The organism is Terrabacter ginsenosidimutans, assembly GCF_039539425.1.
GTDB classification, from domain to species: domain Bacteria; phylum Actinomycetota; class Actinomycetes; order Actinomycetales; family Dermatophilaceae; genus Terrabacter; species Terrabacter ginsenosidimutans.
Window position 1 is genome coordinate 56,405 of sequence record NZ_BAABDC010000006.1, and the last position, 56,950, is coordinate 113,354.

The window sequence follows — 56,950 nt, forward strand, 5'->3', positions numbered from 1 at the left end:
TCCGAGCGCGATGCCGCGCTCGACCGTGGACTCGCCGGGGATCGCGATGCAGGCGATCGCCCCGAGGAGCGGCAGCAGGAGCATGAGGGTCAGCGCCATGCGGTCACCCCCAGGATCGCGACGAGCACGACGCCCACGAGCAGGCTGAGGAGCGACAGGGACGGCACTCCCCGGTGGGCTCGCTCCCCCGCGCGACCGGCGGCCCGCGCCACGACGGCGGTCGCACGTGGGTAGGCGTCGACGACGTCGCGGTCGAGGGCGACGACCACTCGCGCGACCGCTGTGACCGCCCGCCCGACGCCGACGTATGCCGTGTCGACACCGAAGCCGCGCACCGCAGGGTTCCTGACGCGGTCGGGGACGAGGTCGGCCACGTCGACCCGGCCACGGTCGCTGACGGACCACACGGCATACGCAGCGCCGGCGACGAGCAGGACCGACAGCAGGGCGCTGAGCAGGCCGATGTGCACGCCGCCGCGCAGGCTGGCGAGGAAGAGCGTGCCGACGACGGTCAGCGCCGCGAGGACCGAGACGACGAGCGCGGCGGGAAGGGTGATGGCAGCGTGCCCGTGGGCGTGGACGCGCTCGACCTCGGCGTCGTCGGCGCTGTCGGCGGCCGTCACGACGGCGACCTCACCTGCGGCGACGACGGCAGGCTCGGCGTCGGGCAGCTCCCCCGTCGCGGCCACCGGCGTGTCGAGGAGCAGCCAGGCTCGCGTGCAGTAGACGGCCGTGAGCACGACGGTGACGTAGAGCGCCACCACGACGAGCCAGGCGCTGAACCCGCCCCCGCCGGTCGCTCCCTCGAGTGCGGCATCGATGACGGTGTCCTTGGTGAAGAAGCCGATGAGAGGCGGCACCCCGGCGAGCGCGGCCAGCCCGATGCCCATCGACCAGCGCAGCGCCCCGGTCGGGCGGAGCCGGCCGCGCAGGGCCGCGATCGCCGTCCCGCCGGCGAGCACCGAGAGCCAGCCCGCGCCGAGGAAGAGCAGCGCCTTGAAGAACGCGTGCCCGATCAGGTGCGAGATGCCGGCCCCCGGCCCGAGCTCGGCGGGGGCCGCCGCGAGGGCCGAGAGCATGATCGCGATCTGACTCAGGGTCGAGTACGCGAGCATCCGCTTGAGGTCGGTCTGCGCGAGCGCCAGCAGGGCTGCATAGACCATCGTCACGGCGGCGAGGACGGCGAGCAGCGTGCGTGCCGTGTCGTTCCCGGCGTAGAGGGTGAAGAGGCGGGCGATGACGTAGGTGCCGGCCGCGACCATGGTCGCCGCGTGGATCAGGGCCGATGCGGGCGTGGGACCCTCCATGGCGTCGGGGAGCCAGTCGTGGAACGGGACGAGACCCGACTTGCCCGCGACGCCGATGACGACGCCCACGAGACCCACGGTCAGGAGCGTGCTGCTGCCCGTCGCCGTGAGCACTGCCATGAGGTCGGTGGAGCGGGCGCGTACCGAGAGCGCGACGACGCCGACGACCATGCCGATGTCGGCGACCCGGGTCACGAGGAACGCCTTGTAGGCAGCCCGTCGGGCCGCCGCCCGCTCGCTGTCGTGGCCGATGAGCAGCCACGAGCACCAGCCCATGATCTCCCAGCCGACGAGCATGAGCACGAGGTCGGCCGACTGGACGAGGAGCAGCATGCCCGCGGCGAAGAGCGAGACCGTGGCGGCGAACTGGCCGAAGCGAGGGTCGTCGCGGAGGTACCACGCGGTGAAGACCTGGATGCCCAGCACGACGAGGGCGACGACGGACGACACGAGGCCCGAGACCCGGTCGGACAGCAGGTGCAGCGGCACCGACAGGTCGCCGAGCGGGAGGCCGCCGATCGTGTCGATGTCGGCCGATCGCGACGGCGCGACCCACTGGAGGAGACCGAGCACCGTGACGAGGGCCGCGACCGAGATGGCCACGCCGGCCGCGACGGCCCGGTGGCGCCGGGAGAGCAGCCCGGCGAGGGCCGCCAGCGCAGGGAGCACGACGATCATCCGCACGACCCAGCTCACGGGGCGCCCTCTCCTGCCGCTGCGGGCTCCCGCGGCGCGGTGGCCGAGGGCTCGGCGGCTCCGCCGGGCTGCTGCGGCTGGTCGGGCTGGTCGGGCTGCTCGTCCGTGAGGTCGGGGACGGCGGTGAGGTCGATGTGCCCGGCGCGACGGAACATCACGAGGATGATCGCGAGCGCCACGGTGATCTCGGCGGCGGCGATGGTGATGACGAAGAGGGTCAGGACCGGGCCGGCCGCGAACGGGGCCCCGGGGCGCGTGCCCGCGGTGACGAGGAGCAGGTTCGCGGCGTTGAGGATGAGCTCGACCCCGATGAGCACGAGCACCGCGTTCCGGCGCGCGAGGACGCCGAAGACGCCGAGGCCGGCGAGCAGGGCCGAGAGTGCCGCGGGCAGCGAGAGGTGGATCATCCGAGCCTCCCCGTGGCCACGTCCGGCGTGGCCGCGGGGCGGCCCGCGACGGCATCCCGCTGCAGGACCAGGCGCGACACGGCGAAGGCGCCGATGAGCGCGACGAGGAGCAGGACCGAGAGCAGCTCGAAGGGCCAGACCCACGTGCCGAAGATCGCCTGGGCCACCTGGGGCGTGGTCGTCGTCGGGGTGTCGAGGTCGGCCGTCACCGCGGCGAAGAGAGGCAGCAGGAGCGACGCGAGCAGCACCGTGGTCGCCCCACCCAGCAGCGCGCCGGCGGCCCGGTGCCACCACGGGGTGTCGATCTCGGCGTGGGGGCCGATCGGGGCCCGGGTCAGCATCAGGGCGAAGAGGACGAGCACGACGATGGCGCCGACGTAGACGAGCAGCTGGACGAGCCCGACGAGCTCCTGCCCGAGCACGAGGTAGGCGCCCGACAGCGAACCGAGCGAGACGAGCAGCCACAGGGCCGCGTGGACGACGTGCTTCGTCGTCACCGACAGCAGGGCAGAGAGGGCGGTCACGGCACCGACAGCGATGAAGACGATGTCGCGCGTGGTCACTCGCGCCCCTCCTCGTCGGTCGACACCGTGGGCAGCACCTGCGTCGAGTCCCCTTGCGCCGCAGCCTGGTCCGCGGCTGCTTCGGCCTCGGCGCCGTCGGCCGGCGGGAGGGTGGTCGTCGGGTCGACCACCGGCAGGGCCGCCGTGCGCTCCACCGCAGGCATGACCCGCGTCTGCTCGGCGGCGGGCGTCGCTGTGGTGGTCGGGGTGGACTCCGGGCGCACCCGGGTCGGGCGCGCTGCGGCGGCGGCCCCACGCGTACCACCGGCGGCGGCAGCACCGCGTGGGGGCTTCGCGGCTGCGACGACCTCGGCGGGGTCCGCGCTGCCGGGGTCCAGCGCCGGAGGGGCCGGGACGGTCGCCATCCACGCGCCGAGCCGGTCCTTCTCGTGGATCAGGTCGCGGATGTCGAGCTCGGCGTATTCGAACTCCGGGCTCCAGTGGAGGGCGTCGAACGGGCACACCTCGATGCAGATGCCGCAGTACATGCAGAGCGAGAAGTCGATGGCGAAGCGGTCGAGGACGTTGCGCTGGCGGGCGCGCCCACCCGGCGTCGTCGGCGGCAGCTCCTCCTTGTGCGAGTCGATGTAGATGCACCAGTCGGGGCACTCGCGCGCGCAGAGCATGCACGAGGTGCAGTTCTCCTCGGTGAGCGCGATGACGCCCCGCGACCGGGGCGGCAGGGCCGGTGAGACGTCGGGGTACTCGGCCGTGTGCGTGTGCCGCGTCAGGCTCCTCGCCGTCGTCGCGAGCCCCTTGACGAGCCCGGGGAGTATGCCGTCACCCATGTCCGCTCACCTCCTCCTCCGCTGTTGACACCGTCGAAAGGCCACGTTCGGCCCTGCCTGCACCGTCGAGAGGCCACGTTTGGCCCGTGGGCCGAGGGCCACGAGCGGCCATCCGTGGCCTCTCGACGTCGACGAGGGGGCCAGACGTGGCCACTCGACGTTGGGGGCTCGCGGGGGTCATGAGGTCATCACCACGCCGACGGCGGTCAGGGCGAGCTGGAAGAGCGCGAGCGGCACGAGCCAGACCCACGCCAGGCGCTGGAGCTGGTCCTCGCGCATGCGCGGCCACGAGACCCGCAGCCAGATGACGACGACCGCGACGAGGAAGCCCTTGAGCACCGTCCACAGCCAGCCGAGCCAGTGCTCGAACGGGCCGGCCCACCCGCCGAGGTAGAGCACCGCGAAGAGGAGCGACATGACGACGATGCCGGCGTACTCGGCCAGGAGGAAGAACGCGAAGCGCAGCCCGGTGTACTCGGTGAAGGCGCCGAAGACGATCTCGGAGTCGGCGAGGGGCATGTCGAAGGGCGGCCGCTGGAGCTCGGCCAGCGCCGCGACGAGGAAGACGACGGCGCCGGGCAGCTGCCAGAGCAGCCACCACGGGTTCCACGCGTTGGCGATGCCGATGAGCGACAGGGTGCCGGCGGCCAGGGCGACGGAAGCGACGGCCAGGACCATCGGCAGCTCGTAGGAGACGAGCTGCGCGGCCGCGCGCATCGCCCCGAGCAGGGAGTACTTGTTGGCCGAGGCCCAGCCGGCCATGAGCGTGCCGATGATGCCGACCCCGATGACGGCGAGCACGAGCACCGCGCTCGCGTCGACGTCGGCCCCGACGACGGTCGGCGAGAGCGGGATGACGGCGAGCGCCACGAGGTACGGGATGAGCGCGACGAAGGGTGCGAGGCGGAAGGCCCACCGGTCCGCACGCGCCGGGGTGATGTCCTCCTTCTGCACGAACTTGACGCCGTCGGCGACGAGCTGGGCCCACCCGTGGAAGCCACCGGCATACATCGGCCCGAGTCGTCCCTGCATGTGGGCCATCACCTTGTGCTCGGTCTGGCCGACGAGGAGCGGCAGCACGAGGAAGGCGACGAGCACGGCGACGGCGCGCAGCACCACCTCGAGCCACGGCGCGAGGGTGCTCATCGCGGACCCCACTCGGGGCCGGGCACGCCGGGGGCCTGCACGCGGCGGCGGCCGGGCGCGCGGGCCGAGTCGTGGCCCTCCCCCGGCTCCTTGGCTCCCGGCCACGCCTTGGACGCGCGGGCGGCCAGGACGAAGGACTTGCGCAGCGGGGTGCCCTCGAAACCCTCCGGCAGCAGGAGCGGTCGCAGACCGAGGCCGCTGCCGTCGTCGAAGCCGTCGAACTCGATGCCGAACATCTCGTGGGTCTCGCGCTCGTGCCAGGCCGCGCCGCGGAAGATGCCCGTCAGCGACGGCACGGGCAGCCCTTCGGGCGCGCGGGTGCGCAGCAGCACCGAGCGCAGCGCGCCCGGCACTCGCGTGTCGAGCAGGTGGCAGACGACGTCGAACCCCGCGTCGTCCCCCTCACGGTCGGTCTCGTCGACGGCCGTGAGCCAGTCGAAGTACGCGTAGCCCTCCTCGCGGAGCGAGAGCACCGTCCCAGCCCACTCCCCGAAGGGCACGTCGCGCACGTCGACGACCCTCACGAGCCGGCCTCGGTCGTCGTGCCGCGGAGCAGGAGGGGACGGCGGACGTCACCGGCGCTGCCGACCCGCGTGCCGGCATACCTCCCCTTGAGCTTCTGCGTCGAGAGGCGCTCGCTCGCGATCTGCTCCTGGAGGCGGATGATGCCGTGCAGCAACGCCTCGGGCCGCGGCGGGCACCCGGGGACGTAGACGTCGACGGGCACGATCTGGTCGACGCCCTTCGTCACGGAGTAGGAGTCCCAGTAAGGACCGCCGGAGTTGGAGCAGGCGCCGAACGAGATGACGTACTTCGGCTCCGGCATCTGGTCGTAGAGGCGACGGATGGCCGGCGCCATCTTGTCGGTCACGGTGCCCGAGACGACCATGAGGTCGGCCTGGCGCGGACCGGGCGCGAACGGGATGACCCCGAGCCGGATGAAGTCGTGGCGGCCCATCGACGCCGCGATGAACTCGATGGCGCAGCAGGCGAGGCCGAAGTTGAAGACCCACAGCGAGTAGCGCCGGCCCCAGTTGAGCACGACCTTGATCGGCTTGGGCGCGTGGGCGCCGAGGACGCCCATGGAGGCAGGACCGACGGTCGGCATCGGCAGGCTGACCGGTTGGCTGGTCGGCTGGCTCGGCTGGCTCGGCTGGCTCGGCTGCTCCATCACACCCACCTCAGCAGTCCGCGGCGCCCGGCGTGGGCGAGGCCCAGCACGATGACACCGATGAAGATCGCCATCTCGACGAGGCTCGCGCGGCCGAGGTCGGCGTTGCGCAGGACGGTCGCCCACGGGAAGAGGTAGACCGCGTCGACCGCGAAGACGACGTAGAGGAACGAGAAGACGAAGTAGCGGACCTTGGTCTGCGCCCAGCCCTCCCCGACCGGGTCCACGCCGGACTCGTAGGTGGCGAGCTTGGCCGCGTGCGGCGCGCGCGGCGCCAGCAGGCGTCGCACGAGCATCGCTGCCGTGACGAGCAGTACGCCCGCCCCCAGCACCGCTGCGACGGCCACGTACCCGGACATGACGGCCAGCCTATCCATGCCGGTACGCGAGTGGCGCGGAGTGGTCAGCCCCATCCGGGCTAGCCTGCGGCCATGGTTCACAGGGGACAGCAGGACCAGGCCGACGTCGTGCCCGACCCGACCCGCGACCGGGCCCTCCCCGCGGCCGATGACACCGGGGATGTCACGGGGAGTGTCACGGGGGATGTCGCAGCGGATGTCACTGAGGACGACGCCCTCGGCTGGGACGAGCAGGTCGCTCCGTCGCGTCTGCCGCAGTGGCCGGTGCTGCGGCGGTGGCTGCGGGCACTGCCCGTCTGGGTGCTCGGCGTCGTGCTGGTCACCGCGGCGACGGCGTGGCCCTGGCTGCTGCTCATGGGCTGGCTGCACCGCGGCGGCCCGTACTTCTGGTGGTTCGGCCTCGGCTGCGTGCTGGTCGTCGCGTTGACGTGGCTGCGCTTCCTGGACGAGCGGGCGCTGCGTGCCGTGAGCGGCATCCGGGGCCCGTCACCGCAGCGCGAACGCGCGCTGACGGACGCCCTCGCGGCTGCCGGCGCGCCCCCGGCCACGGTGTGGCTCGGGCGCGTCGGCACCGACCGCACGCTCTGCCTCGCGACACCCACCCGCTGCCACGTCGTCGTGCCGCTCGAGCCCTCGGTCGACGACACGACGCTCGCCGCCGACGCCGCCGCACGGCTGCGCACCGTGGCCCCCTGGCTGCGCCCGCTGACTCTCGTGGCCGGAGCCGCCTGGCTCGGCCCCTTCACCCTCGTCGCCCAGACGCTGCTGCGCCGCCTCGGCATCGGGACCGGTGACCTGCCGGGGCACGGCGGTGACACCCCGACGCTCGGGCGCCTCGACGCGTCCGGCGCCGTGGACCCGGTCACGACGGCCGTCGCCTTCCTGTCCGCGGGGCTCACCCGGTTTCGCCACGGCCGGAGCCGTGGCCGCCCTCCTCGGTGAAGGTGAGCGGCTCTCGCTCGACAGCCGCAACCCGTGGGTGACGGTCCTGTCCTACCTGCTCTTCGCCGCCCTGACGTGGATGATCCTCGCGGTGTGGCCCAGGACGTGGGCGCCGATCCGCGTCGACGGCGCCCGCTCGCGCGGCAAGGCACCGCTGTGGCGCGAGACCAACGACCGCCGCGAGGCCCGGCGCAACCGGGCCGTCATCGCGGGCCGACGCAGCCTCGTGCAGATCTTCGGTGCCTTCGGGTCGTGGTTCGTGGCCACCATGTGGCTGATGTGGGCGCCGCTCGGGCTGGCGGAGCGCTTCGGCTGGCTCGAGCCGGCGACCCCCGCGTTCCAGCTCGCCTACCTCGTCCTCGTCGCGCCGGGACTCGGCCTGGGCGTCTACGCCTTCCGCTCGGCGTGGGACCTCCAGCGAGGCAACCCGTACGCCGTCTGGCTGTGGGCGGGCGTCTACGTGGCGACGACCGGGGTGACGCCGTTGCTCGTCTGGTGCCTCGTCGTGGCGGGTGCGGTCGACGAGGCATCCGGGCCTGCCCTGCTCGTCGCCCACGTCGTGGTGGCCGCCTGCCTGGTCGCAGCGACCGGCGGCATCGGTCGTCACCTGCTCCAGCGACGCGGGACACCAGCCACGGCCACGGTGTCCCGCGACCGGTGACGGCCTCGCAGCCGGCCTGGAAAACGCTGTCGTCCACGTTGTGGCAGGTGCACAAACTGCGAGCGTGAGCGACATAGCATGGAAGTTGTCCGCCGCACAGTGCCCCGGGCCGTGAATCGCAGGGAAGTTCGAGGACATCGCAGAGCATGAGCGCCAAACTGGTCCAGAAGCTCGATCGCGTGGTCATCAGATTCGCCGGGGACTCCGGCGACGGCATGCAGCTGACCGGCGACCGGTTCACCTCGCAGACGGCGCTGCTCGGCAACGACCTGTCGACGCTGCCCAACTTCCCGGCCGAGATCCGGGCGCCCCAGGGCACACTGCCCGGCGTCTCGAGTTTCCAGCTGCACTTCGCCGACCACAACGTGCTGACGCCGGGCGACGCACCCGACGTGCTCGTCGCCATGAACCCCGCGGCGCTCAAGGCCAACCTGCGTGACCTGCCGCGCGGCGCGACGATCATCGTCAACACCGACGAGTTCACCAAGCGCAACCTGACCAAGGTCGGCTACACGGCGAGCCCGGTCGACGACGGCTCGCTCGAGAGCTACCACGTGCACCCGGTGGCGCTCACCTCGATCGCCGTCGAGGCCCTCGCCTCGTTCACCGACCTGACCCGCAAGGAGAAGGAGCGCGCGAAGAACATGTTCGCGCTCGGCCTGCTCTCGTGGCTCTACACCAGGCCGATGGAGGGCACCGAGGCGTTCCTCAAGAGCAAGTTCGCCGACAAGCCGGAGATCCTCGAGGCCAACCTCGCGGCCCTGCGGGCGGGCTTCAACTACGGCGAGACGACCGAGGACTTCGCCGTGTCCTACGAGGTCGCGCCGGCCACGATGACGCCGGGCACCTACCGCAACGTCACCGGCAACGTGGCGCTGTCGCTGGGTCTCGTCGCGGCCGCGCACCGCGCGCACCTGCCGCTCTTCCTCGGCAGCTACCCCATCACGCCGGCCTCCGACATCCTGCACACGCTCGCCGGCCTCAAGCGCTACGGCGTGGCGACGATGCAGGCCGAGGACGAGATCGCCGGGGTCGGCGCCGCGCTCGGTGCCAGCTTCGGCGGCGCGCTCGGCGTGACGACGACCTCGGGCCCGGGCCTCGCCCTCAAGGCCGAGACCATCGGCCTGGCGGTCTCGCTCGAGCTGCCGCTCATCGTCTGCGACATCCAGCGCGGCGGCCCGTCGACGGGCCTGCCCACCAAGACCGAGCAGGCCGACCTGCTGCAGGCCCTCTTCGGCCGCAACGGCGAGTCGCCCGTGGCCGTCGTGGCCCCCGCGACCCCTGCCGACTGCTTCGACATCGCCGTCGAGGCCGTCCGCATCGCGACGACCTACCGCACCCCGGTCATCGTCCTGTCCGACGGCTACCTCGCCAACGGCTCCGAACCGTGGCGCCTGCCGGTGACCAGCGAGCTTCCCGACATCGCCGTCGAGTTCGCGACCGAGCCCAACGCCGTCGACGAGAAGGGCCAGCCGACCTTCCACCCCTACCTGCGCGACCCCGAGACGCTCGCCCGGCCGTGGGCCATCCCGGGCACGCCGGGTCTCGAGCACCGGGTCGGCGGCATCGAGAAGGCCGACGTCACGGGCAACATCTCCTACGACCCCGACAACCACGACCACATGACGCGGCTGCGCCAGGCCAAGATCGACGGCATCGCCGACACCGTCGGCGCGCTGGAGGTCGACGACCCGACCGGTGACGCCGACGTGCTCGTCCTCGGCTGGGGCTCGACCTTCGGCCCCATCGCGGCGGCCGTACGCCTCGCGCGTGCCACCGGTGCCCGCGTGGCCCAGACGCACCTGCGCCACCTCAACCCGTTCCCCGCCAACACCGGCGAGGTGCTGCGCTCCTACCAGCGCGTCATCGTGCCGGAGATGAACCTCGGCCAGCTCGCCATGCTGCTGCGCGCGAAGTACCTCGTCGACGTCGAGTCGCACACGTCGGTCCGCGGCCTGCCCTTCCAGGCGGGCGAGCTCGCCGACGTCATCGCCACCGCCGTGACGTCCGTCTCGGACCTGCCCCTGAAGGAGGCCGCCAAGTGACCACAGATCTGGGTATGCCGTCCGCCGCCCCGGGTGCCACCGGCACGGCCGCCGTCCCCGGCCTCCCCGACGGGACCGCGCTGACGAAGAAGGACTTCACGTCCGACCAGGAGGTGCGCTGGTGCCCCGGGTGCGGCGACTACGCCATCCTCGCCGCCGTCCAGGGCTTCCTGCCCGAGCTCGGCCTCAGGCGCGAGAACATCGTCTTCGTCTCGGGCATCGGTTGCAGCTCGCGCTTCCCGTACTACCTCGACACCTACGGCATGCACTCGATCCACGGGCGCGCGCCCGCCATCGCGACCGGGCTCGCGGCGACACGCGAGGACCTGTCGGTCTGGGTCGTCACCGGTGACGGCGACGCCCTGTCGATCGGCGGCAACCACCTCATCCACGCGCTGCGCCGCAACGTCAACCTCACGATCCTGCTGTTCAACAACGAGATCTACGGCCTGACCAAGGGGCAGTACTCCCCCACCTCGCACGTCGGCCAGGTGACGAAGTCGACGCCGCTCGGGTCGCTCGACACACCCTTCAACCCCGTGTCGCTCGCCCTCGGCGCCGAGGCGAGCTTCGTGGCTCGGACGATGGACTCCGACCGCCAGCACCTGACGTCGGTGCTGCGCGCCGCGGCCGAGCACCGCGGCTCGGCGCTCGTCGAGATCTACCAGAACTGCCCGATCTTCAACGACGGCGTCTTCGACGTGCTCAAGGACCGCACCGAGGCCGCCGCGCGCATCCTGCACCTGACCGACGGCGAGGAGGTCGCTGCCGGTGACAACGTGGTCGTGCGCGACGACCGCGGTTCGCTCGCCGTCGTGCCTCGCGCCGAGGTCGACCCGGCCCGGATCGTCCGGCACGACGTCTCGGCCACGGACCCGTCGGCGGCCTTCGCGCTCTCCCGTCTGGACAGCCCCGACCTCGGCCACGTGCCGATGGGCATCTTCCGCAACGTGCAGCGCCCGACCTATGACGACTCCCTGCGCGAGCAGGTCGCCTCGGCCCGCACGGGCGAGGTGACCGACGCCGACATCGACGCCCTGCTGGCCGGTCGGGACACCTGGACCGTGGGGGCGTGACCGCCCGCGACACCGTCTCGACGGCCCCGCCGTCCGCGGCTCCCGGCGCACCCCACGGGGAGGTCGGGCGGGGCACCCTGCTCGGCTTCGCCGCCTACGGCCTCTGGGGACTCTTCCCGCTCTACTTCGACGCGCTCAAGCCCGCCGGTCCGTGGGAGATCCTCGCCCACCGCATCCTCTGGACCCTGCTCTTCTGCGTCGTCGTGCTGCTCGTCGTGCGCGACCTCGGCTGGATCCGCCCGCTGCTGAGACGGCCTCGGCTGCTCGCCGGCACCGCTGTCGCGGCGGTCCTCATCGCGGTCAACTGGGTCGTCTACGTCGCCGCGGTGACGTCAGGGAACACGTCCGAGGCAGCCCTGGGCTACTTCCTCAACCCGCTCGTCACGGTGGCTCTCGGCGTCGTCGTGCTCGGCGAGCGCCTGCGCGTCCTGCAGTGGGCGGCCGTCGGCATCGGAGTCGTCGCGGGCATCTACCTCGGAGTGTCCGGAGGTCGCGTGCCGTGGGTCGCCCTGACGCTCGCCGTGTCCTTCGCGCTCTACGGGCTGACGAAGAAGAAGGTCGGCGTCAGCCTCGATGCGATCCACGGGCTCACCGTCGAGACGGTCGTGCTCGCCCCCGTCGCCGTCGTCCTGCTCCTCGTCGTGGGCGCCCAGGGCGGTCTCGAGTTCGGCCGGCACGGCGGGGTCCACACCTCGCTGCTCGTCCTCTCGGGCCTCGTCACCGCCGTGCCGCTGCTGTGCTTCGCCGCGGCCGCCCGGCGCATCCCGCTCGTCTCCATCGGGCTCATCCAGTTCATCACCCCCGTCATGCAGCTGCTGTGCGCCGTCCTGTTCCTCGACGAGCACATGCCCCGAGAACGGTGGATCGGCTTCGGCATCGTCTGGGTCGCTCTCGTCGTGCTGACCGTCGACTCGCTCGTCAGCCTGCGCGGGGCCCGCTCCGGCCGCAGGACGGCCGGCGAGCCGCTCCCCGTCGACGACTGCCCGCGCTGAGGACCCACCCACGCCGCTCGCGGTGACAGACTGCCGGGGTGAGCGACATCGCCCTCGGGTCCCGCACCGGTCGGTTCGTCATCGCGGCCGCCGTGCTCGGGTCGGGCATGGCGCTGCTCGACGGCACGGTCGTCAACGTCGCGCTGGTGCGGATCGGCAAGGACCTCGGGGCCAGCCTGGCGGAGCTGCAGTGGATCACCAACGGCTACCTGCTCGCGCTCGCCTCGCTCATCCTGCTCGGCGGCTCGCTCGGTGACCGTTTCGGGCGGCGCCGCGTCTTCGTCATCGGCGTCGTGTGGTTCACGCTCGCCTCCGCCGCGTGCGGACTCGCCCAGTCGCCCTTCCAGCTCATCGTCGCGCGGGTGCTCCAGGGTGTGGGCGGTGCGCTGCTGACGCCGGGCAGCCTGTCGATGATCCAGGCCTCGTTCCGACCGGACGACCGCGGCAAGGCCATCGGCACGTGGTCCGGACTCGGCGGCATCGCCGCTGCCCTCGGGCCGTTCGTCGGCGGCTGGCTCGTGCAGTACGCCAGCTGGCGGTGGGCCTTCCTCGTCAACCTGCCGCTCGGCGTGGCCACCGTCTGGATCGCGCAGCTGCACGTCCCCGAGACCCGGGACGAGCAGGCCGACCACCGGTTCGACGTGGCGGGAGCCGCCCTCGCCACGCTCGCCCTCGGCCTCACGACCTTCGCCCTCATCCAGCACGAGGCGCTCGGGCTGGGGCCCGCCTGCGCGGTCGGCGCCCTCGGGCTCGCCGTCGGCGCCGCCTTCGTCGTGGTCGAGCAGCGCACCGCGCACCCGATGGTGCCACCCTCGCTCTTCGCCTCCCGGCAGTTCAGCGCCGCGAACGCCATGACACTGCTCGTGTATGCCGCCCTCGGCGCGGTCTTCTTCTTCCTCACCCTCCAGGTGCAGACGGTGCTCGGCTACGGCCCGCTCGTCGCCGGCATGGCCTCCCTGCCCGTCACGGTGCTCATGCTGCTCTTCGCCGCCCGCGGTGGTGAGCTCGCAACCCGCATCGGCCCGCGCCTGCCGATGACGATCGGTCCCGTCGTCTGTGCCATCGGGGCCCTCCTGCTCTCGGGCGTCGGCGCGGGCTCGACCTACTGGACCGGGATCCTGCCGGGCATCACGGTCTTCGGCCTGGGCCTCACGCTGCTCGTCGCACCGCTCACCGCCACGGTCCTGGCCGCCGCGCCCGACCGCTACGCCGGCGTCGCGAGCGGGGTCAACAACGCCGTGGCGCGGGCGGGCAGCCTCCTGGCCGTCGCGGCGCTTCCCGCCGTCGTCGGTCTCAGCGGGTCCGACTACGCCGTGCCCGAGGCGTTCTCGTCGGCCTACCGCACGGCGATGCTCATCTGCGCCGCGCTGCTCGCGGCCGGCGGAGTCGTCTCGTGGTTGCTCATCCGCAACCCGGCGCCCACCGGGGAGCCCGCGGGCGAGCGCGAGGGGGCGGTCGTCCCGACGCCGGCCACACGGCATACGAGATCGGTTCCCGCAGGATGGTCGTGCGCGGGGTCCGAGGGGTGCCCCGGCACGAGCCACGACGGCATCAGCTCAACCGTCAGCGACGTGCAGACCGGGCGCTGACCCGGGACCGTCCCGGGTCAGCGCACCAGGTCGGGTGGTCGTCAGGGAGTCGGGTCGGCCCACCTGCCTCCGCGGATGTCGCTGTTGCCGAAGGTCACCGGGCAGGACCCGAGGACGTCCGGCGCGTTGATCGGCGTCGCCGTGTAGAGCGAGGCCCGGTAGGCGTCGATCGCCGGGCAGTCCGCCGCGTTCTGCGCGTCGTTCCAGACACCCACGACGGCGTCACGAGTGGCACTCGCGTAGACGTAGTCACCGAGGAACTCGGCGGTCAGGCCGTTCTGGCTCGTGCCGCGCGGGTCTCCGACAGCGCTGCGGTCGAGCGACGTCCAACCGCTCGGCACACCGGCTGCGACATTGGCGTGCCACACCTGGCCGACGAGGCCGCGAGGATCCTTCGTGTTGGTCCGGTACGGCGTCGTGAAGGCGTTGTCGACGACGTAGAGGTCGGTGCCGTCGGGCGACAGCGCCGGTGCGGTGTAGACCGGGCGGTCTCCATCGGGGAGCGTGAGCGCTGCCGGCGAGGTCCACGTTGCCCCACCGTTGGTCGAGGTCGTCCACAACAGCTGCTCGTTGTTGAGCCCGGCCCTGCCGTCGGCCCAGGTCATGACGATCTGGTCGGTGGCGTCGGCGCCGGTCGGGGCGCCGTTGGCGATGTCGACACTCGGCCCTGCGGCCAGGTCGACACGGGCACCCGCGATGCCGTCCATGGTCGGGCGGCCGAGCACGGGGTCGGGGACTCCGGGCGCGGTGACCGGCGCGATGCGCGTCGGGCCTGCCCAGTGCGCGCCGCCGTCGGTCGAGCGGTACATCGTCTGGAACTGCTGACCACCGCGCGCGGCGATGCCGAAGACGTAGACGTTGCCCTGGCTGTCCGTGCGGACCGCGCAGCCGTCCGGCTGCGTGTTGATCCCGTTGTCCGTGGCCGGGCTGACCTGCTTGCTCGTCCACGTCGTGCCACCGTCAGTCGAGCGCGCGACGATGAGGGGGGTGGGGAAGGCGTTGCCTCGGCTGTTGCTCCGGAACGACGCCCAGCAGACGTAGACGTTGCCGAAGAAGCGACTGCTCGAGGCGTTGTCGGCCCAGATCTGCTCCTTGTCCGAGAACGTCGTCGAGGACTGCTTCGAGATGAGGACGGGAGCCATCCACGCGCTCGCGTGGCTCGCTGCCGCGCCCGCGACGTCGTCGGTGCGTGAGACCGCGATGGCCTCGAACCCCTTGAAGGCAGCGCCGTCCTTGGTCGCCGAGACGTTCGAGGTGAGGTTCGCGTAGTAGAGGCGCGAGCCGTTGGCCCACGAGAAGGTGCCGTTCGAGCCCTGCCGAGGACCGAAGGCGAGCGCCGGGTCACCGTCCGACACGAGCCCCATCGCGGCGTAGCCGGGAAGTGTCCCGATGAGACCGTCGTGGGCGGTGCACGCCGCAGGGCCCAGACAGTCCCGAGCCGTCAGACCGGTGTAGGCGGGCTGGGTCCACGGCCCACCGTTGAGCGAGAAGTAGACCCCCGAGACGCCGACGCCGGGCGTGAAGGGACACGTGGCCGGGTCACCGGCCGCGCACGACTCCATGTCGATCTCGTCGTTCGCGCCCGCGACGACGACGCCAGGGTGCGCCGCGTCGATGGCGACGGCCGGCTCGTTCTGCTTGTTCTGCGAGAAGGGAGTCGGAGGGCTGCCCACCGAGACGAGCACGTCGCTCGCCGGAGCCGCGACCGCGACCGCGGCTCCGGCGAAGGCAGTCGCGATGGACGCGAGGACCGCGGTGACGACAGGACGATGAGCCATGGGCCTCTCCTTCAGGTGGAACGACGAAAGGACTGCATCGGCGGCGCACCCACCAGCGTGCTCCCGGCTCACGGCACGCGACAAGACTTTCGGTGCAACGGCCCGCTCAATGGGGATGATGAGGACATGAGTGACCTCGAAGCGCAAGGATTCCGGACCGAGCACGACTCGATGGGCGAGGTGCAGGTGCCCGCCGACGCGCTGTGGGGGGCGCAGACGGCGCGTGCCGTCGAGAACTTCCCGATCAGCGGGCAGCCGGTGCCACCGGGCGTCATCCACGCGCTCGCCCGCCTCAAGGCCGCGGCCGCCGAGGTCAACGCCGAGCTGGGGGTGCTCGACACCGAGCGCGCCCGGGCCATCGCCGCCGCGGCCGGAGAGGTCGCGGACGGCGAGCACGACGACGAGTTCCCCGTCGACGTCTTCCAGACCGGCTCCGGAACGTCGACGAACATGAACGTCAACGAGGTCGTCGCCCGGCTCGCGCACCTCGCGAGCGACCTCGAGGTGCACCCGAACGACCACGTCAACGCCGGCCAGTCGAGCAACGACACGTTCCCGAGCGCGCTGCGCGTCGCAGCGACGTCGGCCGCCGTCCTCGATCTCGTCCCCGCGCTCGAGCACCTGTCGCTGGCACTCGCGCGCAAGGAGGCGGAGTTCGCCGACGTGGTCAAGGCGGGGCGAACCCACCTCATGGACGCCGTGCCCGTGACGCTCGGTCAGGAGTTCGGCGGCTACCGCAGACAGGTCGAGCTCGGCGCCAGCCGCGTGCGCACCGCCGCCGAAGCGACGAGCGAGCTGCCCCTCGGCGGCACCGCTGCGGGCACGGGCCTCAATGCGGCACCGGGCTTCGCCCGCAAGGTGATCGAGCGAGTCGCCGGCGTCACCGGCCTCCCGTTCCGTGAGGCCGCGAACCACTTCGAGGCGCAGTCCGCGCAGGACGCCGTCGTCGAGCTGTCGGGCGCGCTCAAGGTCGTGGCCGTGAGCCTGACCAAGCTGTGCAACGACCTGCGGTGGATGAGCTCCGGACCGCGCACCGGGCTCGGCGAGATCCACCTGCCCGACCTGCAGCCCGGATCGAGCATCATGCCGGGCAAGGTCAACCCGGTCGTCCCCGAGGCAACCCTCATGGCCTGCGCCCAGGTCATCGGCAACGACGTCGTCATCACGACCGCGGGCGCCGCCGGCAACTTCGAGCTCAACGTCATGCTGCCGGTCATGGCCAAGAACATCCTCGAGTCGATCCACCTGCTCGCCTCGACGAGCCGCCTGCTCGCCGACCGGTGCATCGACGGCATCACGGCCGAGGTCGAGCACGCCCGGGCGCTCGCCGAGGGGTCGCCGTCGATCGTCACGCCCCTCAACCGCTACATCGGCTACGAGGCCGCTGCGGCGGTCGTCAAGCAGTCGGTCCGCGAGCGGCGGGCCATCCGCGACGTCGTCATCGAGCACGGCCACGTGGCCGCCGGGAGGCTCACCGAGGCGCAGCTCGACGAGGCCCTCGACGTGCTGTCGATGACCCGTCCCGCAGCAGACGCCTGACCCGAGCGCCGGCTCAGCCGAGGAACTGGCTGGCGGTGAAGACGGCGCCCTGCGGGTCTCGGACGACGACGGTGCGCGTCCAGTCGCTGTCGCCCGTGCGCACGACGGAACCGCCGAGCCGCAGCACGCGGTCGGCGGACTCGTCGCGGTCGGTCACCGTGAACGTGACGTGCCATCCGGGCTCCTCGCCCGGTGCGACCGGCACGACCCAGCCGATGGCATCGGCGAAGCCGGGCGGCGCCTTGACGTCGGCCTGCCGCTCGCGGATGTCAGGGGCCACGGTCGAGGCCAGGTGGTCGCCGTAGCCCGGCACCTTAATCATCGTGGCGAAGCCGACATCGACGAAGACCCAGCCGAAGGCCTGGCCGTAGAAGTGTTCCGCGTCCTCGGGCTCGTCGGTGTGCAGGTCGCTGAAGTTCCAGGCGCCGGGGACGTTGGCCACCTGCGCCCCGAGACGCTGCCGCGCCTCCCAGAGGCGCAGCTCGAGGGCCTGCGGATCACGCACGACGACGGACCGGCCACCCTCCCCCACCGCGGTGGGCAGCTGCAGCACCGCTCCCCCGAGCTGCTCGATGCGCGCGGCCATGGCGTCGGCGTCAGCGACGGCGACGTAGGTGTTCCACCGCGCCTCGCTGCCGGGGAGGGCACCGACCGGTGGCGTCCTGGGGCCACCGAGCCCCCCGACGTCCTGCCCGTCGAGCTGGGCGATGACGTAGCGGAACGGCACGCCCGGCGGGGTCGCCTCGCTGAAGGTCCAGCCGAAGAGCCCGGCGTAGAAGTCCAGCGCGGCCCCGAGGTCGGCCTGCTCGGTGTCGACCCACGACGTGACACCCTCGGGGTAGGTCCTCTGTGCCACGACGACCTCCTCGATGCCAGCGTCATCTCCTGCCAACGTTAGGCCGGTCACCCGTCCCCCGGGCTCAGTCGCGTCGACCCGGGGCTGGTCGGGGCCGGTCTGGGCTGGTCTGGGCTGTTCGCGGGGTGGTCGGGACTACTGTCGGACGATGACGCTGGACGACGTCGACGACTACCTGCGGACGCTCGACGGTGTCGGCGCGCGCCGCACCGGCGGCCGCCGGTCGTGGCACGTGGACGGGCTGCTCGTCGCTCGTGCCGACGCGCCGGGAACGCTGCTCGTGCGCCTCGGCGGCCGCGACCGCGAGGCGCTCGTCACGGCCGAGCCCGACACGTTCGGGGTGCCACCACGGTGGGAGGCGCACGCCAAGGTGCAGGCCGACCTCGCGGGCGACGCCGACGCGATCCGCCGGGCCCTGCGTCTCGCCTGGGAGCAGCAGCGCACGGCGCGTACGGGCTCCTGACGAGCCCACGGCATACGGCACCCGGCAGGCGCTCAGCGGCTCATCGGCCGAGGACTCGCTCGAGGTAGGGGTTGGCGAAGCGGCGCTCGGGGTCGACGCGGTCGCGCACGGCGACGAAGTCGTCGAACCGCGGGTAGACGCCGCGGAGGTAGTCGGCGTCGCGGGTGTGGATCTTGCCCCAGTGCGGCCGGCCGCCGTGGTTGACCGCGATCGCCTCGAAGGCGTCGAAGTAGGCGCCCCGCTCCTGACGGTGGTACTTGTGGATCGCGACGTAGCAGCTCTGCCGCTCGTACGCCGTCGAGAGCCACACGTCGTCGGCCGCCGCGACCCGGCACTCGACGGGGAACGAGATGCGCTCGTCGTGGGTGTTGACCCACTCGCGCAGCTCGAGCAGGACCTCGGAGAGGCTCGCCCGCGGAAAGGCCCACTCCGACTCCATGAAGCGCACCTCGCGAGCCGTGACGAAGACCTTGTGCGAGCTGTCGGTGTACTGCCGCTCGCTGAGGGCGCGTGACGCGACGGCGTTGATCGTCCTCGTCGAGCGCGGCATCCGCGTCGCGACGCGGTTGGTCAGCTCGAAGAACCGGTTGCTCAGCAGGTCGTCGTCGAGCTTCTCACGCCATGCCGGCAGAGGGCGCCTGGCCGTGCCCTCCGGGACGCGGTTGTTGCGCTTGGTCAGGACCCGGTCGGTGTGCGGGAACCAGTAGAACTCGAAGTGGTCGTTGGCCTCGGCCGAGACGTCCGCGTGAGCCAGCACGTCCGTCAGCGACTCGGGCCGCTCGACGGCGTGGAGCAGGAAGGCAGGCACGACGGCGACCGTGATCTCGGTGACGATGCCGAGCGCGCCGAGCCCCAGCCGGGCGGCCTGGAAGAGCTCGGGGTCCTGCGTCGGTGAGCAGTCGACGACCGACCCGTCGGCGAGCACGATCCGCAGGGCTCGGATGCCGGCGGAGAGGCCCGTGAGGCGCAGGCCGGTGCCGTGCGTGCCGGTCCCGACGGCGCCCGCGAGGCTCTGCCGGTCGATGTCACCGAGGTTGGGCAGCGCGCAGCCGAAGGCCGCGAGCTCCTCGTTGAGGACGTGGAGCGGGGTGCCTGCCCGGACCGTGGCCTCGCCCCGGGTCGAGTCGATGGAGGTGACGCCGCTCAGGGCGCCGAGACGCAGCTGGACCCCGTCCGTGACGGCGACGCCGGTGAACGAGTGGCCGGCGCCGATCGCCTTGACCCGCAGGCCTCGCGCCGCCGCGCGGGTGACCTCCTCCACGACCTCCGCCTCGCTGCGCGGCGTCGCCACGCGCGCGAGCTTCGCGGACTCGGTGCCGGCCCAGTTGGACCACTCGACGCTGCGGACGACGCGGCCGGTGACGCCTCGTGCACTGTCAGCCAAAACACTGCCCTTCCCCACGATAGGTCGCGGCACGTCCGACGACCCGGTCGCCTCCGTCGCTGCTGACGAGCGCGAACTCCGTGAAGCGCTCGGCCAGCTCCCCTGCCTTGGCGTGCCGGAACCATATCCGATCACCCAGTGAGAGCTGGTCCGCGCCGGCCCCCTCGAGGGGTGTCTGCACCTCCCCGGCGCCCTCGCGCCGGATCAGCGCGAGGTCCTGCTCGGGCAGGGGGGTGGGCACCCGGGACCATCCCGGCGGACCGGACGCGACGTACCCACCGCCGTATGCCGTCACCATCCCCTCGGCCGGACGGCGCACGACCGGTGCGGCGAAGTAGGCGGCCGGACGCAGCGACAGGGCGTCGTAGCCGTCGAAGAGGGTCGGCGCGAAGAGGCCCGACCCGGCGGCGAGCTCGGTCAGCGAGGGGTCACGGTGCGTGAGGTGCAGGCTCCCGGTGCCGCCTCCGTTGACGAGCTCGAGGTCTGCGAGGGCGCGGGCGGCGGAGACCACCTCGGCCCGGCGTGCCCGCAGCTCGGTGTCCGAGGCCTTCTTCATCCGGCGCACGACGGGCGAGGAGTCGGGGAGCCCGGCGATCTGGGCGTCGTAGAACATCAGCCCCGAGACGACGAGACCTCGTTCCTGCGCGCGACGGATCACGGCCTCGACGTCGGCCGGCGTGCGCGTCGGCGACCGGCGCACGCCCAGGTGGACCGGACCGACCCGCAGTGACGCGTCGACGTCGACGGCGACCCGCAGACCTCGGTGACCAGGCACCTCGCGCGCGATGAAGTCGACGTGCTCGACGCTGTCGATCATGACGGTGACCGCGCCCATGACGGTGCTGTCGGTCGCGAGCCTCGTCAGGGCCGGCACGTCGACGCTGGGGTAGGCGACGAGGATGTTCCGGTGGCCGTCGCGGGCCCACCACAGCGCCTCGCGCACGGCGTAGCACATGAGGCCCTCGAAGCCGTCGCGGCCCAGCGCGCGCTCGATGAGGGGGCGGCTGCGCAGTGACTTCGTCGCGATGCGGATGGGGACGCCGGACGCGAGCTCGACGAGCGTGGCGGCGTTCGCGTCGAAGGCGTCAAGGTCGATGACGGCGAGCGGTCCCTGGCGGCCGGCGGTCGCCTTCGACAGGCGCGCCGCGGCGGGCGGCGACAGGCGGCGATGCATCCCTGAACCCTACCCAGCGACATCTGCGGCACAACCCTGTGTCCGACCCGCCTCAGGTGCCCCGGTCGAGGGGGGCCGGTCAGCCGACGCGGTCGACGACGCTCATCGCGAGGGCCTGCAGGGCCGCCTTGGCGTCGCTGTCGGGCAGCGGGTCGAGCAGGGCCTGCGCCTCGCGGGCGACGGCATACGTCTCCTCACGGGCCTGGGCGAGGGCCGGGTGCGCACGGAGCAGGCCGAGGGCTTCGCCGAGCGCCGCGTCGTCGGTGGACAGGTCGCCGTCGAGCAGCTCGAGCAGGCGGGCGTCCTTCGGGTCGGACGGCTCGGCCATCGCCCGGAAGCGCAGCACGGCGAGGGTGTCGACACCCTCGCGCAGGTCGGTGCCCGGGATCTTGCCGCTGTCGTCGGCGTCCGAGGCGATGTCGATGAGGTCGTCGGCGAGCTGGAAGGCGATACCGACCTTCTCGCCGTAGGAGCGCATGATCTCGACGGTCTCGGGCGCACCGCCGCTGAACATGACGCCGTAGCGGCCGGCGGTCGCGATGAGCACGCCCGTCTTGTCGGCGAGGACTCCGAGGTAGTAGTCGACGGGGTCGACGTCCTCGGGGCAGGCCCGGTCGTCGCGGATCTGGCCGGAGCAGAGGCGCACGAAGGTCTGGGCCTGGATGAGCACGGCCTCGGCGCCGAGACCGGCGACGAGCTCGGAGGCCTTGCCGAAGAGCAGGTCGCCGACGAGGATCGCCGTCGAGTTGTCGTAGGCCGCGTTGACGGACGCGACACCGCGTCGCACCGTCGCCTCGTCCATGACGTCGTCGTGGTACAGCGAGGCGAGGTGCGTCAGCTCCACGCCGGCAGCAGCGGCGACCACGTCGTCGTTGATCCCCTCGCCGAGCTCGCTGGCGAGGAGGGTCAGCAGCGGCCGGAAGCGCTTGCCGCCCGCCTCGACGAGGTGCCCGGACGCGCGGGCGATGAACGGGTCCCCGTGGTCGACGACCTGCGTGAGCAGGGCGTCGACCCGGGCGAGCCCGTCACGCAGGCGCTCCGACAGCTCCTCGGTGGCCCCGGGGATCCCCAGGACCGGCGGGGTGGCGTGGGTCGTCATCGAGCCCCGTGACCGTGCTGTCGGGTGCGAGCCGTCATCGGACGAACTGCGACGCGCGGTCGGCCAGGTCGAGCAGAGCCGATGGCAGCACACCGAGGGCGAGCGTCACGAGCGTGCCGATGGCGATGGAGAACGTCGTGGACACCGACGGCGTCACGACCTCGACGGCGTTGTCGGGCGCGTCGCTGAAGAACATCAGCACGATGACGCGGGCGTAGACGAAGACCGTGATCGCGCTGCACAGCACGCCGACGACGGCGAGGACCGTGCCGGTCGCCCCACCGGTGCCGATGGCGGCCGAGAAGACACCGAACTTCGAGACGAAGCCGGACGTCAGCGGGATGCCGGCGAAGGCGAGCATGAGGAAGGCGAACGCGCCCGCCACGAGAGGGTAGCGCTTGCCGAGCCCGGCCCACTGCGACAGGTGAGTCGCCTCGGCGCCGTTCTGCCGCACGAGCGTCACGATGGCGAAGGCCGCGATCGTCGAGAAGCCGTAGGCGACGAGGTAGAACAGCACCGCGCCGACGGCCTTGCGGTCGAAGGCGAGCACGCCGACGAGGATGAACCCTGCATGCGCGATCGAGGAGTAGGCCAGCAGGCGCTTCATGTCGGTCTGCGTGACCGACAGGACGGAGCCGACGACCATCGTCAGCAGCGCGACGAGGACGAGCGCGTTGGTCCACTCCCAGCGGCCCGTGTCGAGACCGACGTAGGCCAGGCGCAGGATCGCGCCGAACGCGGCAGCCTTGGTGCAGGCCGCCATGAAGCCGGTGACCGGGGTCGGTGCGCCCTGGTAGACATCCGGCGTCCAGGCGTGGAACGGCACCGCACCGACCTTGAAGAGCAGGCCGACGAAGACGAGGAACGCGCCGGGAAGCAGCAGGCCGTTCATCGCGAGCGGACCGGCGGCGATCGCCTTGGACAGGTCACCGAAGTAGACCGAGCCGGCGTAGCCGTAGAGCAGGGCCGTGCCGAAGAGGAAGAACGCCGAGCTGAACGCGCCGAGCAGGAAGTACTTGAGCGACGCCTCCTGCGAGAGCAGGCGACGGCGACGCGCGAGTCCCGAGAGGATGTAGAGCGGCAGCGAGAGCACCTCGAGCGCGACGAACATGCCGATGAGGTCGTTCGTCGTCGGGAAGAGCATCATCCCGAAGATCGCGAACATCGTCAGCGGGAAGACCTCGGACGTCAGCGCACCGGCGCGGGCCGCGGCCGTCTCCGTCGGGGAGCCCGGCGTCGAGGCACCGCTGGGGGTGAAGGCGTCGGGCCCGACGCCGCCGAAGCGCTCGGCCATCGTCAGCACGCCGAGGACACCCATGAGCAGGATCGTGCCCTGCATGAACAGGGCCGGTCCGTCGATCGCGAGGGCGAAGAGCTGGCGGTTGGTCGAGCCGTCCGTCAGGCCCATCGTCAGGCCCTGGTGCTGGGCCGCGAAGTAGATCGACGCGGCGGCGGCGAGCAGGCCGACGACGGCGAGGGTCACCTGGATGACGTGGCGACGCTCGCGCGAGGCGAAGGCCTCGACGAGGACACCGACCAGGGCCGTGCCGAAGACGATGAGCAACGGCAGGATCGCGAGGTAGTCGACGGTCGACTGCTGGAACGCTGCGGGAAGCGTGGGCAGCGCCAGCGGAGCGACGGCGGTCACTTCGAGCTCCCTTCGGCCACGGTGCCGGCCGGGTTGAGGTTCGGAATGGCTTTCTGGACGTGCGACAGGGTCTGGTCGACGGCCGGGTTGATCACGTTGAGCGCGATGTTCGGCAGGAAGCCCAGCACGACGAACGCGGCGATCAGCGGGGCGGCGACGAGCTTCTCGCGCGTCGTCAGGTCACGCACGGCGGTGAGGCCGCGGCGGCCCGACTCGTCGAGCCCGTCGTGCTCGCGCACGCTCACGAGCCCCTCGGGCTTCGGCCCGGTCATGACCTTCTTGAACATGAGCAGGATGTAGAGCGCGGCGAGGACGATGCCGCTCGTCGCGATGACGGCGGCCACCGGCTGCGTCGGGAAGCTGCCCACGAGCACGGTGAACTCCGAGACGAAGCTCGCCAGGCCCGGCAGGCCGAGGCCCGAGAGGCCCGCGATGAGGAAGATGCCCGCGAGGGCCGGCGTGATCCGCTGCCACCCACCGAAGTCGGGGATGCGCTTGCTGCCCCGACGACGCACGAGCATCGCGGCGAAGAGGAAGAGCGCCGCGGTCGAGAAGCCGTGGTTGACCATGTAGAGCGTGGAGCCCGCGTGGCCGACGTTGGTGAAGGCGAAGATGCCCAGCACGATGAAGCCGAAGTGGCTCACCGAGGTGTAGGAGACCAGGCGCATCATGTCGGTCTGGCCGATGGCGAGCAGCGCGCCGTAGATGACGGAGAGCACGGCGAGGGCCACGACGACCGGGGTCGCCCACTGGCTCGCCTCCGGGAAGAGCTGGAGGCAGAACCGGATCATCCCGAACGTGCCGACCTTGTCGAGCACGCCGACGAGCAGCGTCGCCGTGGCCGGCGAGGACTCGGTGGCGGCGTCGGGCAGCCACGTGTGGAACGGCACCATCGGGGCCTTGACGGCGAAGGCGAAGAAGAAGCCGACGAAGAGCAGGCGCTCGGTGGTCGGGTCCATCTGCAGGCCGGTGAGGCGCTCGATGAGGAAGCCGTCGCTGCCGCCGGGGCCCTGCAGGTAGAGGGCGATGACGGCCACGAGCATGATCAGCCCGCCGGCGAGCGAGAAGAGCAGGAACTTCATCGCGGCGTACTGCCGGCGCGGACCGCCGAAGCGACCGATGAGGAAGTAGACCGGGATGAGCATGGCCTCGAAGAAGACGTAGAAGAGGAAGACGTCGGTGGCGGCGAACACCCCGACCATGAACGTCTCGAGCACGAGGATCAGCGCGAAGTAGGTCTTGACCCGCTGGCCGCCCCGGGGGCCGGCCTCCTCGGGCACGTCGTGCCACGCGGCGAGCAGGCAGATCGGGGTCAGCACGAGCGCCATGAGGATGAGCACGAGCGCGATGCCGTCGACGCCGAGGGCGTAGGAGACACCGAACTGCGGGATCCACGAGTGCTGCTCACCGAGCTGGAACTGCGTGCTCGAGGCACGGTCGAACTGCGTCGCGGCGATGATGCCGACGACGAGCGTCACGAGGGAGAAGCCGATCGCCATCCGCTTGGCGTTCTCGACACTCCCCGGCACGAAGGCGACGACGAGCGCGCCGACGAGCGGGATGAGGCCGAGGATCGTCAGCCAGGGGACGGTGGACATTGCGGTCATCAGGACATCACCCAAAGAGCACCGAGAATGGCGACGACACCAGCGAGCATCGTCAGGGCATAAGAGCGCGCGAAGCCGTTCTGCAGCTTGCGCAGGCGGGAGCTCGTCCCGCCGACGAGGGCGGCGAGGCCACCGGCCGCACCGTCCACGCCCTTGCTGTCCGCGAAGACGAGCGAGCGCGTGAGGTGGATCCCGGGTCGCATGAGGAGAGCCTCGTTGACCTGGTCCTGGTAGAGGTCCTTGCGGGCCGCCTGGGTGGCGAAGGAGCCCACCGGGGCCTTGAGCGGCACGTCGTCACGCCAGTAGCGCATCCAGGCCAGCGCACCGCCGGCCGCGACGAGGATCAGCGTCAGGGCCATGAGCACCGGGACCGGGATGACGGGGTGGGCGTCCGCGGGCTCGGCGCCGGTGACCGGCTCCAGCCACGTGGTGAAGAAGCCCGTCGGGCCGAGGATGAGACCGAGGAAGGCGGACCCGACGGCGAGCACGATCATCGGGATCGTCATGAGCCGGCCCGACTCGTGCGGGTGCACGTCGTCGGTCCAGCGCTTCTTGCCGTGGAAGGTCATGAAGAACAGGCGCGACATGTAGAAGGCCGTGATGCCGGCGCCCAGGAGGGCGGCCGTGCCGAAGACCCACGGTCGCCAGCCCTCGCCGATGAAGGCCGCCTCGATGATCTTGTCCTTGGACCAGAAGCCCGAGAACGGCGGGACCCCGAGGATGGCGAGCCAGCCGATGCCGAAGGTGGCCCAGGTGATCTTCATGGCGCCCGACAGGCCGCCGAAACGGCGCATGTCCACCTGGTCGTTCATGCCGTGCATGACCGAGCCGGCACCGAGGAACATGCCGGCCTTGAAGAAGCCGTGCATGAGCAGGTGGAAGATGGCGAAGGCGTAGCCGACCGGGCCGAGACCCGCGGCGAGCATCATGTAGCCGATCTGGCTCATCGTCGAGGCCGCGAGTGCCTTCTTGATGTCGTCCTTGGCGCAACCGACGACCGCCCCGAAGAGCAGCGTGATGGCGCCGACGATGACGACGACGAGCTGGGCGGTGGGAGCCGCCTCGAAGATCGCCGACGAGCGGACGACGAGGTAGACACCGGCCGTGACCATGGTCGCGGCGTGGATCAGCGCCGACACCGGCGTCGGGCCGGCCATGGCGTCACCGAGCCAGCTCTGCAGCGGGAACTGGGCCGACTTGCCGCAGGCGCCGAGCAGGAGCATCAGGCCGATGGCCGTCATGAAGCCCTGGTTGGCGTTGCTGCCGGCCGCGCCGAGCACGGTCTGGAAGTCGACCGCGCCGAAGTGGAAGAACATCACCATGATCGCGATGGACAGGCCGAAGTCACCGACACGGTTGGCGACGAACGCCTTGTTGGCCGCGGTCGCGTAGGCCGGGTTGTAGTTCCAGAACCCGATGAGCAGGTAGCTCGCGAGACCGACGCCCTCCCAGCCGACGTAGAGCAGCAGGTAGGAGTTGGCGAGGACGAGCAGCAGCATCGCCGCGACGAAGAGGTTGAGGTAGGCGAAGAAGCGACGTCGGTCGGGGTCGTGCTCCATGTAGCCGATGGAGTAGACGTGGATGAGCGAGCCGACGAAGGTGATGAGCAGCACGAAGACCATGGACAGCTGGTCGACGAGCAACCCGGCGCTCACCTTGAAGGAGCCCGCGGCGATCCAGTCGAAGAGGTTGATGCCGACCGCGCGGTCCTCGGCGCCACGGCCGAGCATCGCGACGAAGACGAGCGCACCGACGACGAAGGCGCCCCACGAGAGGGCGGTCGCGAGCACGGGCCCGAACTTGTCGGTGCGGCGGCCGCCGAGCAGCAGCACGGCAGCGCCGAGCAGCGGCAGCGCGACGAGGAGCCACGCGTATGCGGTCACCCCGCTGGCGGCGTGCGCCTCACCTTCGTGCGTGGCGAGGCCCACGGCATACGTGCTCAGCGTGCTCGGCGAGCTCGCGAGCGTCTGGACGAGAGTTCCCATTCTGGCCGGCGCTCCTTACAGCTTCAGCAGGTTGGCGTCGTCGACCGAGGCCGAGCGGCGGGCGCGGAAGATCGCCATGATGATGGCGAGCCCGACGACGACCTCCGCGGCTGCGACGACCATGACGAACAGGGCCATGACCTGCCCGTCGAGGGCGCCGTGCATCCGGGAGAAGGTGACGAGTGCGAGGTTGGTCGCGTTGAGCATGAGCTCGACACCCATGAAGACGATGATCGCGTTGCGTCGCAACAGCACGGCGGCCGCGCCGATCGCGAAGAGCAGCACCGCGAGGTAGACGTAGTGCATCGGGCTCACTTGGACCGACCCTCCTCGATCTCGCGCTCCATGTGGCGCTCGACGTCCTTGAAGCCGTCGGTGGTCGCGACCTGGTCACGCGCCACGAGCACGCGGGAGACGGACAGGTCGCTCGGCGTGCCGTCGGGCAGCAGCGCCGGGGTGTCGACCGCGTTGTGGCGGGCGTAGACACCCGGCGCGGGCAGGCCCGCGACGTTCTTGTTGTCGCGGACGCGCTTGGCGGCCCACTCGGCCTGCGTGATCCGCGGCGTCAGGCGCTCGCGGTGAGCGAGGACCATGGCGCCGAGGGCAGCCGTGATGAGCAGCGCGGACGTGACCTCGAAGATCCAGACGTACTGGCCGAAGATCAGCTCGGCCATGCCCGTCACGTTGCCGGTCTCACCGTTCGTCGAGACCACCTTGTCCATGCCGGCCTGCACGCTCTGCTGGTCGATGACGACCCGGCCGAGCGAGAAGATGAGTACGCCGGCGAGACCGATGACGAGGAGCAGGGAGGCCCAGCGCTGGCCCTTGATCGTCTCGACGATCGAGTCGGACGAGTCGACGCCGACGAGCATGAGGACGAAGAGGAAGAGCATCATCACGGCGCCTGTGTAGACGAACACCTGCACGATCCCGAGGAAGTCGGCCTTCTGCATGATGTAGAAGATCCCGAGGATCACCATGACGAGCGCCGTGCCGAGGGCGGCGTGGACGGCCTTCTTGGCGAAGAGCAGCCCCAGCGCGGCGATGACCGCGATCGGGGCGAGCAGCCAGAAGCCGACGGCTTCGGCGGTGGAGGTCACGGGTTGGCCCCTTCCCTGGTCTCGGGTGCGGTCGGGTGGGAGGAGTGCACGAGGTCGTGGACCCCGGGCACCGCGGCCCCGACGTTGCCCGGTCCGTCTGCGTACGCGTCGTCGTCGTCACCGTCGGCGTCGCGGGCGTCGCGCGCCTCGACGTAGGCGCGCTGCGCTGCGGTCGGCTCGCTGACCTTGCCCTGGTAGTAGTCGCGCTCCTCGAGCCCGTCGGACATCGGCATGGGCGTCGTGAGCATGCCGCTCTGCAGCGGCGCGAGCAGCTGGTCCTTGGTGAAGATCAGCTTGCCGCGGTCGTTGTCGGCGAGCTCGTAGAAGTTCGTCATCGTCAGCGCCCGTGTCGGGCAGGCCTCGATGCACAGGCCGCAGAAGATGCAGCGCAGGTAGTTGATCTGGTAGACGCGGCCGTAGCGCTCACCGGGGCTGAATCGGCCCTTGCCGCCCTGGTCGAGCGGGGTGTCGTCGTTGTCCGCGCCCTCGACGAGGATCGCGTCCGCGGGGCAGGCCCACGCGCACAGCTCGCAGCCGATGCACTTCTCGAGCCCGTCCGGGTAGCGGTTGAGCTGGTGACGCCCGTGGAAGCGCGGCGCCGTGGGGCGCGGCTTCTCTGGGTACTCCTCGGTGGCGACCTTGCGGAACATCGTGGAGAACGACACCCCGAAACCGGCCACGGGCGCGAAGAGCTCGGACAGGAAGCCCTTCTCGCGCTCGTCGCTGCCGGAGCGCTGGTCACGTGGTGCGCCGACCTCGGAGCCCTTCCTGTTGGCGGGGCTCTGGGGTGACACGTCCTTGCCGACGGTGTCGTCAGGCATGGTCCTCCTCCTTGACGGCGGTCGAGGTGCTCGGGCCGGCGGTGCTGGACGCGCTGGCGGTCGTGAGAACGGGCTGGCGCGACGAGGCCAGGCGCGGGGTCGGCTCGGCGAGGCGCTGGCCCGGGAGCGGCGGCACGGGGTAGCCGTCCTCGAAGGGGTCGATCTCCTCGGGCGGGGTCTCGTCCTCGGCGGCCGCCCGGGCGGCACGCTTGTCGTCCCAGATCCAGGCCGCCGCGAGCGCGATGACCGCGACGATGCTGACGATGACGACGGTCGCGACCGACAGCTCGCGGCCCGCGAAGGTGAGCTTGCTGTCACCGAGGAAGCCGAGCTGGGCGCCGCGGATGAACGCGACGGCGACGACCCAGGCGAGGGTGATCGGGATGAGGAACTTCCAGCCGAAGCGCATGAACTGGTCGTAGCGCACGCGCGGCAGGGAGCCACGCAACCAGACGAAGACGAACATGAACATCCACAGCTTGGCGGTGAACCACAGCAGGCCCCACCAGCCGCCACCGAGGACGTTGTCGTCGATCAACGACACCAGCGGCGGGGCCTGCCAGCCACCGAGGAAGAGCGTGGTGGCGAGGGCCGCGACGGTGAACATGTTGATGTACTCGCCGAGGAAGAACATCGCGAAGCGCATCGAGGAGTACTCGGTGTGGAAGCCACCGGTCAGCTCGCCCTCGCCCTCGGCGAGGTCGAAGGGCAGACGGTTGGTCTCGCCGACCATGGTGATGACGTAGACGGCGAAGCTGAAGAACGCCGGCAGGATGTACCAGAGCGAGCTCTGCGCGGAGACGATCGCCGAGGTCGACATCGACCCGCTGTAGAGGAAGATCGCGACGAGCGAGAGGCCCATGGCGATCTCGTAGCTGATGACCTGGGCCGTCGAGCGCAGGCCACCGAGCAGCGGGTAGGTCGAGCCGGAGCTCCAGCCGGCGAGGATGATGCCGTAGACGCCGACCGAGGCGACGGCGAGGACGAGCAGCACGGCGACGGGGACGTCGGTCAGCTGCAGCGGCGTCCGGTGGCCGAACATCGACACGGTGCCGCCGAGCGGGATGATCGCGAACGACACGAACGCCATCGTCGCGGCGATGAGCGGCGCGAGGGTGTAGATGACCTTCTCGGCGCGGGCCGGCGTGATGTCTTCCTTGAGCATCGACTTCATGCCGTCGGCGAGCGTCTGCAGCAGGCCGAAGGGCCCGTTGCGGTTGGGGCCCGGGCGCTGCTGCATGCGACCGATGACGCGGCGCTCGAACCAGATGACGAGCAGCGTCGAGATCAGCAGGTAGACGAAGATCGCGACGGCCTTGATGAGCGAGAGCCACCAGGGCGTGTCGCTGAAGTCGGCCGTGGGGTTCTCGGTCATGGGCAGCGTCGCCGCCACCCCGTATGCGGTCAGGCCGAGGCTCATGCCGCACCACCCTTCGTGACGTGGACGCGGCCACCGGCGTCGGTGCCGAGGCCCGTGCGGATCGAGCAGTCGTTGTGGGTCGAGTCGCTGGTCGAGCGCGAGTTGGTCGGGAGCCAGACGACGCCGTCGACCATGCCCTCCGTGACGACCGCCGGCAGCGTCACGCTGCCCGCGGGGCCCGTCACGGTGACGTGGTCGCCCTCGGCGACACCGAGCGAGGTGGCCGAGGAGGCGGACAGCCGGGCGACGGCGAGCGGCGCGGTGCCGGCGAGGAACGGCTCGCCGTCCTGCATGCGGCCGGCGTCGAGCAGCGTGGCCCAGGTCGACAGGACGAAGTCGCCACTGCCGTCGGGCGCAGCGGCGGCGCGCTGGCCGGCGGGAGCGCTCGTGGCACGGGCGCCGCCCCACGGTCCGAGGGCCTCGAACTGCGCGTGGATCTCGCGCTGGGTGCGGGTCTCGAGGAAGAAGCCCATCTCGCCGGCGAGCATGTCGAGCGCACGGTGGTCGCTGACCGAGTTGCTCTCGAGGGCCTCCTCGAAGGCGCGGACGCGGCCCTCCCAGTTGACGTAGGTGCCGGTCTTCTCGGCCTGCGGTGCGACGGGCAGCACGACGTCGGCGACGGCGGTGACCGGCGACTCTCGCAGCTCGAGGGAGACCACGAAGGCCTTCTCGAGGGCAGCGGCGGCGGCGGGGTCACCGAGGTCGGACGGGTCGACGCCACCGACGAGCAGGGCCTCGAGCTGGCCGTCGGCGGCTGCCGCGACGATGCCGGCCGTGTCGCGGGCCGGGGTGGCCGGGACGTGGTCGACGTCCCAGGCGCGGGCGACCTCGGCGCGAGCCGCGGCGTCGGCGACGGGACGGCCACCGGGCAGGAGCGCTCCGAGCGCACCGGCCTCGAGGGCACCGCGCTCCCCCGCCCGGCGCGGCACCCACGCGAGGCGGGCACCGGTGGTGGCGGCGAGGTCGGCCGCGGCGCGCAGGGCACCGGGCGACGTGGCGAGGCGCTCGCCGACGAGAATGACGCCACCGGCTAGGGCCTCGCGGGCGGGAGCCTCGAGCCCGGTCAGTGCTGCGGCCTCGTGGCCGGGCACGGTCGGCAGCAGGGTGCCGCCCAGCTTGGTGAGGCCGCGCGTCGCGTGGGACGCGACGGCATACACCCGCGTCTTGTGCTTGCGGAAGGCCTTGCGCAGGCGCAGGAAGACGATGGGGCTCTCGTCCTCGGGCTCGAAGCCGACGAGCAGGACGGCAGGAGCCGTCTCGAGGTCGGCGTACGTGACGGAACCGGCCTCGGGGCCGGTCGCGACGACGTGCTCGGCGAGGAAGGCGACCTCCTCGGCGGAGTGGGGACGCGAGCGGAAGTCGACGTCGTTGGTGCCGAGCACGACGCGTGCGAACTTGCCGTAGGCGTAGGCGTCCTCGGCGGACACGCGGCCTCCGACGAGCACGCCGGCGCGCTTGCCGGCCAGGCCGGCCGCAGCGGCGGCCAGCGCCTCCGGCCAGCCGACGACCTGGAGCTCACCGTCGGCGTCGCGCACCATCGGCAGCTGGACGCGGTCGGGCAGCGTGGCGTAGGTGAACGCCCAGCGGCCCTTGTCGCAGTTCCACTCCTCGTTGACGGCCTGGTCCTCGGCGGCCATCCGGCGCAGCACGACACCGCGTCGGTGGTCGGTGCGGATCGCGCAGCCGCTCGCGCAGTGCTCGCAGACCGACGGCGTCGACACGAGGTCGAACGGACGGCTGCGGAAGCGGTAGGCCGCGCCGGTCAGCGCGCCGACCGGGCAGATCTGGACCGTGTTGCCGGAGAAGTAGCTCTCGAAGGGCTTCTCCTCGTAGATGCCGATCTGCTGCAGCGCCCCACGCTCGACGAGCGCGATGAACGGGTCGCCGGCGACCTGGTCGGAGAAGCGGGTGCAGCGCGCGCAGAGCACGCAGCGCTCACGGTCGAGCAGCACCTGCGAGGAGATGTTGACCGGCTTGGGGTAGGTGCGCTTGACGTCCTCGAAGCGCGACACCGGTCGGCCGGCGCTCATCGCCTGGTTCTGCAGGGGGCACTCGCCGCCCTTGTCGCAGACCGGGCAGTCGAGCGGGTGGTTGATGAGGAGCAGCTCCATGACGCCCTGCTGCGCCTTGTCGGCGACCTTGGACGTGTGCTGCGTGTTGACGACCATGCCCTCGGACACCGTCATCGTGCAGGACGCCTGGGGCTTGGGCATCGGGCGGACGTTGCCGTCGCGGTCGGGCATCGCCACGTCGACGAGGCACTGGCGGCACGCGCCGACCGGGTCGAGCAGCGGGTGGTCGCAGAAGCGCGGGATCTCGATGCCCACGGTCTCGGCGGCCCGGATCACGAGCGTGCCCTTGGGCACGCTGACGGGCACGCCGTCGATCGTGAGCCCGACGTGGTCGGGGTTCGGGGGCACCTGCGCGTTGCCGCCCTTGTCGACGGCGTTGCCGCCTGCGGACGGGGAGGTCGTGACGGTCATGCGGACACCATCCCGCTGGACTCCTTGGTCTGGACCGGGGTCTGGACAGGGAAGAGGACCGACTTCTCCGGCGGGAACAGCTCGTGCGCCGGCGTGTGCATGCCGGCCTCGAACTCCTCGCGGAAGTACTGCACGGCCGAGGTGATCGGGCTCGTGGCCGCGTCACCGAGGGCACAGAAGCTGCGGCCGAGGATGTTGTCGCAGATGTCGACGAGCTTGTCGATGTCGTCCTGCGTCCCCTGGCCCGCCTCGATGCGGTTCATGATCTGGCGCAGCCACCACGTGCCCTCGCGGCACGGCGTGCACTTACCGCAGGACTCGTGGGCGTAGAAGTCGGTCCACCGGGCGACGGCCCGCACGACCGAGACGGTCTCGTCGAAGACCTGCAGCGCGCGGGTGCCGAGCATCGAGCCGGCCGCGGCGACCGAGTCGAAGTCGAGCGGCACGTCGAGGTGCTCCTCGGTGAAGATCGGCGTCGAGCTGCCACCGGGCGTCCAGAACTTCAGCTTGCGGCCACCACGCATGCCACCGGCGAGCTCGATGAGCTCGCGCATCGTGATGCCGAGCGGCGCCTCGAACTGGCCGGGGTTGGTGACGTGGCCCGAGAGGCTGAAGATGCCGAAGCCCGTGGACTTCTCGGTGCCCATGCCCTTGAACCAGTCGGAGCCCTCGAGGATGATCCCGGGCACCGACGCGATGGACTCGACGTTGTTGACCGACGTCGGGCGGGCGTAGAGGCCCGCGGCGCCGGGGAACGGCGGCTTGAGGCGCGGCTGGCCGCGGCGGCCCTCGAGCGAGTCGAGCAGCGCCGTCTCCTCACCGCAGATGTAGGCGCCCGCGCCGGCGTGCACGGTGATGTCGACCTTCACGCCCTTGCCGCCGACGTCGTCGCCGAGGTGGCCCGCGGCACGGGCCTCCTCGACGGCGCGCAGCAGGCGGCGGTAGACGTGGACGACCTCGCCGCGGAGGTAGATGAAGGCGTGCTCGCAGCCGATGGCGTACGACGCGATGATGACGCCCTCGATGAGGGCGTGCGGGTTGGCCATCATGAGCGGCACGTCCTTGCACGTGCCCGGCTCGGACTCGTCGGCGTTGACCACGAGGTAGCGGGGCCCGCCGTCGGGCGGGCTCATGAACGACCACTTCATGCCGGTCGGGAAGCCGGCGCCTCCACGGCCGCGGATGCTGGAGTCCTTGACGGCGTCGATGATCGCCTGCGGCTCCATGTCGAGCGCCTTGGTGAGGGCCTTGTAGCCGTCGTGGCGCTCGTAGGTCGCGAGGGTCCAGGACTGCGGGTCGTCCCAGAACTTCGTGAGGATCGGGGTCAGGGTGTCGGTCACTTCGATCCGTCCTTCCCGTCGGCCTGCGACGTGTGCGAGCCGTTGGCGCCCGGCGCGACCCAGCCGCGCTCGTTGGCGATGCGGAGGCCGAGCAGGGACGCCGGGCCGGCGCCCACGCCCTCGTCGGCGCGACCGTCCTCGAAACCTGCGAGCACGCGCGAGACCTCCTTGAAGGTGCAGACCTTGCTGGCGCCGCGGGTCGGCGCGACGTCCTTGCCGGCGCGGAGGTCCTCGACGAGGCCGATGGTGCTCTCGGGCGTCTGGTTGTCGAAGAACTCCCAGTTGGCCATGACGACCGGCGCGTAGTCGCACGCGGCGTTGCACTCGACGCGCTCGAGGGTGATCTTGCCGTCCTCGGTCGTCTCGTCGTGGCCGATGCCGAGGTGCTCGGAGACCCGGTCGAAGATCAGGTCCCCGCCCATGACGGCGCAGAGGGTGTTGGTGCAGACGCCGACGGTGTAGTCACCGTTGGGGTGGCGCTTGTACTGCGTGTAGAAGGTGGCGACCCCGCTCACCTCGGCCTCGGTGAGGTCGAGCACCTCCGCGCAGAAGCTGACACCGCGACCCGTGACGTAGCCGTCGACGGACTGCACGAGGTGCAGCAGCGGCAGCAGCGCCGAACGCTTCTGCGGGTAGCGCGCGATGACCTCGGCTGCGTCGAGGTGCAGCTTCTCGAGGACGTCGGCGGCATACGGCGCCTTGGACTCGGGGCTGACGTGCAGGTGGCCTGAAGCGTCGTGACCGCTCAACGGTCCACACCTCCCATGACGGGGTCGATCGAGGCCACGGCGACGATGACGTCGGCGATCTGGCTGCCTTCGCACATGGCGGCCACGGCCTGCAGGTTGTTGAAGCTCGGGTCGCGGAAGTGCGCGCGGTAGGGGCGCGTGCCGCCGTCGGAGACGATGTGGCAGCCCAGCTCGCCCTTCGGCGACTCGATGCCGACGTACGCCTGGCCCGCCGGCACCCGGAAGCCCTCGGTGACGAGCTTGAAGTGGTGGATCAGCGACTCCATCGAGGTGCCCATGATCTCGCGGATGTGGTCGAGGCTGTTGCCGAGGCCGTCGCTGCCGAGCGCGAGCTGCGCCGGCCACGCGATCTTCTTGTCGGCCACCATGATCGGACCCTCGTCGGCCTGGAGCCGGTCGGTCGCCTGCTCGATGATCTTCAGCGACTCGTACATCTCGTCGATGCGGATCCGCAGGCGGCCGTAGGCGTCCTGGCTCGTGCGGGTCTTGACCTCGAAGTCGTAGGTCTCGTAGCCGCAGTAGGGGTCGAGCTTGCGCAGGTCGTGCGGCAGACCGGTCGACCGGAGCACCGGGCCGGTGATGCCGAGCGCCATGCAGCCGGCCAGGTTGAGCACACCGACGTCGACCGTTCGGCCCTTGAGGATCGGGTTCTCGTTGAGGAGCGCCTCGAGCTCGCCGAGACCGCGGCGGACCTCGGGGACCATGTCGCGCAGCGCGTCGATGGCGCCGGGCGGCAGGTCCTGCGCCACGCCGCCGGGGCGGATGTAGGCGTTGTTCATCCGCAGGCCGGTGATCATCTCGATGACGCGCAGCAGCCGCTCGCGCTCGCGGAAGGCGACGGTCATGACGGTCGTCGCGCCCATCTCCATGCCACCGGTGCCGAGGCAGATGAGGTGGCTGCTGATGCGCGTCATCTCCATCATGAGGACGCGGATGACGTTGGCGCGCTCGGGGATGTCGTCGGTGATGCCGAGCAGCTTCTCGATGGCGAGGCAGTAGGCCGCCTCCTGGAACATGGGCGTGAGGTAGTCCATGCGCGTGCAGAACGTGACGCCCTGCACCCAGGTGCGGTACTCCATGTTCTTCTCGATGCCGGTGTGGAGGTAGCCGATGCCCGCCCGGGCCTCGGTCACCGTCTCGCCGTCGATCTCGAGGATGAGGCGGAGAACGCCGTGCGTCGACGGGTGCTGCGGCCCCATGTTGACGACGATGCGCTCCTCGCCGAGCGAGGTGGCCTCGTCGACGAGGTCGTTCCAGTCGCCGCCGGCGGCGTTGAAGACGTGGGCGCCCTCGCTGGCCTGCTCGTCGGCCACGGACGTGGCGTAGACGTCGTTGGCGCCGGCGTCCGGAACCTCGGTCTGGGTGAACTCGGTGTGCGTGCTCATCAGGTGTACGACCTCCGCTGGTCCGGCGGCGGGACGGTGGCGCCCTTGTACTCGACGGGGATGCCGCCGAGGGGGTAGTCCTTCCGCTGCGGGTGGCCCGGCCAGTCGTCGGGCATGAGGATTCGGGTGAGGGCCGGGTGGCCGTCGAACTCGATGCCGAACATGTCCCACGTCTCGCGCTCGTGCCAGTCGTTGGCCGGGTAGACGGAGACGATCGACGGGATGTGGCGGTCGTCGTCGGGGCAGCTGACCTCGACGCGGACCCGCCGCCCGCCGTGGGTGATCGACAGGAAGTGGTAGACCGCGTGCAGCTCCTCGCCGGTGCGGTCCGGGTAGTGCACGCCCGAGACGCCGGTGACGATCTCGAAGCGCAGCGACGCGTCGTCGCGCAGCACGCGGGCCACGGCGAGCAGGTGCTCGCGGCGCACGTGGATCGTCATCTCGCCGCGGTCGACGACGACGCGGTCGACGGCCTCGGCGTAGGAGGCGGTGCCGCCCACGAGGCCTCGCTCGAGGTTGTCGGCGATCTCGTCGAAGTAGCCGCCGTAGGGCCGCTCGGACGCGCCGGCCACGAGGATCGGACGGACGAGGCCGGAGTAGCCGGTGGTGTCGGCACCCTGCGTGGCACCGAACATGCCGTGGCGGACGCCGACGACCTCGGGCTCGGAGGGGGTGCGCGCCTGCGCGAGCTCGATCTCGTGGGGCGTCAGGCCGGAGGACTGGTCCTTGGTGGTGTCTGCGACCACGTCGCCCTTCTTCTCGCCGTCGCTCATGCGAGCAGGCCCTTCATCTGGTGCGTCGGCGTCGCGGAGAGCGCGGCTTCCTCGGCGGCCTTGGCGGCGGCCTCACGGTTGACGCCGAGAGGCGAGGTCTCGATCTGGTGGTGCAGCTCGATGATCGCGTTGAGCAGCATCTGGGGCCGCGGCGGACAGCCGGGCAGGTAGATGTCGACCGGGATGATGTGGTCGACGCCCTGGACGATGGCGTAGTTGTTGAACATGCCGCCCGAGCTGGCGCAGACACCCATCGAGATGACCCACTTGGGGTTGGGCATCTGGTCGTAGACCTGGCGGACGACGGGGGCCATCTTCTGGCTGACGCGTCCGGCCACGATCATGAGGTCGGCCTGGCGCGGCGTCGCCGAGAAGCGCTCCATGCCGAACCGGGCGATGTCGTAGTCCGGCGTGCCGACGGCCATCATCTCGATGGCGCAGCAGGCCAGGCCGAACGTGGCCGGCCAGATCGACGCCTTGCGCATGTAGCCGGCGAGGCCCTCGACGGTCGAGAGCAGGAACCCGGCTGGGAGCTTCTCTTCGAGACCCATTGCTTACTCCTTAACCTTCCTGATGAAACCCGGTGGACGTGTGCCCCTGTCGGGGTGGGTCGCCCGGGTCAGTCCCACTCGAGCCCGCCGCGGCGCCAGACGTAGGCGTACGCGATGAACACCGTGAGGATGAACAGGACCATCTCGACCAGCGCGAAGAGGCCCAGCTTGTTGAAGGCCACCGCGAACGGATAGAGGAAGACGGACTCGATGTCGAAGATGATGAAGAGCATCGCCGTCAGGTAGTACTTGATCGGCACGCGGCCACCGCCGGCCGCCTGGGGCGTCGGCTGGATGCCGCACTCGTAGGCCTCGAGCTTGGCGCGGTTGTAGCGCTTGGGCCCGACGACGAGCGAGGTGAAGACCGACAGCGCGGCGAACGCGAAGCCGAGCCCCAGCATGAACAGGATCGGGACGTAGGAGTTCATCCGAGGTCACGTGCCTTTCGGTCGTGCTTGACGTGCATTGCAGGGGCGCAGGTGCGCGGCGCACCCATCCTAGGGGCGTCGGTGACGATTGTGCTCGGCGTCACAAAGGCGTCGGCGGCCGGGTGGCTCATGCGCTCGGAGCCAGCCGCGAGAGGGTCGTGATGAGGCGGTCGCTCGCGCCCTTGCTCGTCGGGTCGGCGAGGTTGGCCATGATCTTGAGCAGGAACGGCATGAGCTTCGTGCGGGGCAGGCCGTACTTCGTCGCGAGCCGCATGACCTCGGGGTTGCCGATGGCGTGGGCGAACCAGCGGCCCAGCGTGAAGTAGCCGCCGAGCTCGTCCTTCATGACCTTGGGGTATGCCGCGAGCACCCTCTCGCGCTCGGCGTCGCTCGGGCGCGCCATCGCCTGGGCGACGAGCTCCGCGCCGAGCCGAGCGGCCTCGAGGGCGTAGTCGATGCCCTCGCCGTTGAAGGGGTTGACCATGCCGCCGGAGTCACCGACGAGGAGCAGGCCGTCGGCATACAGGGGCGTGCGGTTGAAGCCCATCGGCAGAGCGGCGCCCCGGATCGGACCGGCCGACTCGTCGTGCTCGAGCTGCCACTCGGGGTTGATGTCCTCGACCCAGCGACGCATGACGTCCTTGTAGTCGGTCTTCTGGAAGGCCGACGTGGTGTCGAGGGTGCCGAGTCCGACGTTGGTGCGGCCGTCCTCGAGCGGGAAAAGCCAGCCGTAGCCCGGCATGAGGATGCGGTTGCCGGCGTCGTCGCGGCTCCACAGCTCGAGGTGGCTCTCGAGGTAGTCGTCGCGCTTCGGCGTCGTGTAGTAGGCCCGGACGGCCACGCCCATGACGCGGTCCTCGCGCTTGGGGCGGCCGACGGCGGTGGCGAGACGGCTCGAGACGCCGTCGCTCGCGATGACGACGGGGGCGCGGTAGGTGACGGTCTCGCCCGTGGCGCGGCCGGCGTCGTCGAGGCGCTTGGCCGTGACTCCCGTGACGCGGCCCGAGGCGTCGCGCACCGGCGTCGAGACGCTCGTGCGCTCGTGGAGCCGGGCGCCCTTCGCCTCGGCGTGACGGGCCAGGGTCTCGTCGAGCTGGGCTCGGGTGCGGACCATGCCGTAGCCCGGGAAGGCGTCGGACTCGGGCCAGTCGAGCTGCAGCGTGTGGCCGCCGCCCTTGATCCGCAGGCCCTTGGTGCGCTGCCAGCCGGTCGTGTCGACGCCCAGGGAGATGAGCTCCTTGGTGGCGCGCGGGGTGAGGCCGTCGCCGCAGATCTTGTCGCGGGGGAAGGCCGACTTCTCGAGGAGGACGACGTCGAGACCGTGGTCCGCGAGGTACGCGGCCGTCGCGCTGCCACCCGGACCGGCGCCGACGACGATGACGTCGGCCCGCTCGACGGGTGCACCGCCAGCCCCCGTGGGGCTGGGCGCGACGCTCGAACTGGTCATGTCTCCCTGCACGCTTCCGAACCGCTTGTGAAGATCTTCACGAACTAACTTCGGGAGTCTATTCCCGCGATTTCGCCCTTGTCAGATAAGGCATGCCTAACCCTGCACAACCGCAGGGCAGGGAGCGTCAGCGCTTGGTGCCGTGGTGCAGCGCGACCACGCCGCCCGTGAGGTTGGTCCAGCCGACCTGCTGCCAGCCGGCGGCCTCCACGATGCGGGCGAGCTCCCCCTGCGGCGGCCACGCGCGGATCGACTCGGCGAGGTAGACGTAGGAGTCGGGGTTGCTCGACGTGCGTCGCGCCACGGTGGGCAGCGCCCGCATGAGGTAGTTCGAGTAGACGGTGCGGAAGACCTTGTTGACCGGCTGGCTGAACTCGCAGACGAGCAGCCGGCCGCCGGGCTTGGTGACGCGGAGGAACTCGCGCAGCGCGGTCTCGGCGTCGGCGACGTTGCGCAGCCCGAAGCTCATCGTCACGACGTCGAAGCTCTCGTCGGCGAAGGGCAGGTTCATCGCGTCGGCCGCCGTGAAGGCCATGTCGGGCCGGCGCCGGCGTCCGACCCGCAGCATGCCGAGGGAGAAGTCGGCCGGGACGACCTCGATCTCCTGGTCGGCCCACGGCTCGCTGGAGGTGCCCGTGCCCGCCGCGATGTCGAGGATGCGCTCCCCCGGCTTGGCGTCGACGGCCTTGACGACCGCGCGGCGCCACAGGCGGTCCTGGCCCAGCGAGAGCACGTCGTTGGTCACGTCGTACTTCTCGGCGACGGTGTCGAACATCGACGCGACGTCGACCGGCTTCTTGTCCAGCTGCGCACGGGTCATGCGCTCATCCTCGCACCCGCGCGGTTGTGGGTTCGGTCGCACCGGCGGTCACGCGGCCGGGGTGGCGGTCGTTCGGTCGTAGAGTTGCACCCGATGTCCACGCTTCCCGCCCCTGGAGCGCCGTCCCCCGCCGCGGGACCGACGGTCGTCGTGCGCACGGTGCCCCTCGAGGCCACGGACCCGCTGCTCGCCTACCTCCCGTCCGGCCTCCCGCCCGACGAGCTGCTGTCGTGGGTGCGCCGCGGCGAGGGCCTCGTCGGCTGGGGCTCGGCCCTGACGTTCGAGTCGCGCGGTGACGACCGGTTCGCCGAGGCCGAGGCGTGGTGGCGGGAGATCGGCCGTCGTGCCGTCGTGCGCGACGACGTCGAGCGACCGGGCACGGGGCTCGTCTGCTTCGGCTCCTTCCCCTTCGCCTCGGACTCCGCCGAGTCGGCCCGGCTCGTGGTGCCGTCGACGATCGTCGGGCGCCGCGACGGGCAGGGGTGGCTCACCACCATCTCACTCGACCCTCAGCTCAGGCTGCTGGAGAACCCCTCTGTCGCAAGCGATCCCGAGCCCCCTCGCGACGTCGCCTTCGCCGACGGCGACGTCTCCCCCGCCGACTACGCGCATGCGGTCGCCGAGGCCGTGAAGCGCATCGGAGCGGGTGAGGTCGACAAGGTCGTCCTCGCCCGCGATCTCGTGGCGACGGCCTCGGCCCCCATCGACCCGCGCTGGCTGCTGCGCCGTCTCGCCGAGCGCTACGAGAACACCTGGGTCTTCTCGGTCGCGGGCCTCGTGGGCGCCACGCCCGAGCTGCTCGTCCGCCGGGACCAGGGGCTCATCACCTCGCGGGTGCTCGCGGGGACGATCCGCCGCACCGGTGACGACGCCAAGGACCTCGCACTCGCCGCCTCGCTCGCCCGCTCGTCGAAGGACCTCGAGGAGCACGAGTATGCCGTCCGCTCCGTCGCCGACGCCCTCGCGCCGCACTGCTCGTCGATGAACGTGCCCGAGGCACCCTTCGTGCTGCACCTGCCCAACGTCATGCACCTCGCGACCGACGTCGCCGCCGTCAGCGTCGACGACGCCTCGTCGCTGACTCTCGCCGCCTCGCTCCACCCGTCGGCTGCCGTCGGTGGCACCCCGACGGCCCGGGCCGTCGACCTGATCGGCGAGCTGGAGCACATGGACCGCGGCCGTTACGCCGGTCCCGTCGGGTGGATGGACGCGCACGGCGACGGCGCCTGGGGCATCGCCCTGCGCAGCGGGGCCCTCGACGCCCGCGACCCGTCACAGATCACGCTGTATGCCGGGTGCGGCATCGTCGCGGGGTCCGACCCCGAGTCAGAGGTCGCCGAGTCCGACGCCAAGCTCATCCCCATGCGCGACGCGCTCGCCAGCGACTGAAGAGGACCACGGTGACCGGTGACCGGACTGCGCCGGAGCTCGCCCTGGGCGTGCTGCAGCAGCTGTGGCTCGGTGGGGTGCGTGACGTCGTGCTGGCGCCGGGGTCACGCTCGGCACCGTTCGCGCTGGCCCTCGATGCCGCCGACCGGGCCGGGGACCTGCGGGTCCACGTCCGGGTCGACGAGCGGTCTGCGGGCTTCCTCGCCCTCGGGCTGACCACGGGGTCGCGACGACCGGTCGCCGTGGTCACGACGTCCGGCACGGCCGTCGGCAACCTCCTCCCGGCCGTCATGGAGGCCCACCACACCGGGCGCCGGGTCATCGTCGTGAGCGCCGACCGGCCGGAACGGCTCCGTGGCACCGGCGCCAACCAGACGACCGACCAGGCGGCCATCTTCGGCACCTTCGCCCCGTGCCACGACGTGACGGCAGCCGTGCCTGCCGCGGATCTGGGTGAGCTTGTCTCGCAGGCCTGCTCGCGCCGCGGTCCCACCCAGCTCAACGTCCAGCTCGACGGCGACCTGCTGCCTACCGACGCCGATCGCGACACCTGGTGGCAGCGCCCAGTCCCACCCGCCGAACCCGACCGCGCCATGGCGCAGCTCCAGCCGGGCGTCGAGGCGTCGGTGTCGGTGCGGACCGACGGCGAGGTGCTCCCGCTCGGACCGCGCACCGTCGTCGTCGCCGGCGACGACGCGGGTCCCTCCGCACGGCTGCTCGCCGAGGCCGCCGACTGGCCCCTCGTCGCCGAGCCGACGTCCGGGGCGCGTGTCGGACGCCAGGCCCTGCGCACCGGTCGGCTGCTGCTCACGACCGCGCTGCGCGACGACGTCGAGCGCGTCGTCGTCGTCGGGCACCCGACCCTGTCGCGCCCGGTCACGAGCCTGATCAGCGACCCCGCGCTCGAGGTCCTGTCGGTCCGCGGGCGCGACGGCGGGGCCACCGACCCCGGCAGGGTCGCCCGTGTGCTCGACGTCGTGCCGCGCGTCGAGGAAAGGGACGACGCGGCGTGGTTCGACGCCTGGCAGGACGCCGACGCCCGGCTCTCGGGCCTCATCGACGCGGGACTTGCCGCGCCGCAGGGAGATTCGCTGCGACCGCCCGGAGATGCGGGCCTGTCTCCCCTCGCCGTCGCGGCAGTGGTCGGGGCAGCCGTCGCAGCCGACACGACCCTCGTCGTCGGCTCGTCCAACCCGGTGCGCGACCTCGACGTCATGGCCGTGCCGTGGACGCCCCAGGAGCACCGTTTCGTCGTCGGCAACCGGGGCCTCGCCGGCATCGACGGCATGGTCTCGACGGCCGTCGGCGTCGCCCTCGGCCGGCCCCGCGCCGCACGCAGCATCGCCTACCTCGGCGACCTCACCTTCCTGCACGACACCAACGGCCTGCTCATGGGTCGGGGCGAACGCCGTCCGGACCTGACGTTCGTCGTGCTCAGTGACGACGGCGGGGCGATCTTCAGCACCCTCGAGCAGGGTGATCGTCGTTATGCGAGCGCCTTCGAGCGGGTGTTCGCGACCCCGCACGGCACCGACCTCGCGGCGTTGTGCGCGGCGCACCACACGGCATACGAACGCGTCGAGGACCTCGGTCGGCTCGCCAGTGCCCTGGCCGAGTCGCCCACGGGCACCAGGGTGCTCGAGGTCCCCGTCTCACGGGCAGACCGGCGGCCCGAGGCCGCGTGGCTGCGCGAGCTGGCCCAGCACGCCGTGCCCCGTCGGGACGAGGGGCCCTGACACGGAGCTCGCCAGGTCAGCCGGGGGCGTCGGGGACCGGCCACCGCGACGGCGTGGTGGGCTCGGACCTGAGGGCCGCCGCGACGAGCTCGGCGTTGTCGCGCGCCTCGCGCCCGTTCGGGAGGTAGAGGGTGTCCTCGAGCCCGACGCGCACGTCGTAGCCCGCGGCCTGGGCCCACCGCAGCACGGGCCACACCCAGAGCTCCTCGCCGTGCACGAGGACGGGCACCGGTGACATGCCGAGGGCGGCGAGGATGCGTTCGGCAGCCCAGGGCCCGTCGACGCCGGGCGTGACGCCGGGGATGAGCTCGACGAGCACGCGCTCGACCTGCCAGGGCCAGTTCGTCGCGACGAAACGGCTGACCGACTGCGGCGTCCAGATGCCGGCCTCGACCCCGATCCCCCTGTCTCGCAGCGCTGCCGCGACCTCGACCGCGCCGTCCTCGTGCCAGTTGACGCTCGCACAGTCAGGTCCTCCGAGGTCGGGAGAGGGCCACTCGGAGACGTGGGCGAGCTTGCGCTGAGGTGACGGGGCGATGCCGTCGCGCGTCGAGACGCTGACGCGCAGCCCGGGCGTGCCGGCCCTGATCGCCGTGACGGCATCGACGACGTGCCGCGTCTCCAGCGTCTCGCGACCGGACTCGTCCCGCGGGTGCACGTGCACCATGAACGCGCCGGCGGCCACGGCATCGGCGGCCGCCCGCGCGAGCTCGTCGGGGGTCTGCGGCACGGAGCGGTGCTGCCGACGGGTGCGGTCGCCGTTGAGGCAGGCCTTGATCACCGGCTGCGCCCGTCCGCGAGCACCGCGTGGCACCGGACGAGCCGGTCGCGCCACCACTGCTCTCGCTCCGGCGGGGCGGCCAGCGCCACGAGCGCCGCCGGGTCGGGCACTGCACGCCCGGTCGTCAGCACGCCGGAAGCCGGGCGCCACGGAGTCGCCGACACGTCCCGCTCGAAGAGGCCCACCGTGCCGAGGCCGCACGCGTGGCCGAGGGACGGGAGAGCCGCGGCGAGGGCCACTCCTGCGGCGATGCCGACACTCGTGTCGAGCGCCGACGACACGACGGCCGGGAGCCCGCACGCCTCGACGATCTCCAGCGCCGCAGCCACACCGCCGAGCGGCGCGACCTTGACGACGACGACGTCGGCAGCCCCCAGCCGCGCCACGCGGAGCGGGTCCTCGGCCTTGCGGATCGACTCGTCAGCCGCGATGGGCACATCGATTCCGTTGCGCGCCAGTGCGGTTCGCAGCTCGACGAGCTCCTCGACCGTGGCGCAGGGCTGCTCCGCGTACTCGAGGTCGTAGGCCGTGAGACGCCTGAGCGCCTCGGTGGCGGTCGTGACGTCCCACCCGCCGTTGGCATCCACCCGGATCCGCGCTCCGACCCCCATCGCGGACCGTACGGCGGCGACCCGGTCGACGTCGTCCTCGAGCGTCTGGCCGCGCTCGGCGACCTTGACCTTCGCGGTCGTGCACCCGTCGAAGCGGGCCAGCACCTCGGGGACGCGCTCCGGTCCGACCGCGGGGACGGTCGCGTTGACCGGCACGGCGGTGCGCACGGGCGCCGGCCACACGGCATACGCGGCCTCGATGCCGGCGGCGAGCCAGCGCGCGGCCTCGGTGTCGACGTACTCCACGAAGGGACTGAACTCGCCCCACCCGGACGGACCCTCGAGCAGGAGCGCATCGCGCGTGTCGACGCCGCGGAAACGCACCCGCATCGGCAGCGAGACGACATGGGCCTTCGCGAGGAGGTCGTCGACCGGGGGCAGCGTGGTCATGCCCCCATCATCACCGACACCCGTCAGCGGGTGGGAAAGGCCTCGTGACGGTCGCGGCTCGGGTCCGGCGTCACCACGGGAACGGCCTCCTCCGGGAGGTCGTGGTCGCGGCGCCGGCGGCCGCCCGGGCCGCAGCCGTGTCGGTGTCGGGCGGCGTGCGGCAGGAACCACAGGAAACCGACGAGCCACCAGAGCCCGTGACCCGACGGCCCGAGCGCGATGGCGATGAGCACGACTCCGGCGATGATGAGGTTGCGAGGCGAGAACACGGCGGTCTCCTGCGTCGGTGGGACCGACGGCCCCGTTGTCCCTCGACGGTAGGCAGCTGGGAGCGGGGCGACCCGGTCCCTCTGTCAGCACCTCCCCCTGACAGATGTCATGCACCTCGGTCCTCAGGCTGCTCGACCGACTGCACGACCGACTGCACGACCGGCTGATCGACCTGGCTGCACGACCAGGCGGACGCTCAGGCCACGCGCACGGGTCCGAGACGGACGTCGGCGGGGTTGTCGAGCACGACGGCGATCCGGTCGAGGTACACCTGTCGCATCTCGGGCAGCGCGTCGAGCGCGAACCAGCGCGCGTCCGTCGACTCGTCGTCACCGGGCCGCGGCTCCCCCGAGACCCAACGGCACCGGAACGTGTGGTCGAGGTACTGCCCCAGGTCCCCGTTCTCGTGGGTCACGACGTCACTGGCCGCCACCCAGACGAGGCGTTCGACCTCGGCCACGACGCAGGCCTCCTCCTCCACCTCTCGCACCGCCGTCACGTGCGGGTCCTCGCCGGGGTCGACGATGCCGGTGACCGGGGTCCAGGCACCGTTGTCGGAGCGCTTGACGAGCAGCACCTCGTCGGCGCCGTCCGCGACCGGGCGCAGGACGACGGCCGTGACCCCAGGCATCCACAGCAGCTCGCGTCCGACCATGGTGCGCAGGTGGGCGACGTAGGGAGGGATCGGCATACGGCCGACCCTAACCCCGCCGATAGGGTCGGTCCGTGAGCAGCCAGCCCGGCCCGAGCGCCGTGTCAGAGATCTTCGACCCGAGCGAGTGGGCGCCCGTCGAGGGCTTCGACCTCACCGACATCACCTACCACCGGCGCCGGCCCGTGGCCGGTCGGCCGCACGCGGAGTCGGGCGTCGTGCGCATCGCCTTCGACCGACCCGAGGTGCTCAACGCCTTCCGCCCGCACACGGTCGACGAGCTCTACCGGGCGCTCGACCACGCCCGCATGACACCGGACGTCGGGGTCGTGCTGCTCACCGGAAACGGGCCGAGCCCCAAGGACGGCAAGTGGGCCTTCTGCTCCGGCGGTGACCAGCGCATCCGGGGTCGCTCCGGCTACCAGTACGCCGAGGGTGACACGGCCGACACGGTCGACGCGGCGCGCACCAGGGCACAAGGGGGCCGCCTGCACATCCTCGAGGTGCAGCGCCTCATCCGCACCATGCCCAAGGTCGTCGTCGCGGTCGTGAACGGCTGGGCCGCCGGCGGCGGGCACTCGCTCCACGTCGTGTGCGACCTGACGATCGCGAGCCGGCAGGAGGCTCGCTTCAAGCAGACCGATGCCGACGTGGGCAGCTTCGACGCCGGCTACGGCAGCGCCTACCTCGCCAAGATGGTCGGCCAGAAGTTCGCCCGCGAGATCTTCTTCCTCGGCCGCACCTACTCGGCCGAGGACATGCAGCGCATGGGGGCCGTCAACATCGTCGCCGACCACGCAGACCTCGAGCGCGAAGCCCTCCAGGTCGCGACCGAGATCATGGGCAAGAGCCCGCAGGCGCAGCGGATGCTGAAGTTCGCCTTCAACCTCACCGACGACGGGCTCATGGGCCAGCAGGTCTTCGCCGGCGAGGCGACACGATTGGCCTACATGACCGACGAGGCCGTCGAGGGGCGCGACCAGTTCCTCGAGAAGCGCGAGCCCGACTGGTCGCCGTTCCCCTGGTACTTCTGAGGGTCAGCGGGCGTTCATGAACGCGACGGTGGCGGCGACGATCTGCCGCTGCGCGGTGGCCCGGTCGACCGTCGGCGTGCCGTCGCCGGGCTGCTCGCCGTAGTCACCGAAGTAGGAGTGCACCGCGCCCTCGACGGGGGTGTATGCCGTGTCGCCGGGCAGCAGGGCCCGGCTCGCCTCGACGTCGGCCGGGGTCGTGAACCCGTCGCGGGTGCCGCTGACCGAGGCGACGGCGAGATCGGTGCGGTCGGCGAGCGAGTCGACCGGGTAGGACGCCCAGAGCACGAGGCCCTTGACCGTGCCCGGGTGGTCGTGGGCGAACGTCGCCGCGACGACGCCGCCGAGGCTGTGCCCGGCGATGGTCCATGACGTGACCTCCGGGTGGCGGTCGATGAACGCGTGGGGAGCGGTCATGGCGAGGAAGCCGATGCCGAACGGCTGCTTGACCACGACGACGAGGACACCCTGCCTGCTCACCTCCGAGAGCATCGGCACGTAGGCGCGAGGGTCGACCCGGGCACCTGGCTGGAAGATCAGGCCCCGGGTCGGGGTGCCGCTCGTGGGCGTGATGACGATGTGGGCCGGAGCATCGGTGACGCGCACGACGGAGCTGCCAGACATGGTGGCGACCGCCTCGGGGGTCGCCGGGAACGGGCGGAGCCAGACGAGCGCGCCCAGCACGACGACCGTCACCAGGACCCCGGCCCCGCGGCCGACGACCCGCAGCCAGGGACGGGTGTGACCTGCCCGGCTCCCGTCGGAGCGGTCCCGTGCGAGGAGCACGACGCCGATGAGCCCGCAGGCCGCGAGCGCGATCACCTGGGCCGGGTTGCCGGCGAGCAGGACGGACCGGTCCAGCAGGAAGAGCACGAGCGGCACGACGAGCCAGAGGACTCCGAGCACGACGGAGAACCGGGCCCGTGGACGGCGGAGCGTCGGCTCGGGGTCGAGCACCTCCTCGTCCGGCATGCTCGTCACGTCCCGAGCGTATCCAGCCCACCCGGCGGACGGTGTCCGGGAAGTCGGCCATTCCGGGGCGTGGACCGCGGCCGCACGGCCACCCAGCCCCGAAGCCGGTGTCGGTCGCACGACGGCCACCCGGACAGGGCAGGATGTTGGAGTGGAACCGAGCGACGACCGCCGCGCCAGCAGTGGCCGTCGCGCGTCCGGATCCGCGCCTCGTGGAGCCATCCCCCACGAGACACCAGGCGCCCCTCATCCGGACGGCGGCACCGACGTCCCCGAGGGCGGCCGGCCGGCCGACTTCCGGCAGCCGCCCCGCACGACCGCGGCCAACGCGACCCGCGCCGTCGGGCGCGGGCTCGGTCGAGCCGTCACCGGGACGGTCCGGGTGACGGCTCGCTCAGGACGTTTCGCCGCCGCCAAGGCCCACGCCTACACCCATTCCGGCGGGGCCGGCGAGAGCGGACTGGCGCGCATGACCGAGCTGCACGCCAGCCACACCGCAGGCGACACGATCATGACGCTGGCCCTCGCCGGCACGCTCTTCTTCAACCCGCAGACCGCGCAGGCGCGCAGTGACGTCGCGACGTTCCTGCTCCTGACGATGATCCCCTTCGTCCTCGTGGCCCCGTTCATCGGGCCGTTGCTCGACCGCTTCTCGCACGGGCGGCGCTGGGCCATCGGCACGACGCTCGCCCTGCGCGCCTTCCTCTGCTGGGTCCTGGGTGAGGCCATCACCACCGACAGCAGCTGGCTCTTCCCCGCCGCCCTCGGGTGCCTCGTCGCGTCCCGCGCCTACACCATCACCCGCGCCGCCGCGGTGCCGAGACTGCTCCCCCCGGGCACCACGCTCGTGAGGGCGAACTCGCGCGTCTCGATGGCCGGCGTCGTCGGTGCCGTCGTCGGCGGTGCCCTCGGCGGGGCGGCGATGCTCGCCGGACCGGCCTGGGCGCTGCGGCTGGCCTTCGTCGTCTTCGTCGTCGGGACCGTCCAGGCCATCCGCCTGCCCGCCCGCGTCGACTCCTCACTGGGCGAGGTGGCCATCGAGGACACGGCCCCGATCCCGCTCAGCGCCCCGCCCCACGACGCCGCCGGAGCGCCCGCTCCCAGCTCGCTCCGCGGCACCCGACGCGGCTGGTCCGGCTCGGCGACGGCACGGCATACGACCCCGAACGGCGAGGGCGACGGCGAGGGCGATGCGCTCACGGTCGACTCCCTCGGGCCGCTCGGCCGTTTCCGCCGGCGCAAGCAGGCGATCCCGTGGCCCGTCATGCACGCCATGTGGTCGACCGGCGGCACCCGCGTGCTGACCGGCTTCCTCATCCTCTTCATGGCGTTCCTCGCCAAGGAGCACCCCATCGACGGCGTCCGGGGTGAGGTCGTCCTCGCGATCATCGCCGTCGCCATCGGGGTCGGCAACGGCCTCGGCAGCGTCGTCGGCAACGTCGTGCGCGACCAGCGACCGGAGCGCGTCGCCATGCTGTCGGTGCTCGCCGCGACGGTCTGCTGCGTCGCGACGGGCATCTGGTACGGCGTGTGGACCCTGGCCCTGCTCGGCCTCGTCCAGGGCCTCTCGGCGCAGCTGTCCAAGCTCTGCTTCGACGCGCTCGTGCAGCGGGAGGTCCCCGAGAACGTCCGCACGTCCGTCTTCGCGTGGTCCGAGACGATGCTCCAGGTGCTCTGGGTCGTCGGCGGCACCCTCGGCATCGTGCTCCCCCTCAACCCGCACGTCGGGTTCACCGTCTGCGCGGTCGTGCTCGTCTGGACCGTCGCCATGGCGGCCCGGCAGCGGCGACGCCCCGTCCCGACCGCACGACCGAGAGCGAGACGTGCCTGATGGCCGCTCCGTCCCCCCGTCCGCTGGCCATCCCCGCCGGACCCGCCGTCCTCGACGTGCTGCCCGACCTGGAGGCCGCACTCACCGGGCGCTCCCCCGTGCTGCCGTATGCCGCTGACACCCTGCCGCCGTCCGTGCCCTCCCTGCCTGCGCACGACCCCGGCGAGCTCCCGGACGGCCTGGCCGTCGCGATCGGCACGTCCGGCTCGACCGGCCGTCCCAAGCGGGCGATGCTCACGGCAGACGCCCTCGAGCGGTCCGCCTGGGCCACCCACCAGGTCCTCGGTGGCAGCGGCGCCTGGCTGCTCGCCATGCCGGCCCACCACATCGCCGGCCTGCAGGTGCTGCTGCGCTCGATCGCCTCGGGGGTCACGCCGGCCGTGCTCGACCTGCGGGACGGCTTCTCCGTCGAGGGTTTCGCGGCCGCCGCAGGGCGGGTGCGTCCGACGGCCGCGGCGGCCCGGCGCTACACCGCCCTCGTCCCGACGCAGCTGTCCCGGCTCGTCGACGACCCGTCAGGGCTGGCTGCGCTGCGCGACTTCGACGGCGTGCTCGTCGGCGGAGCCGCCACCCCGGCCGCCCTGGTCGAGCGGGCCCGGGACCTCGGCGTCGTCCTCAGCCTGACCTACGGCATGAGCGAGACCGCCGGGGGCTGCGTCTACGACGGCATGCCCCTGCCCGTCAGTCGCGTCCACGTCGACAACGACCGGCACGTCGTGCTCGGCGGCGACACCGTCGCGCACGGCTACCTCGGAGAGCCCGCGCTCGGTCGCGACGCGTTCACCGTCGACCCCGACGGGGTGCGCTGGTTCCGCACCGACGACCTCGGGCACTTCGACGACGACGGCCTGCTCGTCATCGACGGTCGGGCCGACGACGTCATCAACACGGGCGGCCTCAAGATCAACCCCGGAGTCGTCGAGGACGCCATGACCCGACACCTCCACGACGTCCTCGACGTCGTGGTCCTCGGCCTCCCCGACCCGGAATGGGGCGAGTCGGTCTGTGCCGCAGTGACGCTCGCGGACCCGGCCAGCCACCTGACCACGCGCGAGGTGCGCGAGCGGCTGCGCGGCATACTCCCCGACGCCGCCCTCCCGCGCCGCGTTCTCGTGCTCCCCGCGATACCCCAGCGCGGGCCGGGCAAGCCGGATCGGGCCGCGATCCGACGCACCGTGCAGGACCTCGCCTGAGCGGTGGCAAGATAAGGGTGTTCCCACCCTCGCCGAAGGAGGTCGTCGTGCTGCGCGTGGTGCTCATCGCCCTCGTCGTCTTCGCCTCGATCTACGCCTTCGTCGACTGCGTGCAGACCGACCGCCGCGTCGTGCGGACGATGCCGAAGCCCGTCTGGCTCATCGCCGTGCTCGTGCCCGTCCTGGGCCCGGTCGGCTGGCTCCTCGCCGGTCGGGCCGGCTCACGCGGCGGGCCCCCGCCTCGACGGCCCGGTCGGCGGCCGCCCGGCCCCCGCGGCCCGCTCGGTCCCGACGACGACCCCGACTTCCTCCGCAAGCTGTAGAAGGACGCCCCCAGAACCTCATGGCCACCCTGTCCCAGTGGATCGAGGGCGCCCGCCCCCGCACCCTGCCCGCCGCCGTCTCCCCCATCCTCGTCGGCACCGGCGCCGCCTACCAGACCGGTCACATCGTCTGGGCGTATGCCGTCCTCGCCCTCGTCGTCGCCCTGGCCCTGCAGGTCGGGGTCAACTTCGCCAACGACTACTCCGACGGCATCCGCGGCACCGACGAGGTGCGCGTCGGTCCGGTCCGCCTGGTCGGCCAGAGGCTCGCCGCGCCCCGATCGGTCAAGATCGCGGCCTTCGCCTGCTTCTTCTTCGCGGGTCTCGTCGGGCTCGCGCTCGTCGCCCTCTCGGGGCTGTGGATCATGATCCCCATCGGCGCGGCCGCGATCGTCGCCGCCTGGTACTACACCGGGGGCTCGCGGCCCTACGGCTACCTGGGCCTCGGAGAGGTCTTCGTCTTCGTCTTCTTCGGGCTCGTGGCGACGATCGGGACCATGGCGACCATGACCCCACCCACGGCAGCCGGCTGGTGGGGCGCGATCGGCGTCGGGTCGCTCGCGTCGGCCATCCTCGTCGCCAACAACCTGCGCGACATCCCGACCGACCGGGAGCACGGCAAGCGCACGCTCGCCGTGCGCATGGGCGAGTCCGGCACCCGGACCTTCTACGTGGCGCTGATCGCCGTCGCCTTCGTCATGACGGGCCTCGCGTCGTTCACCTCGCCGTGGGCGCTGCTGGCCCTGCTGGCTGCGCCGCTCGTCATCCGCCCGATGCAGGCGGTCGTGGGGCGCGCCACCGGGCGCGGCCTCATTCCGGCGCTGGCCGGCACCGGCCAGTTCCAGCTCGCGTGGTCGCTGCTGCTCGCCGTGGGTCTAGCGCTCGGGCGCGCCTGACGGTCTGAGCGTCCGAGGGCGGGCTGGCCGCCGTCGATACCACCGGTCGCTGTCGTTGGGCTGACACGGAGCGGTTGCCGGTGCCACCGTGGTGGCGTGGCCGAGGAGATCGACGTCGTCGTCATCGGGGCCGGCCAGGCCGGCCTCGCGACCAGCCACAAGCTCGGTGTCCGGGGGATCGAGCACGTCGTCCTCGAGGCGAGCGAGCCCGGGTCGTCGTGGCTGGGCCGCTGGGACAGCTTCACCCTCGTCGGTCCCAACCACACCGTGAGACTCCCGGGCGCGGCCTACGCCGGGGACGACCCCGGCGGCTTCATGTCGCGCACCGAGATCGCCCAGCACCTGCGGGCGTATGCCGGCCGGCTCGGTCGCGTGCGCGAAGGCGTGCCCGTGCACGGGCTGAGGCCACGGCAGGGCGGGTACGAGCTGGACACCGACGGTGGGACGATCCGCAGCCGCGTCGTCGTCGTCGCGACGGGCGCCTACCAGCGGCCGCTCCGGCCCTCCGGCGTGGCCGGCCTCGCGCCCGACGTCCTGTGCGTCGACGTGCTCGGCTACCGCAACCCGTCCGCGCTGCCGGACGGCGCCGTGCTCGTCGTCGGCAGCGGCCAGAGCGCCTGCCAGATCGCCGAGGAGCTCGCCCTGGCCGGCCGCGACGTGGTCATGGCGTGCGGGCGCGCCCCGTGGTTCCTGCGGCGGGTCGGTGGGCGCGACCTCTTCGAGTGGCTGTTGGACTCGACCTTCTACGAGCAGACGACCGAACAGCTGCCGAGTCCTGCAGCGCGGCACGGCGCCAACATCCAGGCCAGTGGCTCCGGGGGCGGTCACGACCTGCACTACCGGACGCTGGCCGCCCTCGGGGTGCGCCTCGTGGGCCACCTGCACGAGATCGACGGGCACACGGCACGGTTCGCGCCCGACCTGCCCGAGGTCATCGCCGCCGGCGACGCGGGCTTCCGGTTCGTGCGCGACACGGTCGTCGGCGTGTGCCGGGACCACCACATCCCCGTCCCCGACATCCCGGAACCCGGGGCACTCGACACGACGGCGCCGACCGAGCTGGACGTGCGCGGTTTCGCTGCGGTGGTCGTGGCGACCGGCTTCCGGTCGCGCTACACGGAGTGGATCGAGGTCCCGGGCCTCGTCGACGCGCAGGGGTTCCCGGTGCACGTCGACGGCGAGAGCGTCGTGGCGCCCGACCTGCACTTCGTGGGCGTCCACTTCCTGCGCCGGCGCCGGTCGTCGTTGCTGTTCGGTGTCGGGGACGACGCGACCGCGACGGCGACCCGCATCGCGTCGGGCCTCGGCCTCCCCACCTGACCCCAGCCATCCAGCCACTCGAGTGAGCGCTCAGCCCCACACGCCCGGCCACTCGAGTGAGCGCTCAGCCTCACGCGTACCAACGCTTGTGGGACAGGAGTGACCACGCGGCCACTCGACTGGGACGTTGCGCACACGCCCTGAAACCGCCCTCACTCGACGGAGACGGTCACTCGAGTGAGCGCTCAGCCCCACGCATACCAACGCCTCGTTGGGGCAGGAGTGACGACGCGGCCACTCGACGGGGCGGGGTGTCAGCGGTCGGCGTTGCGGGGGTTCTCGGCGTCGGTGTCGTGGAGCGGACGCTCGTCCTCGGCGTCCTCGGCGAACTCGTCGCTGGTGGGGTCGACCTCGTGCTTGGCCTCGAGCTTGGCCTCGTGCCGGTCCACGAGCTTGGCCGTGATCTCGTCGCGCATGCCGCGCAGCAGGATGTACGAGGCTGCCGCCGAGGCGATGGCCGACGCCCCGAGCAGCAGCACCGGGTTGTTGCGCAGGCCGATGAGCCAGAAGAGGAAGAGGAACCCGAAGAAGATCAGGATGCGGAGCAGGGAGTAGCGGACCATCTCAGACCCCCGTCACATGCCCGAGTAGTTGTGCATGCCCACGAAGGTCGACACGAGGTTGACCAGCGTGAAGTTGATGATCACGGCGGCGTAGCCCGCGAGCGCGATGTACATCGACTTGCGGTGGTCGACACCGGCGGTCGCCCGGCTGTGCATGTAGGCGGCGTAGACCGTCCAGATGACGAAGGTCCAGACCTCCTTGGGGTCCCACTGCCAGTAGGCGCCCCACGCCTGCTTCGCCCAGATGGCTCCCGCGATGAGCGTGAAGGTCCACAGGATGAAGGCGACCATGTTGAGGCTGTAGGCCGTGCGCTCGAGCGAGGCGGACGACGGCAGCGACTCGATGAAGTTCGGCTTGGCCGGCGCCTTCTCCTCGCGGCGCAGCCGGACGAGGTAGAGCAGGCCGACCGCGAACGCGAGCGTGAAGAACGCGACCGCGAGGAACGCCACCGAGACGTGGATGCCGAGCCAGTAGGACTTCAGGGCCGGCATGAGCTCGCCGGCCTCGGTGTAGAGCACCGTGAGCGCGAGGCCGAGCACGAGCAGGATGGGCGTCACGATGAAGACACCGAGCCACTGCCAGCTGTTGCGCTTGGCGAGCACGCTGTAGGCGGCCCCCACGGCGGCGGCAGCGGCTGTCGCGAACTCGAACATGTTGCCCCACGGCGGCCGGCCGACGGCGAGGCCCCGCATGAGCACCGACGCGACGAGCAGCGCTGACGCGAGGTAGGTCAGCATCAGCGCGATGCTGCCGCGCTGGCGGCTCTTGAGGCTCTCCTGGAAGCCGGGCCCCGCCGCATACGGCGTCGCCGGACGTCGCTCGGTCGTCGCGGGCGCGCCGGCACCGACGAGGACGCTCTCGCGCTCGCTCGCGGCGACGTCCGCGGCGGCCTTGGAGTCGGCCACCTTCGGCGCGCGCGCCGCCAGGTGCCAGGTGAAGGCGAGCATGGCGAGCGTGTAGACGATCATCGACGCGTAGAGCGCGGCGTTGGCGTTGGCTGCGAGGTTCACGAGCGGTCGGTCCGTTCTGAAAGGCGGTCGTTCACGCCGGAGGTGATCGCGGTGACGATCGCGGCGAGCCCGGGGTCGGAGTCCTTCGAGAGGCCACCGATGGTGACCACGGTAGCCGGTCGCCCGTCGGCGCCGGGAGGGCTGTCGAGGCTGCCCTCGGGGTCGCCGCCGGCGGCGCCCGTCGGGGCAGGCCTCACGCGCACGAACACGCGGCGACGCTTGATGGTGAGGCCGAGGATGAGGCCGAGCGTGGCGAGGATGGCGCTGACGAGGCTGATCGGGGCGCCGGGGTCGGTGCGCACCGACAGGCCGGCGAAGCGCTTCACGCCGTCGAAGGTGATCGAGCCACGGCCACCGGGCAGCTGCTTGGTCTCGCCCGGCTTGAGGCGGAACAGGGCCGGCGAGCCGTTGGGCTGCAGCACCTGCTTCATCTCCTCGGTGTTGAGCGTGTAGACCGACTGCGGCGCGCCGCCCGGGAAGAGGTTGCCCTCCCACAGGGACATCGCGATCTCGGGGTTCTTCGCGTCCGGGAAGAGCGACACGGGCCCGTTGGTGAAGCTCGGCTCCGCGGTCGGCAGGAAGAAGCCGGTGAACCCGAGCTGCTTCGGGGACGCCGAGGGCACCTTGATGACGCCGACGGACCGGTAGTTCGGGTCCTGCGGCAGGAACGGGGTCGCCTCGCGGTAGAGCACCGAGCCCTTCGCGTCGCGCACCGTGATGACCGGCGTGTAGCCGTTGCCGAGCAGGAAGATGTCGGCACCGTCGACGGTGATCGGGTGGTTGACCGAGACGTTCTCGCTGCTCTTCGGTGCGCCCGGCGAGCTCTGCAGCGTCGTCTGGGCGTCGAACAGCCGGGGCTTGCCGAAGTCGCGGCCGGGGGTCTCGTTGAACTCGACGTGGAGCTTGTCGAGCGCCAGGACGAACGGCGGCAGGCTCTCGGTGTCGACCCAGGGACCCGGCGAGATCGTGTTGTAGGTGCCCGCCGACGACGCGAACTTGTCGCCCTCCGCGAGGATGATGTCGCCGCGCCACCCCAGCAGGTGCCCGACGGCCATGCCGATGATGATGCCGGTCAGGGCCAGGTGGAAGAGCAGGTTGCCGGTCTCACGGAGGTACCCGGACTCGGCCGAGATGCTCGTGGCGTCGTGCGAGTGCAGGCGGAACCGCTTGCGCTTCAGCACCGACCGCGCCGCGGCGAGCGCCTCGTCGGCCGAGAGGGTCGTCGTGAGCTCGGCGTGCTCGTCGAGACGCTTCAGCCGGGCGGGCGCCCGTGGCGGGGTCGAGCGCAGCGCCGACAGGTGCACCTTGGTGCGCGGCACGATGCAGCCGACGAGGGAGACGAAGAGGAGCAGGTAGATCGCCGAGAACCACGGGGACGCGTAGACGTCG

Annotated in this window: 54 protein-coding genes (2 of these 54 cut by a window edge); 16 read left to right on the forward strand and 38 right to left on the reverse strand. The window is 71.6% G+C overall.

Annotated features, from left to right (window positions below; genetic code table 11):
- The 9 genes from ABD831_RS16725 to ABD831_RS16765 form a co-directional block, all read right to left on the reverse strand.
- Positions 1–99 carry the 5' portion of a complex I subunit 4 family protein gene (locus ABD831_RS16725; protein WP_344949152.1) on the reverse strand. Its footprint begins 1,407 nt before the window's first position, so the window shows 99 of its 1,506 coding nt (coding positions 1–99); the start codon lies at positions 97–99; its stop codon lies beyond the left edge, outside the window.
- Complete coding sequence (locus ABD831_RS16730; RefSeq protein ID WP_344949154.1) at positions 90–2,003, reverse strand: NADH-quinone oxidoreductase subunit 5 family protein; 1,914 nt, start codon at positions 2,001–2,003, stop codon at positions 90–92. Before ABD831_RS16730 ends, ABD831_RS16725 begins: the two co-directional genes overlap by 10 nt.
- Entirely contained in the window at positions 2,000–2,410 is a 411-nt protein-coding gene (gene nuoK / locus ABD831_RS16735) for an NADH-quinone oxidoreductase subunit NuoK (RefSeq protein WP_344949156.1), read from the reverse strand. Before nuoK (ABD831_RS16735) ends, ABD831_RS16730 begins: the two co-directional genes overlap by 4 nt.
- Positions 2,407–2,973: an NADH-quinone oxidoreductase subunit J family protein gene (locus ABD831_RS16740; RefSeq protein ID WP_344949158.1), complete on the reverse strand. Its 567-nt coding sequence runs from the start codon at positions 2,971–2,973 to the stop codon at positions 2,407–2,409. The genes nuoK (ABD831_RS16735) and ABD831_RS16740 overlap by 4 nt, the downstream gene beginning before the upstream one ends.
- Positions 2,970–3,761, reverse strand: a complete 792-nt coding sequence (locus ABD831_RS16745) for a NuoI/complex I 23 kDa subunit family protein (RefSeq protein ID WP_344949160.1) — start codon at positions 3,759–3,761, stop codon at positions 2,970–2,972. The genes ABD831_RS16740 and ABD831_RS16745 overlap by 4 nt, the downstream gene beginning before the upstream one ends.
- Before the next feature lie 177 nt (positions 3,762–3,938).
- Positions 3,939–4,907, reverse strand: coding sequence for an NADH-quinone oxidoreductase subunit NuoH (gene nuoH / locus ABD831_RS16750; RefSeq protein ID WP_344949164.1), 969 nt, complete (start codon positions 4,905–4,907; stop codon positions 3,939–3,941).
- Positions 4,904–5,431 (reverse strand): NADH-quinone oxidoreductase subunit C, encoded by a 528-nt coding sequence (locus ABD831_RS16755; protein WP_425582843.1) that lies wholly within the window; start codon positions 5,429–5,431, stop codon positions 4,904–4,906. The genes nuoH (ABD831_RS16750) and ABD831_RS16755 overlap by 4 nt, the downstream gene beginning before the upstream one ends.
- Positions 5,428–6,078 carry an NADH-quinone oxidoreductase subunit B gene (locus tag ABD831_RS16760; protein WP_425582845.1) on the reverse strand — a complete coding sequence of 217 codons (651 nt, stop codon included), beginning with the start codon at positions 6,076–6,078 and terminating at the stop codon, positions 5,428–5,430. Before ABD831_RS16760 ends, ABD831_RS16755 begins: the two co-directional genes overlap by 4 nt.
- Positions 6,078–6,437 (reverse strand): NADH-quinone oxidoreductase subunit A, encoded by a 360-nt coding sequence (locus tag ABD831_RS16765; protein ID WP_344949170.1) that lies wholly within the window; start codon positions 6,435–6,437, stop codon positions 6,078–6,080. The genes ABD831_RS16760 and ABD831_RS16765 overlap by 1 nt, the downstream gene beginning before the upstream one ends.
- A 72-nt stretch (positions 6,438–6,509) precedes the next feature.
- Between ABD831_RS16765 and ABD831_RS16770 the strand changes: the two genes are divergently transcribed.
- The 6 genes from ABD831_RS16770 to ABD831_RS16795 all read left to right on the forward strand — a co-directional run bounded on the left by ABD831_RS16770 (position 6,510) and on the right by ABD831_RS16795 (position 13,742).
- The gene (locus ABD831_RS16770) at positions 6,510–7,379 is read left to right on the forward strand and encodes a hypothetical protein (protein WP_344949173.1); all 870 of its coding nucleotides are present in this window, start codon (positions 6,510–6,512) and stop codon (positions 7,377–7,379) included.
- Complete coding sequence (locus ABD831_RS16775; RefSeq protein WP_344949176.1) at positions 7,360–8,040, forward strand: hypothetical protein; 681 nt, start codon at positions 7,360–7,362, stop codon at positions 8,038–8,040. The genes ABD831_RS16770 and ABD831_RS16775 overlap by 20 nt, the downstream gene beginning before the upstream one ends.
- Before the next feature lie 146 nt (positions 8,041–8,186).
- A complete protein-coding gene (locus ABD831_RS16780) occupies positions 8,187–10,085 on the forward strand; it encodes a 2-oxoacid:acceptor oxidoreductase subunit alpha (RefSeq protein ID WP_344949179.1) in 1,899 nt (632 codons plus the stop codon).
- Positions 10,082–11,161 carry a 2-oxoacid:ferredoxin oxidoreductase subunit beta gene (locus ABD831_RS16785; protein WP_344949182.1) on the forward strand — a complete coding sequence of 360 codons (1,080 nt, stop codon included), beginning with the start codon at positions 10,082–10,084 and terminating at the stop codon, positions 11,159–11,161. Before ABD831_RS16780 ends, ABD831_RS16785 begins: the two co-directional genes overlap by 4 nt.
- Positions 11,158–12,153 (forward strand): EamA family transporter RarD, encoded by a 996-nt coding sequence (gene rarD / locus ABD831_RS16790; protein WP_344949185.1) that lies wholly within the window; start codon positions 11,158–11,160, stop codon positions 12,151–12,153. Before ABD831_RS16785 ends, rarD begins: the two co-directional genes overlap by 4 nt.
- 38 nt (positions 12,154–12,191) lie before the next feature.
- Positions 12,192–13,742 carry an MFS transporter gene (locus tag ABD831_RS16795; RefSeq protein WP_344949188.1) on the forward strand — a complete coding sequence of 517 codons (1,551 nt, stop codon included), beginning with the start codon at positions 12,192–12,194 and terminating at the stop codon, positions 13,740–13,742.
- A gap of 41 nt (positions 13,743–13,783) precedes the next feature.
- On the opposite strand, the gene ABD831_RS16800 is transcribed toward ABD831_RS16795, so the two are convergent.
- The gene (locus ABD831_RS16800) at positions 13,784–15,520 is read right to left on the reverse strand and encodes a sialidase family protein (RefSeq protein ID WP_344949191.1); all 1,737 of its coding nucleotides are present in this window, start codon (positions 15,518–15,520) and stop codon (positions 13,784–13,786) included.
- A 126-nt stretch (positions 15,521–15,646) separates the two neighbouring features.
- On the opposite strand from ABD831_RS16800, the gene ABD831_RS16805 reads away from it, so the two are divergent.
- Positions 15,647–17,059, forward strand: coding sequence for a class II fumarate hydratase (locus ABD831_RS16805; RefSeq protein ID WP_344949194.1), 1,413 nt, complete (start codon positions 15,647–15,649; stop codon positions 17,057–17,059).
- 13 nt (positions 17,060–17,072) lie between these two features.
- On the opposite strand, the gene ABD831_RS16810 is transcribed toward ABD831_RS16805, so the two are convergent.
- The gene (locus ABD831_RS16810) at positions 17,073–17,915 is read right to left on the reverse strand and encodes a VOC family protein (RefSeq protein WP_344949197.1); all 843 of its coding nucleotides are present in this window, start codon (positions 17,913–17,915) and stop codon (positions 17,073–17,075) included.
- Positions 17,916–18,063: 148 nt separating this feature from the next.
- On the opposite strand from ABD831_RS16810, the gene ABD831_RS16815 reads away from it, so the two are divergent.
- The gene (locus tag ABD831_RS16815; RefSeq protein ID WP_344949200.1) at positions 18,064–18,378 is read left to right on the forward strand and encodes a hypothetical protein; all 315 of its coding nucleotides are present in this window, start codon (positions 18,064–18,066) and stop codon (positions 18,376–18,378) included.
- A gap of 40 nt (positions 18,379–18,418) precedes the next feature.
- On the opposite strand, the gene ABD831_RS16820 is transcribed toward ABD831_RS16815, so the two are convergent.
- From ABD831_RS16820 to ABD831_RS16910, 19 genes are all read right to left on the reverse strand, one after another.
- Positions 18,419–19,762 (reverse strand): D-arabinono-1,4-lactone oxidase, encoded by a 1,344-nt coding sequence (locus ABD831_RS16820; protein WP_344949203.1) that lies wholly within the window; start codon positions 19,760–19,762, stop codon positions 18,419–18,421.
- Positions 19,755–20,936 (reverse strand): alanine racemase, encoded by a 1,182-nt coding sequence (locus ABD831_RS16825; RefSeq protein WP_344949206.1) that lies wholly within the window; start codon positions 20,934–20,936, stop codon positions 19,755–19,757. The genes ABD831_RS16820 and ABD831_RS16825 overlap by 8 nt, the downstream gene beginning before the upstream one ends.
- 79 nt (positions 20,937–21,015) lie before the next feature.
- A complete protein-coding gene (locus ABD831_RS16830) occupies positions 21,016–22,035 on the reverse strand; it encodes a polyprenyl synthetase family protein (RefSeq protein ID WP_344949209.1) in 1,020 nt (339 codons plus the stop codon).
- 34 nt (positions 22,036–22,069) lie between these two features.
- Positions 22,070–23,683 (reverse strand): NADH-quinone oxidoreductase subunit NuoN, encoded by a 1,614-nt coding sequence (nuoN, locus tag ABD831_RS16835; protein WP_142178975.1) that lies wholly within the window; start codon positions 23,681–23,683, stop codon positions 22,070–22,072.
- The gene (locus tag ABD831_RS16840; protein WP_344949660.1) at positions 23,680–25,281 is read right to left on the reverse strand and encodes an NADH-quinone oxidoreductase subunit M; all 1,602 of its coding nucleotides are present in this window, start codon (positions 25,279–25,281) and stop codon (positions 23,680–23,682) included. Before ABD831_RS16840 ends, nuoN begins: the two co-directional genes overlap by 4 nt.
- Before the next feature lie 8 nt (positions 25,282–25,289).
- A complete protein-coding gene (gene nuoL / locus ABD831_RS16845; protein ID WP_344949213.1) occupies positions 25,290–27,275 on the reverse strand; it encodes an NADH-quinone oxidoreductase subunit L in 1,986 nt (661 codons plus the stop codon).
- Positions 27,276–27,290: 15 nt separating this feature from the next.
- Entirely contained in the window at positions 27,291–27,581 is a 291-nt protein-coding gene (gene nuoK, locus ABD831_RS16850; protein ID WP_425582847.1) for an NADH-quinone oxidoreductase subunit NuoK, read from the reverse strand.
- Between the two features lie 5 nt (positions 27,582–27,586).
- The gene (locus tag ABD831_RS16855; protein WP_344949218.1) at positions 27,587–28,375 is read right to left on the reverse strand and encodes an NADH-quinone oxidoreductase subunit J; all 789 of its coding nucleotides are present in this window, start codon (positions 28,373–28,375) and stop codon (positions 27,587–27,589) included.
- A complete protein-coding gene (nuoI, locus tag ABD831_RS16860; protein WP_344949221.1) occupies positions 28,372–29,196 on the reverse strand; it encodes an NADH-quinone oxidoreductase subunit NuoI in 825 nt (274 codons plus the stop codon). The genes ABD831_RS16855 and nuoI overlap by 4 nt, the downstream gene beginning before the upstream one ends.
- Positions 29,189–30,616 (reverse strand): NADH-quinone oxidoreductase subunit NuoH, encoded by a 1,428-nt coding sequence (nuoH, locus tag ABD831_RS16865; protein ID WP_344949224.1) that lies wholly within the window; start codon positions 30,614–30,616, stop codon positions 29,189–29,191. The genes nuoI and nuoH (ABD831_RS16865) overlap by 8 nt, the downstream gene beginning before the upstream one ends.
- Positions 30,613–33,099 (reverse strand): NADH-quinone oxidoreductase subunit G, encoded by a 2,487-nt coding sequence (locus tag ABD831_RS16870; protein ID WP_344949227.1) that lies wholly within the window; start codon positions 33,097–33,099, stop codon positions 30,613–30,615. Before ABD831_RS16870 ends, nuoH (ABD831_RS16865) begins: the two co-directional genes overlap by 4 nt.
- On the reverse strand, positions 33,096–34,439 hold the full coding sequence (nuoF, locus tag ABD831_RS16875) for an NADH-quinone oxidoreductase subunit NuoF (RefSeq protein ID WP_344949230.1): 1,344 nt from the start codon (positions 34,437–34,439) through the stop codon (positions 33,096–33,098). The genes ABD831_RS16870 and nuoF overlap by 4 nt, the downstream gene beginning before the upstream one ends.
- Positions 34,436–35,188, reverse strand: coding sequence for an NADH-quinone oxidoreductase subunit NuoE (gene nuoE, locus ABD831_RS16880; protein ID WP_344949233.1), 753 nt, complete (start codon positions 35,186–35,188; stop codon positions 34,436–34,438). Before nuoE ends, nuoF begins: the two co-directional genes overlap by 4 nt.
- Positions 35,185–36,573, reverse strand: a complete 1,389-nt coding sequence (locus ABD831_RS16885; protein ID WP_344949236.1) for an NADH-quinone oxidoreductase subunit D — start codon at positions 36,571–36,573, stop codon at positions 35,185–35,187. Before ABD831_RS16885 ends, nuoE begins: the two co-directional genes overlap by 4 nt.
- Positions 36,573–37,346: an NADH-quinone oxidoreductase subunit C gene (locus tag ABD831_RS16890; RefSeq protein WP_344949239.1), complete on the reverse strand. Its 774-nt coding sequence runs from the start codon at positions 37,344–37,346 to the stop codon at positions 36,573–36,575. Before ABD831_RS16890 ends, ABD831_RS16885 begins: the two co-directional genes overlap by 1 nt.
- Positions 37,343–37,897, reverse strand: a complete 555-nt coding sequence (locus tag ABD831_RS16895; RefSeq protein ID WP_142178984.1) for an NADH-quinone oxidoreductase subunit NuoB — start codon at positions 37,895–37,897, stop codon at positions 37,343–37,345. Before ABD831_RS16895 ends, ABD831_RS16890 begins: the two co-directional genes overlap by 4 nt.
- A gap of 68 nt (positions 37,898–37,965) precedes the next feature.
- Positions 37,966–38,325, reverse strand: coding sequence for an NADH-quinone oxidoreductase subunit A (locus tag ABD831_RS16900; RefSeq protein WP_026864999.1), 360 nt, complete (start codon positions 38,323–38,325; stop codon positions 37,966–37,968).
- A gap of 127 nt (positions 38,326–38,452) precedes the next feature.
- On the reverse strand, positions 38,453–39,772 hold the full coding sequence (locus tag ABD831_RS16905; RefSeq protein ID WP_344949244.1) for a geranylgeranyl reductase family protein: 1,320 nt from the start codon (positions 39,770–39,772) through the stop codon (positions 38,453–38,455).
- Between the two features lie 127 nt (positions 39,773–39,899).
- A complete protein-coding gene (locus ABD831_RS16910) occupies positions 39,900–40,592 on the reverse strand; it encodes a demethylmenaquinone methyltransferase (protein WP_142178986.1) in 693 nt (230 codons plus the stop codon).
- A 93-nt stretch (positions 40,593–40,685) separates the two neighbouring features.
- Between ABD831_RS16910 and ABD831_RS16915 the strand changes: the two genes are divergently transcribed.
- Positions 40,686–41,981: an isochorismate synthase gene (locus ABD831_RS16915; protein WP_344949249.1), complete on the forward strand. Its 1,296-nt coding sequence runs from the start codon at positions 40,686–40,688 to the stop codon at positions 41,979–41,981.
- Positions 41,982–41,992: 11 nt separating this feature from the next.
- Complete coding sequence (gene menD, locus ABD831_RS16920; protein WP_344949252.1) at positions 41,993–43,717, forward strand: 2-succinyl-5-enolpyruvyl-6-hydroxy-3-cyclohexene-1-carboxylic-acid synthase; 1,725 nt, start codon at positions 41,993–41,995, stop codon at positions 43,715–43,717.
- Positions 43,718–43,733: 16 nt separating this feature from the next.
- Here menD and ABD831_RS16925 read toward each other — a convergent pair whose 3' ends face one another.
- From ABD831_RS16925 to ABD831_RS16940, 4 genes are all read right to left on the reverse strand, one after another.
- Positions 43,734–44,498, reverse strand: coding sequence for a 3-keto-5-aminohexanoate cleavage protein (locus ABD831_RS16925; RefSeq protein ID WP_344949255.1), 765 nt, complete (start codon positions 44,496–44,498; stop codon positions 43,734–43,736).
- Positions 44,495–45,499 carry an o-succinylbenzoate synthase gene (locus ABD831_RS16930; RefSeq protein ID WP_344949258.1) on the reverse strand — a complete coding sequence of 335 codons (1,005 nt, stop codon included), beginning with the start codon at positions 45,497–45,499 and terminating at the stop codon, positions 44,495–44,497. Before ABD831_RS16930 ends, ABD831_RS16925 begins: the two co-directional genes overlap by 4 nt.
- A gap of 23 nt (positions 45,500–45,522) precedes the next feature.
- Positions 45,523–45,768: a hypothetical protein gene (locus ABD831_RS16935; RefSeq protein WP_344949261.1), complete on the reverse strand. Its 246-nt coding sequence runs from the start codon at positions 45,766–45,768 to the stop codon at positions 45,523–45,525.
- Between the two features lie 197 nt (positions 45,769–45,965).
- On the reverse strand, positions 45,966–46,460 hold the full coding sequence (locus ABD831_RS16940) for an NUDIX hydrolase (protein ID WP_344949264.1): 495 nt from the start codon (positions 46,458–46,460) through the stop codon (positions 45,966–45,968).
- A gap of 35 nt (positions 46,461–46,495) precedes the next feature.
- On the opposite strand from ABD831_RS16940, the gene ABD831_RS16945 reads away from it, so the two are divergent.
- Entirely contained in the window at positions 46,496–47,455 is a 960-nt protein-coding gene (locus ABD831_RS16945; RefSeq protein WP_142178991.1) for a 1,4-dihydroxy-2-naphthoyl-CoA synthase, read from the forward strand.
- Positions 47,456–47,458: 3 nt separating this feature from the next.
- On the opposite strand, the gene ABD831_RS16950 is transcribed toward ABD831_RS16945, so the two are convergent.
- Positions 47,459–48,424: an alpha/beta hydrolase gene (locus ABD831_RS16950; RefSeq protein WP_344949663.1), complete on the reverse strand. Its 966-nt coding sequence runs from the start codon at positions 48,422–48,424 to the stop codon at positions 47,459–47,461.
- 151 nt (positions 48,425–48,575) lie between these two features.
- Here ABD831_RS16950 and ABD831_RS16955 point away from each other — a divergent pair, with 151 nt between their 5' ends.
- From ABD831_RS16955 to ABD831_RS16975, 5 genes are all read left to right on the forward strand, one after another.
- Positions 48,576–50,255 (forward strand): MFS transporter, encoded by a 1,680-nt coding sequence (locus ABD831_RS16955; protein WP_344949270.1) that lies wholly within the window; start codon positions 48,576–48,578, stop codon positions 50,253–50,255.
- Positions 50,255–51,448 carry an o-succinylbenzoate--CoA ligase gene (gene menE / locus ABD831_RS16960; protein ID WP_344949273.1) on the forward strand — a complete coding sequence of 398 codons (1,194 nt, stop codon included), beginning with the start codon at positions 50,255–50,257 and terminating at the stop codon, positions 51,446–51,448. Before ABD831_RS16955 ends, menE begins: the two co-directional genes overlap by 1 nt.
- Positions 51,449–51,495: 47 nt before the next feature.
- The gene (locus tag ABD831_RS16965) at positions 51,496–51,771 is read left to right on the forward strand and encodes a PLDc N-terminal domain-containing protein (RefSeq protein ID WP_185744775.1); all 276 of its coding nucleotides are present in this window, start codon (positions 51,496–51,498) and stop codon (positions 51,769–51,771) included.
- Positions 51,772–51,791: 20 nt separating this feature from the next.
- Positions 51,792–52,667, forward strand: a complete 876-nt coding sequence (locus tag ABD831_RS16970) for a 1,4-dihydroxy-2-naphthoate polyprenyltransferase (protein ID WP_344949277.1) — start codon at positions 51,792–51,794, stop codon at positions 52,665–52,667.
- A gap of 96 nt (positions 52,668–52,763) precedes the next feature.
- Positions 52,764–53,987: a flavin-containing monooxygenase gene (locus tag ABD831_RS16975; protein ID WP_344949280.1), complete on the forward strand. Its 1,224-nt coding sequence runs from the start codon at positions 52,764–52,766 to the stop codon at positions 53,985–53,987.
- A 254-nt stretch (positions 53,988–54,241) separates the two neighbouring features.
- Here ABD831_RS16975 and ABD831_RS16980 read toward each other — a convergent pair whose 3' ends face one another.
- The 3 genes in view from ABD831_RS16980 to resB are tightly spaced (at most 12 nt apart) and all read right to left on the reverse strand, a layout consistent with a single transcriptional unit that may run on beyond the window.
- On the reverse strand, positions 54,242–54,550 hold the full coding sequence (locus ABD831_RS16980) for a DUF4229 domain-containing protein (RefSeq protein WP_142178996.1): 309 nt from the start codon (positions 54,548–54,550) through the stop codon (positions 54,242–54,244).
- Between the two features lie 12 nt (positions 54,551–54,562).
- Positions 54,563–55,561 carry a c-type cytochrome biogenesis protein CcsB gene (ccsB, locus tag ABD831_RS16985; RefSeq protein WP_344949286.1) on the reverse strand — a complete coding sequence of 333 codons (999 nt, stop codon included), beginning with the start codon at positions 55,559–55,561 and terminating at the stop codon, positions 54,563–54,565.
- Positions 55,558–56,950, reverse strand: the 3' portion of a protein-coding gene (gene resB, locus ABD831_RS16990; protein ID WP_344949289.1) for a cytochrome c biogenesis protein ResB. It continues 341 nt past the right edge of the window; only the last 1,393 of its 1,734 coding nucleotides appear in the window; the start codon falls outside the window, past its right edge; the stop codon is at positions 55,558–55,560. Before resB ends, ccsB begins: the two co-directional genes overlap by 4 nt.

Coding starts and splice junctions, on each gene's coding strand:
- ABD831_RS16825 (WP_344949206.1), bottom strand. CDS start 20,936: ATGCATCGCCGCCTGTCGCCGCCCGCCGCGGCGCGCCTGTCGAAGGCG.
- ABD831_RS16885 (WP_344949236.1), bottom strand. CDS start 36,573: ATGAGCACGCACACCGAGTTCACCCAGACCGAGGTTCCGGACGCCGGC.
- ABD831_RS16840 (WP_344949660.1), bottom strand. CDS start 25,281: ATGTCCACCGTCCCCTGGCTGACGATCCTCGGCCTCATCCCGCTCGTC.
- ABD831_RS16830 (WP_344949209.1), bottom strand. CDS start 22,035: ATGACGACCCACGCCACCCCGCCGGTCCTGGGGATCCCCGGGGCCACC.
- ABD831_RS16815 (WP_344949200.1), top strand. CDS start 18,064: ATGACGCTGGACGACGTCGACGACTACCTGCGGACGCTCGACGGTGTC.
- ABD831_RS16930 (WP_344949258.1), bottom strand. CDS start 45,499: ATGACCACGCTGCCCCCGGTCGACGACCTCCTCGCGAAGGCCCATGTC.
- ABD831_RS16780 (WP_344949179.1), top strand. CDS start 8,187: ATGAGCGCCAAACTGGTCCAGAAGCTCGATCGCGTGGTCATCAGATTC.
- nuoL (WP_344949213.1), bottom strand. CDS start 27,275: ATGGGAACTCTCGTCCAGACGCTCGCGAGCTCGCCGAGCACGCTGAGC.
- ABD831_RS16760 (WP_425582845.1), bottom strand. CDS start 6,078: ATGGAGCAGCCGAGCCAGCCGAGCCAGCCGAGCCAGCCGACCAGCCAA.
- ABD831_RS16765 (WP_344949170.1), bottom strand. CDS start 6,437: ATGTCCGGGTACGTGGCCGTCGCAGCGGTGCTGGGGGCGGGCGTACTG.
- nuoK (WP_344949156.1), bottom strand. CDS start 2,410: ATGATCCACCTCTCGCTGCCCGCGGCACTCTCGGCCCTGCTCGCCGGC.
- ABD831_RS16895 (WP_142178984.1), bottom strand. CDS start 37,897: ATGGGTCTCGAAGAGAAGCTCCCAGCCGGGTTCCTGCTCTCGACCGTC.
- ABD831_RS16980 (WP_142178996.1), bottom strand. CDS start 54,550: ATGGTCCGCTACTCCCTGCTCCGCATCCTGATCTTCTTCGGGTTCCTC.
- ABD831_RS16900 (WP_026864999.1), bottom strand. CDS start 38,325: ATGAACTCCTACGTCCCGATCCTGTTCATGCTGGGGCTCGGCTTCGCG.
- ABD831_RS16950 (WP_344949663.1), bottom strand. CDS start 48,424: ATGCCGGACGAGGAGGTGCTCGACCCCGAGCCGACGCTCCGCCGTCCA.
- ABD831_RS16870 (WP_344949227.1), bottom strand. CDS start 33,099: ATGACCGTCACGACCTCCCCGTCCGCAGGCGGCAACGCCGTCGACAAG.
- nuoI (WP_344949221.1), bottom strand. CDS start 29,196: ATGCCTGACGACACCGTCGGCAAGGACGTGTCACCCCAGAGCCCCGCC.
- nuoH (WP_344949164.1), bottom strand. CDS start 4,907: ATGAGCACCCTCGCGCCGTGGCTCGAGGTGGTGCTGCGCGCCGTCGCC.
- ABD831_RS16770 (WP_344949173.1), top strand. CDS start 6,510: ATGGTTCACAGGGGACAGCAGGACCAGGCCGACGTCGTGCCCGACCCG.
- ABD831_RS16910 (WP_142178986.1), bottom strand. CDS start 40,592: ATGACCCGTGCGCAGCTGGACAAGAAGCCGGTCGACGTCGCGTCGATG.
- ABD831_RS16905 (WP_344949244.1), bottom strand. CDS start 39,772: ATGACCAGTTCGAGCGTCGCGCCCAGCCCCACGGGGGCTGGCGGTGCA.
- ABD831_RS16940 (WP_344949264.1), bottom strand. CDS start 46,460: ATGCCGATCCCTCCCTACGTCGCCCACCTGCGCACCATGGTCGGACGC.
- ABD831_RS16915 (WP_344949249.1), top strand. CDS start 40,686: ATGTCCACGCTTCCCGCCCCTGGAGCGCCGTCCCCCGCCGCGGGACCG.
- nuoK (WP_425582847.1), bottom strand. CDS start 27,581: ATGCACTACGTCTACCTCGCGGTGCTGCTCTTCGCGATCGGCGCGGCC.
- nuoH (WP_344949224.1), bottom strand. CDS start 30,616: ATGAGCCTCGGCCTGACCGCATACGGGGTGGCGGCGACGCTGCCCATG.
- ABD831_RS16970 (WP_344949277.1), top strand. CDS start 51,792: ATGGCCACCCTGTCCCAGTGGATCGAGGGCGCCCGCCCCCGCACCCTG.
- ABD831_RS16805 (WP_344949194.1), top strand. CDS start 15,647: ATGAGTGACCTCGAAGCGCAAGGATTCCGGACCGAGCACGACTCGATG.
- ABD831_RS16745 (WP_344949160.1), bottom strand. CDS start 3,761: ATGGGTGACGGCATACTCCCCGGGCTCGTCAAGGGGCTCGCGACGACG.
- ABD831_RS16800 (WP_344949191.1), bottom strand. CDS start 15,520: ATGGCTCATCGTCCTGTCGTCACCGCGGTCCTCGCGTCCATCGCGACT.
- ABD831_RS16890 (WP_344949239.1), bottom strand. CDS start 37,346: ATGAGCGACGGCGAGAAGAAGGGCGACGTGGTCGCAGACACCACCAAG.
- menE (WP_344949273.1), top strand. CDS start 50,255: ATGGCCGCTCCGTCCCCCCGTCCGCTGGCCATCCCCGCCGGACCCGCC.